Below are 57671 nucleotides of genomic sequence, written 5' to 3'. Positions count from 1 at the left end.
TCGGCAAGGCCGCCGGTCTTGATCAGCGGGAAGATCTCGGGCGTGACCGACAGAACCTGCATGGGCCTCACATTCCGATCTTTAAGTGACAGGTCAAAGTGACAACTTATTGATCGACCTACGGGGGTCGACAACTTATTGATCGGCCCTACGGGGTCGACAACTTATTGATCATGTCCTGGGTGATCAGGCAGATGCCCTTTTCCGACACCCGAAAACGCTTGGCGTCCAGCACCGGGTCCTCGCCCACCACCAACCCTTCCGGAATCTGCACGCCATGGTCGATGACGACGCGCTTGAGGCGCGCGTTGCGGCCGACCTGGACGTCGGGCAGCATCACCACTTCCTCGAGCTTGGAATAGGAATTGATACGGGCGCCGGTGAAGATCAGGCTGCGGCGCAGCGAGGCTCCGGAGACGATGCAGTCGCCCGACACGAGCGAGGAGATCGCCTCGCCGCGGCGGCCGTCCTCGTCATGCACGAACTTTGCCGGCGGCTTCAATTCGGCATAGGTCCAGATCGGCCAGTCGCGGTCGTAGAGGTCGAGCTCGGGCGTGACGTCGGTGAGGTCGATATTGGCTTCCCAATAGGCGTCCACCGTTCCGACGTCGCGCCAATAGGGCTCGGACTCATGCGAGGAGCGCACGCAGGATTTGGCGAAGCGGTGGGCGATCGCCTTACCGTGCTGGACGATATAGGGGATGATGTCCTTGCCGAAGTCGCGGCTGGAGCCGGGCTCGGCGGCGTCGCGGCGCAGCTGTTCCATCAGGAACTTGGTCCTGAAGACATAGATGCCCATCGAGGCCAGGGCGAATTCCGGTTTGTCCGGAATGCCCGGTGGATCGGCCGGCTTTTCGACGAAGGCGATGATGTTGTCCTTCTTGTCGACATGCATGACGCCGAAGCCGGTCGCCTCCATGCGCGGCACTTCCAGGCAACCGACGGTGACATCGGCGCCGGCGTCGACGTGCTGGCGCAGCATCAGCTCGTAATCCATCTTGTAGATGTGGTCGCCGGCGAGGATGACCATGTATTCGGGCCCGTAGGCCTCGATGATGTCGATGTTCTGGTAGACGGCGTCGGCCGTACCTTCATACCACTGCGTTTCCGAGACGCGCTGCGAGGCAGGCAGGATGTCGAAGCTTTCGTTTCGCTCCGGCCGCAGGAAGTTCCAGCCGCGCTGCAGGTGGCGGATCAGCGAATGCGCCTTGTACTGGGTGGCGACGCCGAGGCGGCGAATGCCGGAGTTGAGCGCATTGGAGAGGGCGAAATCGATGATGCGCGTCTTGCCGCCGAAATAGACGGCCGGCTTGGCGCGCCGGTCGGTCAGTTCCCTGAGACGGCTGCCGCGGCCGCCGGCCAGCACATAGGCCATGGCATCGCGTGCCAGCGGCTGGGTTCTTTTGATCTCTGCCATTTTGTTACCCTCCCAAACAAGCTGCCCGGACTGTTGCAAGAGCAGGATGAGACATCATCTGCTTCAATCCGTGACGAATTCCAGCATGATCGTCGACAGCGGCGGCAGAAGCATCGTCGCCGAGACGCCGCCCCCTTCGCCGCCCGCCTCGACCATGCTGCCATTGCCCATGCCGGAGCCGCCATAGTCGGTGGCATCCGTATTGATGATTTCGCGCCACTTTCCTGCCTTCGGCAGCGGCACGCGATAGTTCTCGCGCGGCACCGGCGTGAAATTGGAGACGACGGCGATCGGGTTGCCGTCCGGCGCGCTGCGCAGCCAGGCGAAGACCGAATTGTCGCGGTCGTCTACGGTCAGCCAGGAGAAGCCCTCCGGCTCGCAGTCGCGCGCATGCAGCGCCGGGCGCGAGCGGTAGAGATAGTTCAGGTCGCGCACCGTCTGCCAGACGCCGCGATGCGGCGCGAATTCGAGCAGGTTCCAGTCGAGCGCGCGCTCTTCGCTCCACTCGCGGCGCTGGGCGAATTCCTGGCCCATGAACAGCAGCTTCTTGCCGGGATAGCCCCACATGAAGGCGTAGTAGGCGCGCAGCGTGGCGAACTTCTGCCAGTCGTCGCCCGCCATCTTGTTGAGCAGCGTGCCTTTGCCGTGCACGACCTCGTCATGCGAGAGCGGCAGCACGAAATTTTCCGAGAAGGCGTAGGTCAGGCCGAAGGTGATGTCGTTGTGGTGGTGCTTGCGGAAGATCGGCTCCTTGGAGAGGTACTCCAGCGTGTCATGCATGAAGCCCATGTTCCACTTGAAGCCGAAGCCGAGCCCGCCTTCGTGCACGGGACGCGACACTTTCGGCCATGAGGTCGATTCCTCGGCGATCGTCACGACGCCGGGGTGGTGGCCGTAGAGCTCCTTGTTCATCTTCTGCAGGAAGCTGACGGCCTGCAGGTTCTCGCGCCCGCCCTTCTCGTTCGGAATCCACTCGCCCGCCTTGCGCGAATAATCGAGGTAGAGCATCGAGGCGACCGCGTCGACGCGCAGGCCGTCGACATGGTACTTTTCCGCCCAGAACAGCGCGTTGTTGACGAGGAACGACACCACCTCGCGGCGGCCGAAATTGTAGATGGCGGTGTTCCAGTCGGGATGGAAACCCTGGCGCGGATCGGCATGCTCGTAGAGCGCGGTGCCATCGAATTTCACCAGTCCGTGCTCGTCGACCGGAAAATGCGCCGGCACCCAGTCGAGGATGACGCCGACGCCGGCGCGATGCGCGCCGTCGACGAAGCGGGCGAAGCCGTCGCGATCGCCGAAGCGGGCCGTCGGCGCATAAAGGCCGGTGGTCTGGTAGCCCCAGGATGGGTCGTAGGGGTGCTCCGAGATCGGCAGGAACTCGATATGGGTGAAACCGGTGTCCACCACGTAGGGGATCAACCGCGCGGCGAGCTCGTCCCAGGAGAGGAACGTGCCGTCGTCGCGGCGCTGCCAGGAACCGGCATGGACCTCGTAAATCGAGATCGCCTCGCGCCTGGGGTCGGCTTTCTGCCAATAATTGCGATGCGACTCGTCGCCCCATTGATGCGCCATGGGCGGCGCCGTCACCGAGGCGGTCGCCGGGCGCAGTTCCGACTCGAATGCGAACGGATCGGCCTTGAGCGGCAGGCGCACCCCGTCGGGCGCGATGATCTCGAACTTGTAGGGCTGGCCCGCGCCGAGATCGGGAATGAACAATTCCCAGATGCCGGTGTCCCTGCGGTCGCGCATGGTGTGGCGGCGGCCGTCCCAGTCGTTGAAGGCGCCGACCACGGAGACGCGCCTGGCATTGGGCGCCCAGACGGCGAAATGCACGCCGGTGGCGCCTTCATGTTCGATGATGTGGGCTCCGAGCTTGTCGAAGAGCCTCAAGTGCGAACCCTCGGCCATATAGTAATCGTCCATCGGGCCGAGCACCGGACCGAAGGAATAAGGATCGGTCAGCCACCAGTCGCCGCCGGCGTTCCTGGCGTGATAGCGCAGCGGCTGGCGCTTGCGGATCGAGACCTTGCCCTCGAAGAAGCCGGCATCGTCGCGGCGGGAGAGCTCGCCGACGTCCTTGCCGGTCAGCGTATAGGCGGAGACGAATTCAGCGTTGGGCACGAAGCAGCGCGCGACGAAACCCTTGCCGGCTTCCTGCACGCCCAGGACCGCGAAAGGATTGCCATGCGTTCCGGCGACAATCGCCGCGACATCACCGGCTGGCGCCAGTCCGTCCGGCCCGCTTGTCGCAGCGGTCGCGCGCGGCTTCCTCATCAAGCGGTCGCCCTCCCCGGGCACCTTTGTTTTGGGTGCACCCGCCCAGCACAGTTGGACAGAATACACCTGGGCCACATTGTTTGTAGCCTCATGCAATCATATCAGACGGGTACGTTCCAGATTTCTTTCGCATATTGGCGGATCGTGCGATCGGACGAGAACCAGCCCATGCGGGCAACGTTGTGGATGGCGCGCGCGTTCCAGTCGGGGCTGTCGCGCCAGACGCGGTCCACCTCGCGCTGGCAGGCGGCGTAGGAATCGAAGTCGGCCGCCACCATGAACCAGTCGCTGCTGTAGAGCCCGTTCATGAGGTCGCGGTAGCGATTGGGGTCATCGGGCGAGAAGACGCCGGACGAGATCGCCGCGACAGCCTGCGACAATTCAGAGGACGCCTCAATGATGCCGCGCGGGTTGTAGCCATTGTTGCGCCGGTCGGCGACCTCGGCGGTGGTGAGGCCGAAAATGAAGATGTTGTCGGCGCCGACATGTTCCTTCATCTCGACATTGGCGCCGTCGAGCGTGCCGATGGTGAGCGCGCCGTTCATGCCGAACTTCATGTTGCCGGTGCCGGATGCTTCCATGCCGGCGGTCGAGATCTGCTCGGAAAGATCGGCGGCGGGCATCAGCACTTCGGCCAGGCTGACATTGTAGTTCGGCACGAACACCACTTTCAGCAGGCCGCGCACCGACGGATCGCCGTTGATGACTTTCGCGACGTCGTTGGCCAGTTTGATGATCAGCTTGGCGTTGTGGTAGCTGGGTGCTGCCTTGCCGCCGAATATCTTGACCCGCGGCATCCAGTCCCGCTCGGGATGCGAGCGGATCTGGTCGTAGAGCGCGATCGCCTCGAGGATGTTGAGCAGCTGGCGCTTGTATTCGTGGATGCGCTTGACCTGGATATCGAACAGCGCCGACGGGTCGAGCCGAATGCCGAGCCGGTCGGCGATCAGGTTGGCGAGCCTCACCTTGTTCTGCCGCTTCACCGCCGCGAATTTTTCGCGGAAAGCCGCGTCGCCGGCGAGCGGATCGAGGTCCTTGATCGCCTCGATGTCGTCCATGAAGCGGTCGCCGATCGCCTCGCGGGCAAGCGAGGTCAGACCCGGATTGCACTGGATCAGCCAGCGCCTGGGCGTGATGCCGTTGGTCTTGTTGTTGATGCGGTCGGGATAGAGCTTGTGGAGATCGGCGAACACCGTCTCCTTCATCAGCTCGGTGTGCAGCGCCGAGACGCCGTTGATCGAATGCGAGCCGACGAAGGCCAAATTGCCCATGCGCACGCGGCGGTCGCCATTTTCCTGGATCAGCGAGATCCGGGCGATCTGATCGCCGGAGAACTGGTTGGTGGCGCGGGCCTCGAGCAGCACCTGCGCGTTGATGGCGTAGACGATCTGCATGTGGCGCGGCAGCAGACGCTCGAAGAGCGGCACCGGCCAGCTTTCCAGCGCCTCTGGCAGAAGCGTGTGGTTGGTGTAGCCGAAAGTGCGCTTGGTGATGTCCCAGGCCTGGTCGAAGTCCATGCCGTGGACGTCCATCAGCAGCCGCATCAGCTCCGGCACGGCGACCGCGGGATGGGTGTCGTTCAAGTGGATCGCCGCCTTGTCAGGCAGCGATTTCAGGTCGCCATATTGGCTGAGATGACGCTGGACGATGTCCTGCAGCGAGGCGGTGGAGAAGAAATACTCCTGCCGCAGCCTCAACTCCTGCCCGGCCATGTGGGAATCGGCCGGATAGAGCACGCGCGACAGCGCGTCGGCCTTGTTGCTTTCGGCCAGCGCGCCGATGTGGTCGCCGGCGTTGAACTTGTCGAGCAGGATCGGGTCGATCGGCATGCCGGACCAGAGCCGCAGCGTGTTGACGCGTCTGGCATGCCAGCCGGCGACGGGCGTGTCGTAGGCGACGGCGAGGACATGCTCGGTCGGCTTCCAGACGTGGCGTTCGAGCCGGCCGTCCTTGGAGGTGATCGATTCCACCGAGCCGCCGAAGCCGACTTCGAAGGAGCGCTCGCGCCGCTCGAACTCCCAGGGGTTGCCGTGGTCGAGCCAGGTCTCCGGCAGCTCGACCTGCCAGCCGCCCTGGATTTCCTGGCGGAACATGCCGTTGGCATAGCGGATGCCGTAGCCATGGGCGGGGATGTCGACGGTCGCCATGCTTTCCATGAAGCAGGCGGCGAGACGGCCGAGGCCGCCATTGCCGAGCGCCGCGTCCGGTTCGAGGCCGGCGATCAGGTCGAGGTCGACGCCGAGCGAGGACAGCGCCTCGCGCATGTTCTCCATCAGGCCGAGATTGGAGAAGGCGTCGCGCATCAGGCGCCCGATCAGGAATTCCAGCGAAAGGTAGTAGACGCGCTTTTCCTGCTGGTCGTAGGCTTCCTTGGTCGCCTGGATCCAGTGGTCGACGATGCGGTCGCGCACCACCTTGATCGAGGCCGTCAGCCAGTCATAGGGCGTGGCGACGGTGGTATCCTTGCCGACCCGGTATTTGAGCGACAGCAAGACCTCTTCGGCGAGCGTCTTGGGGTCGGGATTGTCGAGGACGGGGACTTCGATCGTCATGGCGGATGTCATTTCGCCTCTCGTTCAACTGGCCTGATCATAGCGGCTTTCACCGTTCCTCCCAGCCTATCTTAGTGCGTTGCAGCATAGGTTCAATCGATTTAAGCAGGCCGCGCTCACCATTCCCACGACAATGCGGCGGGGATCAGGCCGCCAACACCTCTGGCGGAGCCTTGGCTCCGGTCATGAAGGCGACGGCGTCGGACATTGTATATTGTTTCGGATCGATGACGGCGAGGCGACGGCCCAGGCGATGGATGTGGATGCGATCGGCCACCTCGAAGACATGCGGCATGTTGTGCGAGATGAGCACGATCGGCAGGCCGCGCTTCTTGACGTCGAGCATCAGCTCCAGCACGCGGCGGCTTTCCTTGACGCCGAGCGCCGCCGTCGGCTCGTCCATGATGACGACGCGGCTGCCGAAGGCCGCCGCGCGAGCCACAGCGACACCCTGGCGCTGGCCGCCCGAGAGCGTTTCGACCGACTGGTTGATGTTCTGGATGGTCATCAGCCCGAGCTCGGACAATTTCTCGCGGGCGATACGCGCCATGGCGGAGCGGTCGAGCCGGCGCAGCCACTGTCCGGCAAAGCCTGGCTTGCGCAGCTCGCGGCCGAGGAACATGTTGTCGGCGATCGACAGCGCCGGCGACAGCGCCAGGTTCTGGTAGACGGTCTCGATGCCGGCCATGCGCGCCTCGATCGGCGAGCGGAAATGCACCGGCTGGCCGTTGAGCTCGATCGTGCCGGAGTCCGGAATGACCGCGCCGCACAGCGCCTTGACCAGCGTCGACTTGCCGGCGCCGTTGTCGCCGATGACGGCAAGGATCTCGCCCGGCATCAGGTCGAAATCGGCATTGTCGAGCGCAACAACCCGGCCGTAGCGCTTGTTGAGGCCTTTTCCTTGAAGAATGGGCTGCGTGCTCATGCCGAAATCTTCCTGATCCACTGATCGATGGTGACGGCGAGGATGATGAGGATACCGACGGTGAACTCCTGCCAGAGCGAATCGACGCCGGCGAGCGCCAGACCATTGCGGAAGACGCCGACGATCAACGCCCCGAACAGCGTGCCGACGATCGAGCCGCGGCCGCCGAACAGCGAGGTGCCGCCGATCACCACGGCGGTGATGGCATCGAGATTGGCGGTCTGGTTGCCGAGCGGGCTCGCCGCGCCGATACGGCCGATCAGCGCCCAGGCGGCAACGGCGCAGATGAAGCCGGCCAGCGTGTAGACGGCGATGAACACACCGCGCGTGTTGATACCGGCAAGGCGCGCAGCCTCGTCGTCATCGCCGGTAGCGTAGACGTGGCGGCCGAACGCGGTGCGGTTCAGCACGTACCAGATGATGATTGCCGTCAGGATCATGGCGATCGCGCCGTAAGTCAGCACGGCACCGCCACCCAATCTGATCGTATGTCCCAGCCACTGCAGCAGCGGTCCGGCCGCCTCGATATCCTGGGCGCGCACGGTCTCGGAATGGGAGACGTAGATGACCATCGCGCCGTAGACGCTCCAGGTGCCGAGCGTGACGATGAAGGGGGGCAGCTTGATCACCGCCACCAGAACACCGTTGATCAGGCCGCAGACAAGGCCGGTCAGCAGGCCCAGCACGAAGCTCAATTCGACGGGCACGCCGTAGGTGACGGTCAGCCTGCCCATGACGATAGACGACAGCACCATCATCGCGCCGACCGAAAGATCGATGCCGGCGGTCAGGATGACCAGCGTCTGGGCGATGCCCAGAAAGGCGATGATGGTGACCTGCTGCAGCACCAGCGAAAGATTGAATGGCGCAAAGAAGCGACCGCCGGCGGCGACGGAAAAAATCAAAACGCCGATGACCAGGACAATGAACGGGACGGCCGTAGGATATTCATGCAGGAAGCGCTGGACGCTCTTCAGGGCCGAGCCCCGGTCTTCGTCGAAGCTGGCCACGGACTGGTCATGGCCCTTAAGGCCGCGCTCGGCCGAGACCGAGCCGGTTGCGTCGTCGCTCATCTTTATCCCCTCCCAGGATCCCGTGTTTCGGGAAAGGGCGGCCGGAGCCGCCCTTTCAGTGAGTTTAATCCGTATTTGCGGGTAAATCAGTACGACATTCGGTCGAATGCCATCCTGATCCAACTCTTTGTTGGAGCATGATCTTTCCCGAAAACCGGTTCCCGCTTTTCGGGATCATGCTCCAGGAAGGCATCAGCCCCAGCAAAGTTCCGCGCCCTTCTTGCTGTCGATCGACTCGACGCCGTTGACGGGCTTGTCGGTGATCAGCGTGGCGCCGGTGTCGAAGAACTCCTTGCCGGGGGTCGGCTTCGGCTTCTCGCCGGTCTTGGCGAACTTCTCGATCGCTTCCATGGCCATGGCGGCCATCTTCAGCGGATATTGCTGCGAGGTCGCGCCGATGACGCCGGCCGCGACGTTCTTGACGCCCGGGCAACCGCCGTCGATCGAAACCACCAGCACCGAGCCGTCATCCTTGCCGGCCGCCTTGAGCGCCTGGTAGCCGCCGGCCGCCGCCGGTTCGTTGATCGTGTACATCACGTTCACGTCCGGGCATTTCTGCAGCAGCGTCTCCATGGCGGTGCGGCCGCCATCCTCGGCGCCGCCGGTCATCTCATGGCCACAGATGCGCGCATCGTCCTCGTCGCCGTATTTCTTCGGATCCTTGATGTCGATGCCGAAGCCCTTCATGAAGCCCTGGTCGCGCAGATAGTCGACGGTCGGCTGGTTGGTGGCGAGATCGAGGAAGGCGATCTTGGCGGCCGAGGCCTTGTCGCCCAGCGTGCCCTTGGCCCACTCGCCGATCAGCTCGCCGGCCTTGAAATTGTCGGTGGCGAAAGTCGCGTCGGCGGCATCGATCGGATCGAGCGGCGTGTCGAGCACGATGACCAGAAGGCCGGCGTCGCGCGCCTTCTTGATGGTCGGCACGATGGCGCTCGAATCGCTCGGCACAATGGCGAAGCCCTTGGCGCCGGCCGAGATCAGGTTCTCGATGGCCGCGACCTGGCTGTCATTGTCGCCGTCGAACTTGCCGGCGAAAGTCTGCAGCGTCAGGCCGAGCTCCTTGGCCTTGGCCTGCGCGCCTTCACGCATCTTGACGAAGAACGGATTGCCCTCGGTCTTGGTGATCAGGCCGACGATGTCGGCGGCATACGAGGCCGTGGCCATCGCGCCATAAAAGGCGAGGCCGGCAACGGCCGCCTTCAGGATAGTCCATTTACGCATGATTTCCTCCCAGTGAACCACTCCGGCGCCGGCCAACCGGCGCCTGCGGAGCGCCCACCGAAGTTCTCCCAGCGTGGGCGCGATGTCAAAAAGACACCAGTCCGCAACCGCTGTCAATAATTAAATCACTCTTATTTATTATTGACACTCTTGCGCTGTTCACTCATTCTGAACGAAAAGCATCGAGGGGAAACAGACGGGAGGAACAGGGTGGAGACCGGCATTGCGAGGCACGGTTCGCCCGAGGCTTTGGAAAGCCGGCTGCATCGCGGCACCAACCAGAGCGGCATGCGCGACCACAATGAGCGGCTCGTGCTGTCCCTGGTGCGCCAGCATGGCAGCCTGGCTAAATCCGACATCGCGCGCATGACGGGCCTGTCGGCCCAAACGGTGTCGGTCATCATGCGCGAGCTCGAGGAAGACAAGCTGCTCGTGCGCCAGGCGCCGCTGCGCGGCAAGATCGGCCAACCTTCGATCCCGATGGCGCTCAACCCGGAAGGCGCCTTCTTCATCGGGCTCAAGATCGGCCGCCGCAGCGCCGAGCTCGTTCTGATCGACTTCCTCGGCAATGTGCGCGCCATGCTGCAGCATTCCTACCGCTATCCCGCACCGCGCGAGACCGTCGAGTTCGTCACCGCCGGCATCAAGACGATGCGTGGCGCGCTTACGCCGGCTCAGGACAAGCGCATCGCCGGGCTCGGCATCGCCATGCCGTTCGAGCTATGGAACTGGGTCGACACCGCCGGCGCGCCGCGCGAGATCATGGACGAATGGCGCCATCGCGACATCCGCGCCGACATCCAGGGTCAGTGCGAGTTTCCTGTCTACCTGCAGAACGACGCGACGTCGGCCTGTGGCGCGGAGCTGGTCTTCGGGCGGGCGGGCGGAGCGCGCGATTTCGTCTATTTCTACATCGGCGCCTTCGCCGGCGGCGGCATCGTGCTCAACGGCCGCCTCTACAGCGGGCCGAAAGGCAACGCCGGCGCGCTGGGCTCGATGCCGGTGCCGGGGCCGGACGGCAAGCCGACGCAGCTCATCGACGTCGCCTCGATCGCGATGCTGGAAAGGGCGCTCTCGGCCAAGGGCATCGACGGCTCCTATCTTTGGACCTCGCCGCAGGAATGGGGCGAGATCGGCGCCGATCTTGACGAATGGATCGCCAGCGCCTCGCGGGCGCTTGCCTATGCCATCGTCGCGGCCTCGTCGGTCATCGATTTCGAAGCGGCGGTCATCGATGGCTGGATGCCGCTCGACGTGCGGCGCCGGCTGGTCGATGCCGTGACGGAAGCGATTGCCCGCATCGATGCCGAAGGACTGAAGCTGCCCATCGTGCGCGAGGGAACGGTCGGCATCCACGCTCGCGCCATGGGCGGCGCCAGCCTGCCGCTCTCCGAGCGCTTCCTGATCGGACCGAACACGTCCGGGGGCGCCTGACATGCTGATCGGCATCCCGTCGCTGCTCGGGCCACAGTTCCTGGCGACGCTCAGGGCAATGGGCCATGGCGACGAGATCGCCATCGTCGACGGCAATTATCCGGCCGAGGAACAGGCGCGGCGGCTGATCCGCGCGGACGGCCACCAGGTCATTGCCGTCCTCGACGCCGTGCTCAGCGTGCTGCCGGTGGATGAAGCGGTGCCGGAGGCGCTGTTCCGGGCCTCGGTGCAGGGCGACCCGGCGCTCGCCGACCCGGTGCACCGCGAGATGGAAGCGGTCTGCGCCAGGCGCGCGCCGGGCCACAAGGTGGTTGCGCTGGCCGGGCCCGACTTTTATGCACGCGTCAAGGCCGCGCACGCGATCGTGGCGACCAGCGAACCCAGGCTCTTTGCCAACATCATCATCCGCAAGGGCGTGATCCATCCGCCGGAGACCAAGACGACATGATCCTTTGCTGTGGCGAAGCCCTGATCGACATGCTGCCGCGCACCACCACGGAAGGCGAAGCGGCCTTCGCGCCCTATGTCGGCGGCGCGGTGTTCAACTCGGCGATCGCGCTCGGCCGGCTCGGCGCGCCGGCAGGCTTCTTTTCCGGCCTCTCCTCCGACCTGTTCGGCGGCCAGTTCCGCGACGCACTGGGGGCAAGCAAGGTGAGTTCCACCTATGCGCACACGTCCCCTCGCCCGACGACGCTCGCTTTCGTTCGGCTCACCAACGGCCAGGCGACCTACACCTTCTATGACGAGAACACCGCCGGGCGCATGCTGACCATCGAGGACCTGCCGAAGCTCGGGACCGAGATCGAGGCGATGCTGTTCGGCGCCATCAGCCTGATCTCCGAACCTGCCGGATCGGCCTATGAGGAGTTCATGCGGCGCGAGCACGGGAGCCGGGTGATGATGCTCGACCCCAACATCCGGCCGAACTTCATCCCGGACAAGGCCAAGCATCTGCGGCGCATCCGCGAGATGATGGCGATGGCCGACATCGTGAAACTCTCGGACGAGGACCTCAAATGGTTCGACGAGGCCGGCTCGCACGAGGACGTGGTGCGCAACTGGCTGGATCGCGGGCCAAAGCTGATCGTCGTCACGCATGGCAGCGAAGGCGCCGTCGGCTACAGCAAGGCGCACAAGGTCACGGTCATGCCGCGGAAGGTGAAGGTCATCGACACGGTCGGCGCCGGCGACACCTTCAATGCCGGCATTCTGGCCTCGCTGCATGAGCAGGGCCTGCTCACCAAGGCGGCGATCGGCGACCTGCCGCAAGACGCGATCCGCAAGGCGCTGGAGCTCGGCGCCAAGGCGGCGGCGGTGACGGTTTCGCGGGCCGGCGCCAATCCGCCCTGGCGGCACGAGATCGCCTGATCCGGCGGCGGGATGGGCGTGAAACCGCCCTCCCCGGCCGATCACTTTATGTTTCCCGACGACGGAACGGCGCGATAAGAGAGGCCGGAAAACGCTTCTCAAAGCTCGGATTTCCGGCTTTTTCAGGCATTGCGCCGGCAAAATCGGTAAAAGGCTGAGACACATCGGCAATTCGTGCCCGCCGCCACCGGCTTTCTCAGCCGGTTCAAGTCTGTTACCAGCGGGCCGGTTTTACAAGCAGTTTCGAGGCCGACATGCAGTTCATCGATCTTGGCGCGCAGCGCGAACGTATCCGCGACCGGCTGAAGGTCGCCATCGACAAGGTTGTCGAGGAAGGCCGCTATATCCTGGGACCCCAGGTCACAGAATTCGAGAACAAGCTGGCCGCCTATATCGGCGTCAAGCATGTGGTGGCCTGCGCCAACGGCACCGACGCGCTGCTGCTGCCGCTGTTTGCCGCCGGCATCGGCCCGGGCGACGCGGTGTTCGTGCCGAGCTTCACCTTTGCCGCGACGGCCGAAGTGGTGGCGCTGGCCAAGGCCGAGCCGGTCTTCGTCGACGTCGACCGCGACACCTACAACATCGACATCGCCAGCCTCGAGGCGGCGATCGAGATGATCAAGAAGGAAGGAAGGCTGAAGCCGAAGGCGATCATCCCCGTCGACCTGTTCGGGCTCTCCGCCGACTACGACGCGATCATGACGATCGCCAATCGCGAGAACCTCCTGGTGATCGAGGACGCCGCCCAGTCGATGGGCGGTTCCGCCGACGCCAAGATGTGCGGCGCCTTCGGCCATGTCGGCTCGACCAGTTTTTACCCGGCCAAGCCGCTTGGCTGCTACGGCGACGGCGGCGCGATGTTCACCAATGACGGCGCTCTGGCCGACAAGCTCCGTTCCTTCGCCTTCCACGGCAAGGGCGAGACGCAATACGACAATGTCCGCGTCGGCATCAATTCGCGCCTCGACACGCTGCAGGCGGCGATCCTGATCGAAAAGCTCGCGATCCTCGAGGACGAGATGGTGGCGCGGCAAGTCGTGGCCGACCGTTACGCCAAGGGCCTCGGCGACATCGTCAAGGCGTCGCGCAATCTTGGCCATGGCCGCTCGGCCTGGGCGCAGTACGCCATCGAGACGCCGAAGCGCGATGGGCTCAAGGCGCATCTCGGCGAAAAGGGCATCCCATCGGTGATCTACTACGTGAAGCCGCTGCACGAGCAGGTGGCCTACAAGGACTACCCGCGCACGCCGACCGGCCTCGCCGTCTCGGAAGCGCTGCCGAAGCAGATTCTTTGCCTGCCGATGCACGCGTATTTGAGCGAGGCCGACCAGGACCGCATCATCGAGACGATCAGAAATTACATCGGCTCGAACTCAGCGCATGTGGCGGCGGCCTGAAAGGTCGGCGCGAAGCCCCCCTCTCTGCCCTGCCGGGCATCTCTCCCTCAAGGGGGGGGAGATCAGATGTCACGCAGGCTTTCGCCAACTTTCAACGTTGAAAGAGTGAGCGACGCGCTGAAACTACCAATCTCCCCCCTTGAGGGAGAGATGTCCGGCAGGACAGAGAGGGGGGCTTCGCGCCAAGATCTACAGATTGGCGACGTGCGACTACGCGCCCTTCCCCGTCGCAATAAAATGCGGGTTGGCGAAATCGCTGTCGCTCGCCTGGTTGCGCTTGCCGTAGACCAGCGGCGCGCCGTCCAGGGTGCGCGTCATGCCGCCGGCGGCGCGCAGCACCGCGTCACCCGCCGCCGTGTCCCATTCCATCGTGCGGCCGAAGCGCGGATAGATGTCGGCTTCCGCCGCAGCGAGCAGGCAGAATTTCAGCGACGAGCCGATCGAGACGATCTGGGCGGCGCCGAGGTCGCGAATGAAGGCGTCGGTTTCAGGCGTGTTGTGCGAGCGGCTGGCGACGACGGCGAGCGGCGTGCCCCCCGCCCGCACCGTGATCGGCCGGCGGCCCACAACCCGATAGTCGGCGTCGACCTCCAGCGCTTCGGCCTTGCCGGGCCGGCCGGAGAAAAAGCGTCCCGTGCACGGCGCGAAAACGACGCCGACTTCCGGCACGCCGCGGCGGACCAGCGCGATGTTGACGGTGAAATCGGTGCGGCGGTTGACGAATTCCTTAGTGCCGTCGAGCGGATCGATCAGGAAGAAGGCGCCGTCGAGATCGGGCGTCGCGATGCCCGCCGCCACCTCTTCCTCGGCCACGCAGGGAATGTCCGGATAGGCGGCGCGCAGGCCGGCCAGGATGATCTTCTCGCTTTCGCGGTCGGCTTCGGTCACCGGCGAGGAGTCGGCCTTGCTGTCGACGGCGCAGCCCTCATGGAAGACGCGCATCACCTCGCGCCCGGCCTCGAGCGCCAGGCGCTCGAACACGCCCAGCATCGCCTCGTCGTCAGATACCGCCGCCATTGTCGTACTGCTCCTCGGCAATGTCGCGCTCGGTCAGCCAGTGTTCCAGCGCTTCCGCCATTTCCTGCGGGCTCCTGCCGAGGGTCTTCAGATGAATTTCCGGATTCTGCGGCGCCTCATAAGGAGAATCCACGCCGGTGAAATTCTTGATCTCGCCGCTCAGAGCCCGCGCGTAGAGGCCCTTCGGGTCGCGGCGCGCGCATTCCTCGAACGGCGTGTCGACGAAGACCTCGACGAACTCGCCCTCGGCCATCAGCTCGCGCGCCATGCGCCGTTCGGCACTGAAGGGCGAGATGAAGGAGACGATGACGATCAGGCCGGCATCGGCCATCAGCTTCGCCACCTCGGCGACGCGGCGGATGTTCTCCACGCGGTCGGCGTCGGTGAAGCCAAGGTCGCGGTTCAAGCCATGGCGAACATTGTCGCCGTCTAGAATATAGGTGTGGCGGCCGGACGCGAACAGCTTCTTCTCGAAGAGGTTGGCGATGGTCGACTTGCCGGAGCCGGACAGGCCGGTGAACCAGAACACGGCCGGACGCTGGTTCTTCAGGTCGGAGCGGCCGCGCTTGCCGACATCGAGCGACTGCCAGTGGATGTTTTCGGCGCGGCGAAGCGAATGCAGGATCATGCCGGCGCCGACCGTGGCGTTGGTGATGCGGTCGATCAGGATGAAGGCGCCGGTGGTGCGGTTCTCGGCGAACGGATCGAAAGCGATCGGCGCGCGGGTCGAGAGGTTGCAGACGCCGACCTCGTTGATGTCGAGCGACTTCGCCGCCTCATGCGCGAAGTCGTTGACGTTGACCCGGTATTTCAGCTCGGTGACGGTGGCGCTGACTTGGTCGGTCTCGGTGCGCAATACGTAGGAGCGGCCCGGTAGCAGCGCCTGCTCGTCGAACCAGACGATGTTGGCGGCGAACTGATCGGCGACCTGCGGGCGCGCGGCCGGCGACACCAGCAGGTTGCCGCGCGACACCTCGACCTCGTCCTCGAGGACGAGCGTGATCGCCTGGCCAGCGACCGCATGCTCGAGATCGCCGCCCTGGGCGACGATGCGCTTGACCCGGGACGCCTTGCCCGACTTGGCGACGACGACCTCGTCTCCTTCCGAGACAGTGCCCGAGGCGATGGTGCCGGCGAAACCGCGGAAATCGAGGTTCGGGCGGTTCACATACTGGACGGGGAAGCGGAACGGCAGCTCGACGGCGGCTTCGTCGACCGACACGGTTTCGAGATGCTCGATCAGCGATGGCCCGGAATACCAGGGCGTGCGCTCGGAGCGGCTGGTGACGTTGTCGCCGAAGCGCGCCGACATCGGGATCGGCACGACGCTAACGAAGCCGAGGTCTTTCGCGAACTCGCCATAGTCGGCGACGATCTGGTCGAACGCGATCTCGTCGAAGCCGACGAGGTCGATCTTGTTAACCGCAAGCACGATGTGACGGATGCCGAGCAGCGAGGCGATGATCGAATGACGCCTGGTCTGGCGCAGCACGCCCTGGCGCGCATCGATCAACACAATGGCGAGATCGGCGGTCGAGGCGCCCGTCGCCATATTGCGCGTGTACTGCTCATGGCCGGGCGTGTCGGCGACGATGAACTTGCGCTTCGGTGTGGCGAAGAAGCGATAGGCGACGTCGATGGTGATGCCCTGCTCGCGCTCCGCCTCCAGCCCGTCGACCAGCAGCGCGAAGTCGATGTCGTCGCCGGTGGTGCCGTGCTTGCGCGAATCCTTCTCGAGCGCGGCAAGCTGGTCCTCGAAAATCTGCTTGGTGTCGGAGAGCAGACGGCCGATCAGCGTCGACTTGCCATCGTCAACGGAGCCGCAGGTGAGGAAGCGCAGCAGCGACTTCTTCTCCTGCGCGGCCATGTAGTCGCGGATGCCGTCGGTCGGGGCGAGGCTCTTTGCCATGATGTGGCGCATTATCAGAAATAACCCTCGCGCTTCTTCTTTTCCATCGAGCCTGCCTCGTCGCGGTCGATGAGGCGGCCCTGGCGCTCGGAGGTGCGGGCGGTCAGCATCTCGCCGACGATGGCCTCCAGCGTGTCGGCTTCCGATTCGATCGCGCCGGTCAGCGGGTAGCAGCCCAGCGTGCGGAAGCGCACCAGGCGGTTCTCGATCGTCTCGCCCGGACGCAATTGCATGCGATCGTCATCCTTCATGATCAGCATGCCGTCGCGCTCGACCACGGGCCGCTCCTTGGCGAAATAGAGCGGCACGATCGGGATGTTTTCCTGCAGGATGTACTGCCAGATGTCGAGCTCGGTCCAGTTCGACAGCGGGAAGACGCGGATCGACTCGCCCGGCGCGATGCGGGTGTTGAAGATCTTCCACATTTCCGGACGCTGGTTCTTCGGGTCCCAGGAATGCTGGGCGTTGCGGAAAGAGAAGATGCGCTCCTTGGCGCGCGACTTCTCCTCGTCGCGGCGGGCGCCGCCGAATGCGGCGTCGAAGCCGTATTTGTCGAGCGCCTGGCGCAGCCCCACCGTCTTCATCACATGGGTGTGGGTGTTGGAGCCATGATCGAAGGGGTTGATGCCCTCGCGCACGCCATCCTCGTTGACATGGACCAAAAGGTCGAAGCCGAGCTTCTGCGCCATCTGATCGCGAAAGGCGATCATCTCGCGGAACTTCCAGGTGGTGTCGACATGCAGGAACGGGAAAGGCGGCTTGGCCGGGTAGAAGGCCTTCATCGCCAGATGCATCAGCACGGAAGAATCCTTGCCGACCGAATAGAGCATCACCGGCTTGGAGAAAGAGGCCGCGACCTCGCGGAAGATGTGGATGGATTCGGCCTCGAGCCGCTGCAGATGCGTGAGCGCGATATTCATGGACTGTCGAGCGTTCTCTCGTGCCGTCGAGCGGAAATCTTGCATTGGAGGCGCAATTCCATGCCGCCCCGGCGCAAATTTCACTTCGGACAAACTGTTTCGTGCGGGCGTTCTACCAGATCGGCGCCGCCGATAACAATGCAAGACCGGCGCGGCGCGAGGTCATTGGAGAACGAATTTTCCAAGCATGGGCGGCAAAGCGGAAAATCCTGCCAGAGCCATTGAAAAGCCGGAAGCGGGGAAAGGCGGCGGCGTCTGGGAGCATTCCAGGGTCTCCCGATCCTCGCCGGATAGGGGGATTTCTGCCGCAACATCGTCGACCGCACTATCGCAGGGCGGCGCCAGCCACTATACGGGCTCGGGGAACGGGCAAGGTGCGGCAAACGGAGATCGGCGAGGCGGCCTTCAGCTGGCTCCAAGGATCCGGGCGCAAGCTGGAAATTGCGAAGCAAGCATTTGAACCCGTTCACAACGCTCCGGCGCCACCTCACCCCCGCACAGATCAACATCTATTTCTCGATCATCTGCTTTTTTTCGCCACCGGTGCTTGGATCGCTGGTCAGCATCGCTTTTAATGCCGGTGGTGTGTGGTCCGCGATGCTGCTGGCCGCGAAACGGCGACGCTTCAACATCGACCGGCCGATGCTCGCCTTGACGGTGGCGATCTATGCCTATTGCGCGGCGATGGTCCTGGCTTCGATCGTCAACGGCACGCTGGCCGCCGATCTGCGGTTTTTCCTGCCGCTGATCACCTTCCTGCTGTTCCCCATATCCTATTCGACCTGGAGCATCACCGAGAAGGGCGCGCTGGCACGCATCGCCATTCTGGCCAGCACCGCGGCCTGCTTCGGCGCGCTGGCGATGGCCGTGTTTCAGTACTATCGGCTCGGTGTCAGGGCGGAGGGCGGCGCCGGCAATCCGATCGTCTTCGCGACCGTTACCTGCCTTGCCGTCATGACATGCCTTGCCGGCGTGCTGTCGGGTATCGAGAAGCGCTGGAAGCTGCTGGTCCTGCCGGCGATGGCCGGAGCCATTGCGATTGTCTATTCGGGGTCGCGCATGATCTGGGTGGCCGTGCCGATTGCCAGCATCGTCGTGCTTCTCATCAACCGCCGCCGGTTCACCGGCGCCAGCCTGGCGCGCTTCGTGGCGATCGGCATCGTGGTCGCCCTGGTGATCGCCGCCATCGGCTCCCGCGCCGTGATGGATAGAACCGACTTCCTGGTCAGCGACTGGGATGCGCTGAACGCCAATGGCGACCATTCGACGGCGCTCGGCCTGCGCGTGGCGATGTGGGAAATCGGCTTTGCCGCGTTTCGCGAGATGCCGATTTTCGGCCATGGCATCACGGCCAGCCGTGCGCTGATGAAGCAGGGTTTTCACGACCAGTTCGGCCTAAGCGCGGGCTTCAGCCATTTTCATAACGGCTTCCTGACGGCGATGGTCGAGGCCGGCCTGGTGGGGGCGCTGGCCCTGGCGGCGATCTTCATCGTTGCCGCCTGGAACGCGGCACGGACGCTGCGCCTCAGCGCCGATCCGGTGGAGCGATTCGGCGCGACGATGGTGCTTGTCGCGGTCATCACCTTTCTCACCGGCGGAATGGCCGGCATCCTCGTCGGCCACGACATCCTCGACGCGACGCTGATGGTGTTTCTGATTGTGGGGACATACATTGCGTCCGGGCGCACGATTGCCCCGACCGGGAAAAGCGCGCCTGCGATGGCGCCGGGCGCCAGCCCGCAACCATGAAGGTTCTGGTTACCGGCGCGACAGGCTTCATTGGACGCCGGGTCGTCAGCCGGTTGCGCGAGGCCGGATTCGACATACGGATCGCCTCCCGCCTGCCGCAACGGCTGGCAGGCGCGGACGACGCCGTCGCGCTGCCCACCGCCGATGCGCCGCGGGAAGCCTTTCTGGCGCTGATGCGCGACGTGACGCATGTCGTCCACTGCGCGGCGCTCAACAATGACCGCAGCGCCGGCGCGGCCGACTTCCAAACCGTCAACGCAACCTTGACCGGGCGGCTCGCCAAGGCGGCGGCCACGCGCATCGACGGGCGCTTCATCTATCTCTCCTCGATCCGCGCCGTGGCGGGCGCCGGTTTCAGCGGCACCATCGACGAGGCCACGCCCCCTGCCCCGCAATGCGCCTACGGGCGCTCCAAGCGCGAAGGCGAGATCAAAATGCTGGAGGCTTTTGCAAAGGCCGGACATGACGGCGCGACGGCGCTTCGGCTGCCGCCGGTCTATGGCGAAGGCATGAAGGGAAACCTGCGCGGGCTGATGCGGCTCGCGGACACCGGCCTGCCGCTGCCGAAAGCCGCCCTGACGGCGGTTCGCTCGCTCGTCTCGCATGACGCCGTGGCCGGCGCCGTGACGCATCTCTTGACCCGTCGCCTGCCGCCGCGCCCGACCTATGTGCTCAGCGACGCTTCGCCGGTTGCGATGTCCGAAATCATCAGAGCGTTCCGGCTCGGATACAGCCGGCCCATCCGGCTTCTCCCCATGCCGGCCTGGCCGTTGCGACTGGCGGCCACGCTGGTTGGCAGACAGGCATCATGGCAAGCCTTTTTGGCGACGCAGATCTGTGACCCATCGCTGCTGATCTCGGAAGGCTGGGTGCCGGAAACCGATACGCTCGGCCGACTCGAGGAGCTGGCGCGGCAGAGGAGCGATTCGCCGTATCCGTAAACGGTCAAATGCTCCGTGCGCGAAAGAACGTGCCCAGCAATATCTTGAAGTCGAGGCCTGCCGAGGCGACCTTGATGTAGGCCGCATCGGTTTCCGCGCAAAGTCTTGGATCGGACATGTCGATGCCCCTGATCTGCGCGAGCCCTGTGATGCCTGGAAGTGTGGCGAGCACGCCCAGTTCCTTTCGGCGTTCGATCAGTTCCGCCTGGGTCGGCAGGCATGGGCGCGGCCCGACAAGGCTCATCTCGCCCCTGAGCACGTTCCAGAGCTGCGGCAATTCGTCGATCTTGGTTGCCCGCAGCACCTTGCCGACCGCGGTGACCGAACCGGCCGGCGCCTCGTGCGTGGGCAAGGAAGGCGTTGCGCGATACATGGTGCGCAATTTGCGGCAGGCAAAGAGGGCGCCTCCCTGACCGACGCGGACCTGCGAGAAGATGGCGGGGCCGGCCGACGTTGCCCGGATTGCCAGCATCGCGACAAGCAGGACGGGAGCTGCCACCACCAGCATCGGAACGGCGACCGCTAGGTCGAGCGCGCGCTTCGCGGTCATGGCTCAGATCCGGCGCCAAAGGAAAGCGACATAGAGCCCGAGCGTCCCCATGAATGTCTGCCGGTAGACGCCGCTTTTGCCGAGCAGGCTGAAGCGCTTGAAGATGTTGCCCTTGCGCGCCCTGATGAACAGGCGAAGGCAAAGTGCTGCATCGCGCGCGACGAGGTCGCGGTTGACGGCGAGGCCGCGCAGGTTGGTGTCCGTCCAGGTGGCGAACTGGCCCTGGGCCAGGCGTCCCAACCTTGAAAACCTCGCTCTCCACGAGACATTGGCGCCGACGAGATTTGCATCGTGCTGGCGGTATCTGACAAGCGGCCGCGGCTCGTAGCGGACCTTGCCGCCGGCGGCGGTGACGATGAGATAGGCCCACCAGTCATGGCTGACGAACTCGGTTCTGGCCGATGCTCTCGCCAGAAGGTCGCGCGCCTTGCGGTTGAAGAGCATGGTGTTGCCGCCGGCGATGCTTTGCACCAGCGCATTGCGGAAGGACGGGGGGCGACGAAAGAGCGGCGAGTAGCCGGCCGGAACGCCGGTCTGCGAAACGGTCGCCGTGCGCGAGCAGAACAGGAGCGGCGTTTCCATATCCTCTCCCTCCATCCAGCGGATGGCGCTCTCCAGCCGATCCGGCTCCCAGACATCGTCCTGGTCGCAAAAGGCATAGTAGTCGGCATCGATGCGCGGATCGATGATCATCGAGCGGAAATTGGCGGCGAAACCCTTTCGCGGGCCTTCCACCAGCGTAAGGGAACCCTTGTCCCAGCGGGATCGCCACGCCTCGACGGTTGCGGTCGTGGCGTCCGACGAGCCGTCGTCGGAGACCCAGAGATCGACGAGCGGCCAGGACTGCGCAAGCAGGGATTCCAATTGTTCGCCGATATAGGCCGCGCCGTCCTTCGTGCCCATGAGAACGGCCACGCGCTGATCTTTTCTGGTCACGGCTCTGGAATCACTCGCCCGCGGGGTGTTTGAACAGGTTTCGATAGCCAATTGCGGGCGCGCGGCACAGGTTTAAAGCGCATAGTGCGCTTTGCATGTCTTTATCCCGAAACCGGTTTCCACTTTCGGGAGACATGCCTAGCCGACCTGTCCGGCTGTTTTCGGCGCCGCCTCTTCGCGCGCGCCGCCAATGTCTTCTTCCGCCCCGTAGAGCCCGCCCAGGATGGCAAGCGCCGCCGCCTTGTCGCGATCGTGCATGGCGGCCACCAGCGCCGGCAGGGCCGCCTCGATCCTCGGCCATTCGATGACGCCGGTCCTGAGGCCGAAGATCTTGGCGATGTCGAGCTTGACCACGTCCTCGTTCTCGGCGTGCAGCGTCTCGTGCAGCTTCTCGCCAGGCCTGATGCCGGTGAAGCGGATCGGGATGTCGGTGTAAGGGCTTTTGCCAGCCATGCGGATCATGGTTTCGGCGACTTCGAGGATCGGCACGGGCTTGCCCATGTCGAGCATGTAGATGGCGTAGTCGTCCGCGCCCTGGCGCTGCTCGGCGTCGGCTGCCGACATGATGACGAGATCGACGGCCTCGGCCACGGTCATGAAATAGCGGGTCATGCGCCGGTCGGTGATGGTGACCGGGCCGCCGGCCTCGATCTGCGCCTGGAAGATGGTCGCCACCGAGCCGTTGGAGCCGAAGACGTTGCCGAAGCGCACGGCGATGAATTTCGTGCCTGAATGACGTAGACCGGGAGCGCCGGCATGGCCGTTCGCCGCGCCGGCACGCGGCGGCGACGCCGCTGCCTGGGCTTCATGCAGCGAGGAGACGACCTGCTCGGCCGCCCGCTTGGTGACGCCCAGCACCGAAGTCGGGTCGACGGCCTTGTCGCTGGAAATCAGCAGGAACTGCGGCACCCCGCATTCGGCGGCGATCTCGGCGCAGGCGAGCGTGCCGAAGACATTCGTCTCGATTGCCGCTTCCCAGTTCTCCTCGAGCAGCGGCACATGCTTCAGCGCCGCGGCGTGAAAGATGATGGCGGGTTTGAACTCGTTGACGAGGCGCGTCATGTGGGGCCGGTCGGTGACGTCGACGATGCGGCTGGTCAGCCGGTCGCGGTCGCCGTCGTCGATCAGCTGATCGAGCTGGAAAATGCCGAACTCGGAATTGTCGGCCACCAGCACCGCCTCGGCGCCCAGCTCCAGCGCGCGCTTGACGAGCACACGGCCGATCGAGCCGGCGCCGCCAGTGACCATCACACGCTTGCCGCCCACGAAAGCGCCGATGCGCGTGGTATCGGTGGCAACCGCCGAACGGCGCATGATGGTTTCCATCTCGACGGCATCGAGAACCAGCTTGCCGCCCTGCCCCAGTTCCGACAGGCCGGAAAACTGGACAACGCCGATGCCGCTATGGCGGGCGACGCGCACAAGCTCGGCATAGTCCTCGATCTCGCGCTCGACCCCCTGGCCGAAGATCAGGAGGTCGAGGCTTTCCGTGCCCTTGACATAGTCTTCCAGCACTTCGACCAGCCGCGGCCGCAGCGCAACGACCGGGACGCCCTGGATCTGCGTGCCGAGCGGCGCATCGCTCTCGGTGGCCATGATGCCAGAGATGGCATATTCGGACGGCTGGGCCGTGCGGATGAAGCGGACGATCACGTCGGCCTCGCTCAGCCGGCCAATGAACAGCGCCTGCTTGGTCGAGGCATCGCCGGCAGCACGGCGCAGGATGCGCCAGCTCGCGCCATCACGCAGGAAGCGATAATAGAGCCTGGGCGCCGAGATGATGGTGAAGGAGACCAGGAAGAAGACGATGAACTGGCGCTCGTTGAGGCCGGCGACCGGCTGGAAAAAGAAGCGGAAGGCAAGCGAGGCCAGATAGAGCACCACCGTCAGGCTGCCGCAGCCCTTGAGGATGTTGAAGAAATCGGGCGTGGAGGCAAAGCGCCAGACGGTGTTGTAGAGACCGCAAGTGCGGAACAACAGATGGGCGACGAGCACGATGAGCACCCAGCAGGCCAGCCCACTGGCGGAGAACGCGTCGAAGGACAGCCGCGACTGCGACAGGATGAGGCTAAGAGCGACCGCGACCAGAACCATGACGAGGTCCTGGGCCATGATGATGGCGCGCCGCATCCTCGGTCGAAGTTCCGATACGGCTTCTACATAGGCGGTCATTGGGTAGTACTGGACTCCAGGCGTGGAGAGATTGGCACCAGAACGTCACCGGACCAGCCACCGGCACCACCCTGGATTGCAAATCCCCTACCCCCGTTACCCGGTTATGGCCTTAGCGCGGAGCGGGCGGGAGAGCCAGAGTTTTTTTGGATGTGCGTGATCGTACCAACGATTTGTCTCGAAACGGCAACAACTCAGGCCGTTGGTCACATCGAAAAACCGTCGGACCTCCAATAGACTCTGCTAATAAATGTCAATGGATGACGATCCGGCTTCACTAAGCCGCACCGCGTTGCCATAAGCTTGTCGCAATGACTATGAAAGAGGAGCTTGGCGGTCGTGTGGGCAACAAACGAGGCACCAGAACAATAACTGCGGCACGACAGCGATGATTTCGACACTGAACGGCGCTCTCGACGATATCTTCGGGGCGATGAAGCTGCGAAGGGTATGGATTGCCCTCGCTCACGAAGATATCGGTGACCAGCACCGGCGAACCACGCTCGGACCGCTCTGGCTGCTGGTGAACTACCTTGCCTTCGTCGGCACTTTCGTCTTCGTGTTCCAGCCCGCAGGCAAGGATGCGGCCGGGTATTCCGCCTATGTCGCAATTGGTCTCATGGTGTGGTTCTACCTCATGGAGGTCATAACCGTGAGCGTGTCGCTGTTCAAACGTGAGCAGAGCTTCATCGAAGGCACGACGCTGCCCTTGTTCGTCTATGTGATGCGTTTGACGGTGCAGTCGGCGATTCGCGCGGGCTATGCCATTGCCGGATGCATAGTCATTCTGCTGATCAGCGGACCGGCGCTGACGACGGCATGGCTCTGGTCGCTCGCGGGACTGCTTCTGATCCTGCTGGCCACCCCAGCCATCATTGCAATTTTCGCATTCACCGGCGCATTTTTCCCTGACAGCGAATTCATCGTCGGCAACCTGATGAGGGTCGGGATGTTCTTTACGCCCGTCTTCTGGGTAAACAACGGGCAAGACCCCATACAAACATACGCATACAACTGGAATCCGTTTACGAGCTTCCTGGAGGTTGTACGCCATCCCATCCTTAGCGACGAGTTTCCGGGACATGATTTTGCTTTAACCGGCGCCTTTACGGTGGCCGCATGGGTTATTGCATTGATGCTGCTTGGCAGATATCGCCGGCAGGTCGTCTTCATGATCTGAGTGTTCAATGGTTTCCGTCAAGCTGGATAACGTCAGCCTGGTTTATAAGCTGCACGAAAAGCTAACCCTTTCCGCGCCAGACCGGCGCATGAACGATACGGGCGGCAGAATTGCCAGTTCGGGAAGGAAGCAGTTCGTCCAAGCTCTGGACGGTGTCAGTTTCGAGTTGAAGGCAGGCGATCGGTTGGGCCTTGTCGGTCCGAATGGAGCCGGCAAGACAACCCTGCTGAAAGTGCTCTACGGGATCTATGAACCTTCTGAGGGAAACATCACTATAGATGGCAAGGTCGATGCCCTCTTCAACATCAACATAGGATTTCGTCCTGAAGCCACAGGCCGGCGGAACATCGTATTGAGAGGATTGATCAGCGGTTGGACGGAAGCCGAAATCGAAGAGAAGATGGAAGAGATCATCGCGTTCAGCGAACTCGGCGATTTCATCGACCTGCCCTTCAAAGCATACAGCCAGGGTATGGCTGCAAGACTGGCTTTCGCTGCGTCAACCGCACTTGAGCCAGAAATCCTTCTGATGGACGAGTGGATCAGCGCCGGCGACGCTTCCTTCCAGGAAAAGGCCAAACGGCGCATGGACGAACTGGCGGAGAAGGCCGGCATTATCGTGCTGGCAAGCCACGACCAGAGCCTGATCGAACGCGTCTGCACGAAGACGTTGACGCTTCGCCATGGCCGGGTGGAGTCGATAGCCATGACGCCAATGGAAGCCGCCTGACAGCCCCACCCAAATCCGTTGGGAGGCAAAGAGATATCCTGCCGGATGGCTTGCCAGCAGACACTTTTCTGTTGAGGTCCCTCTCACCCGGGGCAATGCTGCCGGCTACTCTTCAACCAGTAGAGTAGTCTTCTCGGAGCATAGATCCTGCTCGCCCGTTGACTGTCTCAAAGTGCGTTATTTTGGCAAAGCGGGTAGCGCAGGGGCTCAAAGTTCTTTAGGTCGGTGCCGGAAAGCGGTGGGCGACGATCTTGAGAGAGAGGGCGGATTGTCAAAGCTTATTATTCAGATCCCATGCTTGAATGAGGAGAGTACGCTTGCGGTCGCGCTTGCCGATCTCCCACGTCAAGTCGAGGGATTCGATACGGTAGAGTGGCTCGTGATCGACGATCGCTCCACGGACCGGACCGGCGAGGTTGCTTCGCAAAACGGTGTGGATCACGTGGTCTCGCTGCCCCACAATGAGGGGCTTGCCAAGGCGTTCATGACAGGCATTCAAACCGCGTTGAAACTCGGCGCCGATGTTATCGTAAACACCGACGCGGACAACCAGTACGACGCCTCCTGCATTCCTGACCTCGTGCGTCCGATCTTGGAGAAAAAGGCTCAAATCGTCGTCGGCGCAAGGCCGATCAGCGAGATAGAGCATTTTTCACCCACCAAGAAATTCCTGCAGAAGCTTGGCAGTCTGGTCGTCAAACTTGCCAGCGGCACGACGGTTCCCGACGCGCCGAGCGGTTTCCGTGCCATTCACCGCGACGCGGCGATACAGCTAAACGTCTTCAACCGCTACACCTACACGCTCGAAACGATCATCCAGGCGGGACGTAGGGATATTCCGATCACCTCCGTGCCCATTCGTGTAAACAGCGATCTTCGACCCTCGCGGCTGGTCAAGAGCATACCGAGCTATGTGCGGCGCTCCCTGATAACGGTCGTGAGGATTTTTGTCGTCTACAGCCCGTTGCGCTTCTTCTCGGTATGCGCGGCTATTGTCGCGACACCGGGGCTGATCATGATCATCCGGTTCCTTTTCCGGTACCTGGAAGGCGAAGGCAATGGCAATATCCAGTCGCTTGTTCTTTCCAGCGCCTTGCTTGCGCTTGCCGGCATCCTGGCCATGGGCGGCATCCTATCCGAACTGATCGCGGTCAATCGCCAACTTCTCGAGGAAATCAGGATCAGGCAATTACAACAGGAGCATGGCGGAGGCGCATTGCTCCGCTCGTTCACGGTCGACCGCGAAGCATCTGAAATCAAGACGGGCAAGATAAGCGGAACCGCATAAATGACCGAAGCACCTGCAGCCTATGACAACGTTCCAGGCAATTACTACGACAAGTACAATACCCGGAACCCGATCGCACGCTACCTCATGGATGGCTTTCTGAGCAGCTTCGATATGCTGACGTCAGAAACAGGCGTTCGCAACGCCTACGAGGTCGGCTGCGGCGAAGGAAATCTCTCCATGCGCCTTCATGATCGAGGGTGGAACGTCCGCGGCAGCGACCTAGAATCCGTCAGCGTCTCGGAGGCTAACGAGCAATGCGCCAAGCGTGGCCTGGAACCGATGTTCGAGACACGCTCGCTTTTCGACCTGACCGCGGAAGCGGCTTCCGCCGAATTGGTGATATGCTGCGAAGTTCTCGAGCATGTTCCCGATACGGAACGAGCGCTAGCGGTGCTGAAATCGCTCGCCAAACCCTACCTTCTTGTCAGCGTGCCACGAGAGCCGGTCTGGCGCGCACTTAACGTTGCAAGAGGCAAATACATTTCAGACTTCGGAAACACGCCTGGCCACATTCAGCATTGGTCGTCCACATCCTTCATTGATTTGCTGTCCAAGTCGCTGAAGATCGTGACAGTCCGTAAACCACTTCCCTGGACCATGGTCCTCTGCCGCAGTGACTGAGACAATGCTAACGGCACAGCCAGCCAAAGGCAGCAAGCTTAAGTCCATCGTTCGCCTCGGGGGCCTGGCCATCAGTCTCGCAGCGCTTGTCTTCGTGGGGATGGCGATCCATCGCTCGTTCGGCGATCTGCAACGACAGCTCATCTCCTCGCTTTTTTTGATCGTCGTATTGGGATGCGCTGGCGCTTATGCCGTCATCCTGCAGTTGGTCGGCATCGCCTGGTACCGGTTCCTGGTTGCCATCGACGGACCATCGCTTGGATTGAGTCCTGCGCTTGCCATTTTCGGAAGGACGCAAATCTACAAATACCTGCCGAGCAACGTGCTCCATATGGTTGGTCGCTTCGCCCTCGCCCGTAATCTCGGGACATCGAACAAGGCACTTACCTTTGCGCAGATAGGGGAATTGTCCGTCATTGTTCTTACCGCTGGGGTTTTGGGAGCCTCGCTGGCGTGGCCGGTTTTCCGGGATGCGTATGCGCAGTATGCCCCCGGCAGCCCCGTATTGCCCGATAATCCAGTATTGATTGAGGGATTTATCGCCGCCGGCCTTTTGGTGCTTGCGATCGGGACGATGCTTTTGTTCCGGTTGAGAACCGCCGGCATCGGCGGCGGAGCACTTATCGTCTCGGTCGAAGCTTTTCTTCTCTATGCACTGTTTTTCATCGGCAACGGGTTGCTGATCGTTGCGCTTTTGAGAACTTTGAGCGATGCGGGCCACGTTCCGGAGTTGATCGGCATAGGTGCAGCCGCCTGGCTCATTGGCTTCGTAGTTCCGGGAGCACCAGGGGGACTTGGTGTGCGCGAGGCCGTCTTGATCATGGGCCTCACCGCCGCGGGCCTGCCGGCTCCAGCGGCGACCACGGTGGCTCTCGGTAATCGGCTAGTCACCGTTCTTGGTGACTGCCTGGTCGCATTGGCGGAGTTGATATTGCGAAGGGGGAAGAGTGCATGAACACGCAGATCGGCAAAGCACTCGCGCAAGGTGACAACCAGCCGGAACAGACTCCGTTTTTGCGGCACCTTACTTCTACAATGCTTCTTCTCGTGCTTGTCTTGGGCATCGTGGGCGTGAACCCTTTTCGGCAAACGCTGGCGCCTATGGATCTCTTGCTGGCCTATCCAGGGTGGGACAATGCCGGCGTTGACACTCCGCTGATCAATGCAGAGCGTTCTGACGCATTGGATCACCGCCTACCAAACTGGCGAGAGTTTAGGCGAGAGCTGTGGGAAGGACATATCCCACTGTGGAACCCGGTTCATCAATTGGGCGCAGCAGGTATTCAGTCTCCGATCTACGAAGGCCTTTCCATACCCTTTCTAATTTACGCCCTCACGCCGAACGAGGCTATGGGTTACACATTTTCAATTCTGGCTAACTATTTGCTCGCTGCCTTCGGCACCTATTTTCTGCTGTTCTTCATGTTCAGCAATCGTTGGGCGGCAGTTTTTGGCGCTATGGTGTTCGCCTTTTGCGGTTTTAACATCGCTTGGGCCCATTGGCCGCACCTGACAGCAAGCGCCCTTATTCCATGGGTTCTCGCTAGTCAGCTTCGGTATTGGCAAACAGGCCACTTAGGATGGGCGTTCGGATTTATTTTCAGTGTGGCCTTGATAGGTCTAGGCGGCTTTCCATTTGTAGCCGTCCTCGGAGTTATCTCATCCCTGATGCTTGGAACCATAGTCCTTATTGCCGAATTTCGGGACATCGGCGTCAGTCGACCAGCCATGAGACGAGTTCTTGCACTAGGGTGCGCAGGTGTTGCAGGCACACTCCTCACTCTTCCCGGCCTTCTACAAATTAGAGACATTCTCAATTCAACAGATTTATCGATCCGATCCGGCGGAACGATATTCACTCCGTATGACATCGTTAACGTTTTTGGGTTTGATTTTGTTAACAATTTGGGTGTTGAGCGTACCTTTTCGGCTGGCATTCCTGCCGCTATTCTGACGATCATTGCGTTATTTCTACTGATTAGGTTACCAAATCGGTTTTCTATTTTTGGCTTAATTTTGGCAGTATTCACGTTCGCGACCGCATTCGGCGCGGCACCAGCCGAGATCATAAAATTAATTCCGGGATTTGGCATCAATCCGTGGAGCAGGGCCTCGGTATTGGTTGGCCTATCCATGGCTATATTGTCAGCTTATTCCATAACTTTCTTGTCACGGTTAAATCTTAAATACAACTATAAGTTATTTTTTCTTTTACTTATGTTCACATTCCAAGCAACCAATCTTGGGTATTGGTTCAGGGAATTTAATGCGCGCCCCGATATTGAAACCTTTTTTCCAGAAACGCCATCACTGTCCTATGTTTTATCTAAGATTCTTCCGGGCCAAAGCGTCATTGCTGACGATAGCTTCGTCACGTCTGGAGTTTTGTCAAATTATCGATTGCCAGAGCTATTTGCTCATGGTTTCCGTACCGATGCGCAAAACAAGATAGCTACGGACATAGCACCTTCGTATCAGACAACGTATACGGCCTCCATCATTCAATGCTCCGACATCAATTTTTCCAGCTTGGGTATTATCTATACTGCTGTCCGCTTCTTACTTGTGAGAGACAGCTGCACTGAAATAGCCTATGAAAGTTCCGGAGCAGGTCATAGACCTACTGCCCTCCTAAATTCGGGCGCGCTCAAAGGTAACTTGACAATCAATAAACCGATCATTGCCACTAAGTTTCAGGTACTATTTGCAACATACGATCAGGACTACGCACCGTCGGCGTCCATATTGGAACTGTACCAAAATGGCCAACTCGTAGCCCGTGCTGAATTGCCACCGGAAGCAATACGCAACAACCGGTTCGCCACATTCGATTTCAATCGAGACGTACCTCTTTCGCCTGGAACTTACCAGTACGTTATTTCAATGACCAAACCCGGCAGCCAGAAGATGCTCAGCGCCTGGGCTTTCGAAACCGCTGGAGGAGCAACGTATCAAATCGGGTCGAATACATTCCCGGGCGCCCCCAAAATCAAGATTGTCGGAAAAAATCGTCTCCCCCCGAATTTCTCGATCACATCGATAGAGCCGGGCATTGATGTCATCGAAAATCGCACAATCTCAGGTTCCGGCTATTATGTGAATGGACTAAGCGGACAACCGGAGGCAGATTTTAGCGCAGTGCGCCTTGCGGCGTATCGACCGGATGACCTAACGGTGGAATATCTGGGCGCAGCGCGCGGATGGGTCGTTTTCCCCATTCGGACCAATCGGCATTGGCGAGCGATGCTGGATGAAAAACCTGTAGAGCTCAAAAAGTTCCTGGATTTTTTTCCCGCGGTGGAGGTGAACGGGCCAGGCAGAATTCGCTTCTACTATGACAGTAGTCAATTATTGAGAACGCTGGAACTCTGCATCGCTGGCTTTGTAGCTGCGGTTGTGCTTCTAGTCATTTTGAATGGCGGAATGTCCACGCCTCGAACCAGCAATAGAGCCGCAGCTGCTTAAAGACACCATCTAGTCGCTCGCGCCCATGGAACTCGTTAGCCGGGACCACGCTTTGTTGAATTGGACATACAATAAAGTGCTGAGACAGAGGCGATCGAATGTGCTTCAAAGCCGTCGACGAATTGGCAGCAGTATGGCCTTAGATATCTAAAGAGTACGCCGAACGCTGCCTGGGCGATAAGCCGCACGACAGAGGCCTCGCGCGCTGCTAAAGACCATTCAGCATTGATTTTGGAGGAACGATGGACATTCTAGACGCGTATGTCGCGACTGCACCAAGCGCCCAGAATGTGGTTGATATCTTCAAAGACGAATGGTCGTCCAAATTTCCGGCAACGGGCGGAGCGACGACGACTCCCGGCAGCGCCGCCCTGTTTGAAGACGCCCGCATCGACTGGCTTTCAAAAACCACCGGCGGATTCGCCGGCAAGCGTATTCTGGAGCTCGGACCGCTGGAGGCAGGACACACTTACATGATGCATGAAGCGGGCGCGGAATCGATACTCGCTGTCGAGGCCAATTCGCGATCCTACCTGAAATGCCTCTGCGTCAAGGAGATCTTCGATCTCAGCCGTGCTCGATTTCTCTACGGCGACGCGATGAAGTATCTGTCGGAAAACAGCGAACGCTTCGATATATGCCTAGCGTCAGGCATACTCTACCATATGACCCACCCTATTGAATTTCTTGGCAACATTGCGCGCGTGTCCGATAAATTTTTCCTTTGGACGCACTACTACGATGAGTCGCTGCGCACCCGGGGAAATCTCGCTAAGCAGTTCGAGAAGCCGTACAAGATCGAGGTCGACGGTAAGCCATATACGGTATGCAAGCGCAATTATCAGGAAGCACTCAAATGGGCTGGCTTTTGCGGCGGCGCTAAGCCATGGGCGTTTTGGCTTACCCGTGACTCCCTGATGCGGGCGATCGCCGATTTCGGCTTCACCGTGGAGGCGATCGAATTTGACCATCCTGGACATCCGAACGGGCCTGCATTGGCTCTTGTAGCGGGCAAGGTATTATGAGATAGCCAAATCAAGACTAAGGTTCAAACCAAGCCTTTCGCAAAACCATCGCTTTTCGCCCCTCGATTTATCTATATTCTTTTGAGAGTCGTATAGAATTCTAGCGTGTTTGGCTGCGTTGGATAGAATGATGCGACTTCAAAATCATATCTTTTTATTATACTTCTTATTGAATTTATACATTCTATAAACTCAAAGTCTGCAAAAACCCAACAATGAGAGTCGACATACCCACCTTTACTTTTCAAATCTATAAGGGCATCTAAAATATTTTCTCTATCTATTACGTATTCAGCATTTTCGGCTGTAATAGTACTGTTCCAACAATCCACGGCATTAGCGTTACTGACATTCCAGAAATGGTCGCAAATCTGCTGAAAGCTTGGCATCGTCCGCTTCTCGATGTAGGCCGCCACGAGATCTGAAACCATGCTGCTTTTTCGTTTCAAGTCGAAGCAGTAGCGTTTGTCAGGAAATGCAACGGCAATCCCGCCGCCGGGCTTGAGCACATACAGATTCGCCTCGAGCCAGCCCAGCAGGTCAGGCACATGCTCCATAACGTGCGAAGCCACGATGTAGTCCACGGACTCCTTCGGAAGAAATTCAGAAATAAGCTTGCCACCGGTCACGATGTCAATTTCCGGGATCAGGCTGACATCGACGTTAGGATCATTGGCATAATGTTCGGCTAACGAGATCCGATCAGCATAGTCCACATAGGAAACGTCGTAATGCGGCTTCCGCAAAAGTGCAGCATGCAACGGGCCATATTCGATGCCCTTTCCGGCAAGGTTCAACGCCGAGGTTATCATCTTCGTACGCGGCTCTAACGCTGGGGGAGACTTCCGGAAGAATCGCATCCGATTTACTTCACCATCACGCATATTGATTGACCGAGCGCATGTTCATCGAGAACCGGAGCGTCGGCGTCGATGAATTTCTCCACCCTGAAGCCGATCCTAGCCGAAAAGACTTCAATAGCCCCGCGCTCAAGGAACATGTTGAGGTGCGGCCGTGTACTGGCCTCGTATTGTTTCACGGTCGCTTCAAAAACATTCCAGAGTGAGGGCATTCGAAACTCCAGAAACGAGAAGAGCAGTTTGCCCCCCGTCTTCAGCACACGATGACAATCGCGCATGTAGATGAACGTCTCTTCGTGCAGCAGGTGGGTAAAAAGGCTGAAGGCACATATGTAGTCGAACGCTGCATTCGGCGCTGGGAGTTTCACCGCTCGATTCATGTGAAATTTGTAGCTGTGAGGGGTCTTGCTCTCGGCATAATCGAGCAAAGCCTGAATAATGTCGTATCCGTCATAGTCGATGCGTAGTCGTCTAGCGAGCGCCACCGCTGTGCGCCCAGACCCGCAACCGATGTCGGCAAGACGCATCCCGTCGCTCAAACCGTTTTTTATAAGGACTTCGGCTTCGATGCGCCCGATAATGTCATAGGCGCCGCCCACCGCGAGCGACATTGCCTCATCAATCGGATGATCGCGCATGAGCTGCGCGACATGTTTCTCATAGTCTTCGATGAAATGGAATTCGGCCATTGCTATATTTCCGATGTCAACCGAGCGAGAAGTCTTCGCGCCCCTTAGTCAAGTTCGGCGAATAGAAGGGATCTCGTTCAATGACCTTCTTCCATCTTTTTTGCATATACGCGATTTCACTGTTGAACCGTGCGATTTTTTCTGGAGCATCCTCAACGCCGCGAGAAACGCTTTCGAGATGGTAAAGCTCGGCATAGGGCGTCCAGACGTTTGAGTAACCCGCCTCTCGGACTTTCAGGCAGAGATCCACATCGTTGAAGGCGACGGTCAGGTCGATCTCATTGAGACCATCGACTTCCTCAAACACACTTTTGCGGATCAGGAGACAGGCTGCCGTGACAGCCGACAGATTTTGCAGGACCTTCAGCCTGAAAAAATACCCTGGATGGTCGCGCGGAAAATCCTTATGCGAATGACATGCTACCCCGCCCAGTCCAACAATCACGCCGCCATGCTGGATCGTATCATTGGCATAATAGAGCTTCGCGCCGACGCAGCCCACATCCGGCTGGATGGCCCAGGAAACCATTTCCGTCAGCCAGTCGGGCGAGATCACCTCGATGTCGTTGTTGACGAGACCGATGATTGATCCCTTCGCTTCTCCGACAGCAAAATTGTTGATCGCCGAATAATTGAACGGCTTGTCGTAGCGGAGCACGCGGACATTCTTCGCTTTTTCCAACTCGCTGAAATAAGCGAGCGTTTCCTCTTCAACCGAACCGTTGTCGACGATGAGAATTTCATAATTTCCATAACTGGTCTTTTCGAGGATGGACCCCACGCAGCCGCGCAAGAGTTCAACCTTATCGCGCGTTGGAATGATAAGGCTCACAAGCGGCTGCGGCTCGGGTACGAAGAAGCGAAGGCGGTAACAGGGCGCGCCGGGGGCTTCCTCAGCTGCTGCCGGAACGTTCATGCGCTCGACATGCTCTTCCAGCGCACGCAGTCCAGCCGTGTAGGCGTAGTTCTTTTGCGAACCATCAAGCGCTGTCGAGCCTTCCACCGCCCGCCAATGATAGAGCACTTTCGGAATGTGCCGGATTTTCTCCGAGCCGATACGTTCGAAGATGCGGAGATTGAGGTCGTAGTCCTGGCTGCCCTCGAACCCGGGGCGCCAGCCGCCAACGGCGCGGATATTTTCCGCCCGATGTATAGTTAGATGGTTCAGATAATTCTGCGACCGGAAGAGCTCGCGCGAGAAATCCGGCTTGAAACAGGGATCGTAGCGCCGGCCCTCGGAATCGATCTTGTCTTCATCGCTGTAGATCAGTCCGGCGTCAGGATGGCGATCGATTTCCAGCGCGACTTCGGCCAGCGCATGTGGGCGGAGAACATCGTCGTGGTCGAGCAAGGCGACCCATTCACCGGTGACGAGTTCCAGAGCGGAATTGGATGCCCGAGAGATATGACCGTTCTCGTCTCGCATGACGATCTTGATACGAGGATCGCGTTTTGCATATTCGTTCAAGACGCGCCGCACATGCGGCTTTGTCGAGCAGTCGTCGGCGATACACAGTTCCCAGTTCTCGTAGATCTGAGCAACGACGCTCTCGATCGCTTCCCGCAGAAGTTTCTCGGGCGTATTGTAGACTGGCATGAGCACCGAAATGAGCGGCTTGTTCTCCGACTGAGTCAGTTGCCGGCGCAAGTCCGCAATGTCGTGTTCGGTCTGGGTGTCGTGGAGCGCAATCCACCCGTCGTAGGTAATGCTGCCCAGAGCACCTCGCGCCTCGGCAGACCGCAGCGTGGCTGCCAGTCCAAGCAAGCCACGTTCCTTCAAGATTTTTACGGCACGCCCGGCTGACTGTCGCAGGGATCTCGGATTTTTTATGTGACGGGCGATAATTCTGCTAATGAGCCGAGCATAAAATTCAATTCGGGCGATCCTGCGCAGCCGCACATGGCGGATCGTGATCTTGCCGGGACTGCTGGTCGGATCGAAACGCAGTTTTGCGGCGCCCGTATATAACGGGAAAATCGCCGCGACCCGTCCTTTGCCGTGCGAACGAAAATGCAGATCGATCCGTTCAACTTCGTTGTATCCTCTGCCGCTGTCGACATAGAGACGGGCGTCGGCAAATGTTCCTGTATCAGCCAGCGCACGCACGCTGAGCCGGTAGTGCCCGGGAGATAGCGGCAGAGAAGCCGGCCACAACAGCTCGAATTGCGGATCGTTGCCGGTTGCTGTCCACTCTATTGCCCGCTTCCCTTGGGCCACGCCTTCCAAATGATGCATTGCGCGTAGCGTAACAGTCTGTCCAGCATAGAACATTGCAGTGCCCGGAACTGACGCAAGTCTTTGCAGAAACGATCCATAGCGCCAGGTCCGGCTACCGCGGATCAATTCGATTTCGTGCTTCAACGAGGCGATACTTTCAGAGCCTGCCACGAGCTCCGCATTTGCTTTTTCCAGTTCCCTGCCTGTCGCCAGAAGGTCCGCGTTGGCCATTTGCAACGCATGCGCGCCGGCCTGAATTTGCTCGTGCGATCCCGCAAGATCGCGGGTGAGGGTCTCGATGGTCTCAGCTTGCCGTTCGACCAATTCTCGATTGCCTACAATCTCCTCCTCCACTGTCATCGACCGTAGCGACCAAGGGTTTTCAGCCTGATCGGGAGCATCCATATCCGTGCCATCAAGATGAATCATGCTTTGCTCAACGGCGGCGACCCGGCCGGCTATATGGCGATGGCCGAGGACATTCTCCCGGGAAGGGCGTTTGGTCACGACGCAAAGGGAGTTCAGGAACTCGATGGAGTGAATCGACGCCAGCGAAGGTTCATCGAACGCGATTCCATACCGATCAGCGAATGCTGCCAGCGCATCCGTTCGGCTACGGTCCAGGCCCCAATGCTCGTGATTGACCAGATCAAGCAATCTCTTGAAGAACGACATCGAAGACAACGGATCATAGAGGCCACCTTCGAAGTTCTGCCGGTAGCTTGTATGCAGGTCTTCCACGACGAAAATCCCGCCATCCGACAGGTGAGGAAAATAGCGTGCGAAGGTCCGTACAACATCGGACGACCTGTGCGAACCGTCGTCTATGATGATGTCGAACCGATCGGATCTCTCGAGAATTTTCCTTTCGACCTCCTCGGTGCTAGCGTCACCAACGACAACGCTGATCTTACTGCTCTCAAAAGTCAGGAGACCGCAATTCCGATCAATATCGCAACCGATAATAACCTTCGCCCGCGGGAAATATTTCGCCCAAATCTCAAGCGACCCGCCGTTCTGGATACCAATCTCGAATATCCGAACCGGCCTGTTTCGATGTTTCGAAAAAATCCGCCCGTATTCGTTCAGGTAGATCGACCATTTGTCCGAAACTTTACCCTCGTGCATGTCGTAGAGCCGGCGAAGCGATCGCCTATCGGCATTCGTCGATTTCGCGTCCGCCTCGGACACATGACTCTTCGGCAAGCTGGCCGGCTTATTCATCGCTAGATGTTGTCCTTGAGCGGCATCAAACCGCTTGGCGTCGGGCTCAGCAACGGATTCGAGCTACCGTCTCCCAAGCGAGGATAGAAATTCCGCCCATTCTCCATGAGGCGAGCAACCACGCTTTCCGCCGCTACCCGCCACTGCGCCGCCTGCCATCCGAATACGTCCGCGAACTTCGCGCTCGACAGCCGCGAATTGGCCGGGCGCCTGGCCTTGGTCGGATAGTCCGCCGTCGCGATATCGCGCACGGTCGCATGCGGGCCACCAAACGCCCGGCTTGTGTCGAGGATGTGACGGGCAAAGCCGCTCCAGTTGGTCTCGCCGCCACCCGCTAGGTGATAGACGCCGAAGGCGGCGAAACTCCTGTCGTTGCGCAGCCTCGCCGCCGCATTCAGGATCGCAGCGGCGATGTCGAGCGCGGATGTCGGATTTCCCCATTGATCGGCTACAACCGAAATCTCGTCGCGGTCGGCGGCGAGCCTCAGAATCGTCTTGACGAAGTTTTTGCCGAAGGGGCTGTAGACCCAGGCGGTGCGCAGGATGAGATGGCGCGGGTTGGCGGCCGCCACCGCTTCCTCGCCGGCGAGCTTGGAGGCGCCGTAGACGCCGAGCGGCGCGGTCGGGTCGGTCTCGACATAGGCGCCGTCCTTGGTGCCGTCGAAGACATAGTCGGTCGACAAATGGATGACGGGAACGCCGAGCCTTGCCGCCGCTTCGGCCACCTTGCCGGCGCCGGTTGCGTTCACGGCGAAGGCCACGTCCTTCTCGTCCTCGGCCTGGTCGACGGCGGTGTAGGCGGCGGCGGAAACGACGATGTCGGGCCTTGCAGCTTCCAGCGCCGCGACCACCGTGTCGGGCCGCGCCAGGTCGAGCGCCGGCCGGCCGACGGCGACGACCTCGACGTCGTCGCGGCCCCGCGCCGCCTCGACCAGGCTTGCGGCAACCTGGCCCTCGCGTCCGGTGACGGCAAGCCTCACGTGGCTACCTTCCTGCTCTCGGCCGCGCTCCCGGCGGGGCTGATTTCGACCTTTGCGTTTTCGATCTTTGCGTTTTCGACGGGGGCGTTTTCGATCGGGCGCTTCTCCGCCACGGTCCGGCCCAGCCGCTCGCCATCGTAGCACTGCTCGCGGATCGGCCCCCACCACCATTTGTTGTCGAGATACCAGTCGACGGTCCTGGCCAGGCCGCTGTCGAAATTCTCCCGCGGCGCCCAGCCCAGGTCGCGCGCGATCTTGGCGGCATCGATCGCATAGCGCCGGTCATGGCCGGGGCGGTCGGTGACGAAGGTGATGAGATCGCGGTGGCGCTTGCCGCCGGCGCGCGGCCGCCTCAGGTCGAGAAGATCGCAGATCGTCTCGACGACGCCGAGATTGGTGCGCTCGGAATTGCCGCCGACATTGTAGCTCTCGCCCGGCTGCCCCTTGGTGGCCACCAGCTCGAGGGCCCGCGCGTGATCCTCGACGAACAGCCAGTCGCGCACATTGGCGCCGGCGCCGTAGACGGGCAGCGGCTTCTCGTCGAGCGCGTTGAGGATGACCAGCGGGATCAGCTTTTCCGGGAAATGGTAGGGACCGTAATTGTTCGAGCAGTTGGACAGCACCACCGGCAGGCCATAGGTCTCGTGCCAGGCCCGCACCAGATGGTCGGACGCCGCCTTCGAGGCCGAATAGGGCGAGGACGGCGCGTAAGGCGTTTCCTCCACGAACATGCCGCCGTCGAAAGGCAGGTCGCCGAACACCTCGTCGGTCGAGACATGATGGAAGCGGAAGCCGGACTTGCGCTCCTCCGACAGTCCCCGCCAGTATTCCAGCGCGGCATTCAGGATGCGGTAGGTGCCGACGATGTTGGTCTCGATGAAGGCGCCCGGCCCGTCGATCGAGCGGTCGACATGGCTCTCGGCGGCGAGGTTCATGACGATGTCGATGTTGTCGCGGCGCAATATCTCCAGCACCGCGCGCTCGTCGCAGATGTCGGCCTGCTCGAAACGATAATTATGCGCGTTCTCGATCGGTCTCAGCGATGCGAGGTTGCCGGCATAGGTGAGCTTGTCGAGATTGGTGACGCGGTAGGCCGGGTTGGCGCACAGATGCCGGCACACAGCCGAGCCGATGAAGCCGGCGCCACCGGTGACCAGAAAATTCATGCCGCCGTCCCCCCTCACGTGAAGACCTCCGCCAGGCCGAGCAAGGGCGCGTTGCGATCCTTGTCCGAAAGCTGGAAGCCGCCGGCAATTGCCGGCCAGTCGATGCCGATCGCGGGGTCGTCGAAACGGATCGACCGGTCATGCTCGGGCGAGTAGGTGTCGGTCACCTTGTAGAGCACCTCGGTATCCGGCACGAGCGTGACGAAACCATGCGCGAAGCCTTTGGGCACCAGGACCTGGTTGCCCTTTTCCGCGGAAATTTCCAGCGCCACCCATTTGCCGAAAGTCGGCGAGGCGCGGCGGATGTCGACCGCGACATCGAGCACGCTGCCCCTGATGACGCGCAGCAGCTTGTCCTGGGCGCGCGGCGGCAACTGGTAATGCAGGCCGCGCAGCACGCCGGCGGCGGCGGAGTAGGAATGGTTGTCCTGAACGAAGACGAGATCGATGCCGGCTTCGGCGAAGCGTCCGGCATTCCAGGTCTCGCTGAAAAAGCCGCGTGCATCGCCATGGCGCTTCGGCACGATCTCCAGCAGGCCGTCGAGGCCGAGCGGCCTGACCTCAAGCACCCTGATCCTCCATCAGATCGGCCACCCGCCGGCGCAGATAGGCGGCATATTCATTCTTGCCGAGATGCGCGGCGCGCTCCAGAACCTTGTCGGCGCCGAGCCAACCCTGCTCCAGCGCAATCTCCTCGGGGCACGCTATCTTGATGCCTTGGCGATGCTCGATCGTGCGCACGAAGGACGACGCCTCGAGCAGGCTGTCATGCGTGCCGGTATCCAGCCAGGCATAGCCGCGGCCGAGGCGGTGGACATGCAATTCGCCACGCTCGAGATAGACATTGTTGACCGCGGTGATCTCGAGCTCGCCGCGCGCCGAAGGGCGGATCGTCGAGGCAATGTCGACCACGTTGTTGTCGTAGAAATAAAGACCGGTCACGGCCCAGTTCGACTTCGGCTTTTGCGGCTTCTCCTCGATCGTCAGAGCCTTGCCGGTGGCCTTGTCGAAGGAAACCACGCCGTAACGCTCCGGATCGTCGACATAGTAGGCAAAGACCGAGGCGCCGCTTTCGCGGCCGGCCGCGCTGCGGCACAGATGCGACAGGCCATCGCCGAAATAGATGTTGTCGCCGAGAATCATCGACACGTTGTCCTTGCCGATGAAGTCGCGGCCGATGATGAAGGCTTCCGCGAGGCCGTTGGGCTGCGGCTGCTCGGCGTAGGAAAGCTCAACGCCAAATTCGGAACCGTCGCCTAGCAAAGCCTGAAAGACCGGCAAGTCGCGCGGAGTTGAAATGACCAGAATCTGGCGAATTCCCGCGAGCATCAGCACGCTCAGCGGATAATAGATCATCGGCTTGTCGTAGATCGGCAGTATTTGCTTAGAAACTGCTAACGTAAGCGGATAAAGGCGTGTCCCGCTACCACCCGCAAGGATAATTCCTTTCAACAAGCTCTCCTTGAACTACCGCGGCCCCCGCCTCGACGCCAAGTTGCCCGTGCTTAGGTTTCAGGCGCAGGCTTGTCAATGTTGGCTTTGACTGCTTCCCGACGCTACTTCAGCCCTTTCTACCATCCGGCATGCAATGGTTTCGAGCGAAATCCGACTGGGCCACGAAAAAGGGCCGGCGGGCGCTTGTCGCCCGCCGGCCCTTTTTCGTTTCGGTCGCGATCAGCCGCGCTTGAGCAATGCCCACACGGCCGGCACGAGGCTGGCGGCCAGAGCCACCTTGATCAGATCGCCGACGATGAAGGGCAGGACGCCGAACTGCCAGGACTTCTCCGGTCCGATGAGCATCGCCAGCCAGGCAAAGCCCATGGCCATCATGACGACCTCGGCGGTCAGCATGGCGCCGAACAGCTTGAACGGATTGCGGTCCCAGCCGCGATCGGCGGCCCAGCCGGCGATCGCCGCCATGACCACGAAGCCGGCAAGATAGCCGCCCGTCGAGCCCAGCATATAGGCGATGCCGATGCCCTTTTCCGGCGTGCCCTGGAAGACCGGCCAACCAAAAGCGCCCTCGGCGAGGTAGAGAAGGAGCGTCGCGACGGCCAGCCGCAGGCCGAACGCCGAGGCGATCAACAGCACGGCAAGCGTCTGCAGCGAAATGTCGACCGGGCCGAGCACCACCTTGGTCTTGGCCGAAAGCGTGAGCAGCAGCGTCCCGGCAAGCGCCAGGAAGAGCTGGGTCGCAAGCCGGGCGGCGCCTCGATCCGGCAGGGTGAGAGAAACAAGCGGGCGCATCGTGGTTGCAATTGCCATGGTCTTCCCCATTCTGGCTGATTTGCTGGCTTTGATTTTCCTATATTGGCTTCCGTATCGGGCGGCAATCACTTTGCCGCATTGCAACGGAGCCCGCCGGCATGGCCCTTGAATTCGAAACCAGTTTCGATCCCGCCTATGGCCGGGCGGTTGCGGTTGCGTCGGATGTGCTGCGCATCACCGCCAGAAACCCGAGCCCGTTCACCTTCCACGGCACCAACAGCTATCTCGTCGGCCGCGACACGCTGGCGGTGATCGATCCGGGGCCGGAAGACGACGCCCATCTCGAAACGCTGCTTGCGGCGATCGCCGGCCGGCCGGTCAGCCACATCTTCGTCAGCCACACCCATCGCGACCATTCGCCGCTCGCGGCGCGGTTGAAGGAACTGACCGGCGCGCCGACGCTTGCCGAAGGCCCGCACCGGCCGGCGCGGCCTTTGCGTATCGGCGAGGTCAACCCGCTCGACGCCAGCGCCGACCTTGGCTTCGTTCCCGATGTCGCGCTGGTCGACGATGCGCTGACCCAGGGCGACGGCTGGGCAATCCGCGCCGTGCTGACGCCCGGCCACACCGCCAACCACGCCGTGTTTGCCCTCGAGGGCACCGGAACCCTGTTTTCGGCCGACCATGTCATGGCGTGGTCGACCTCGATCGTCGCGCCGCCGGACGGCGCCATGGCGGACTATATGAGCTCCCTCGACAGGCTGCTTGCGCGCGACGATCGCCTGCTGCTGCCGGGCCATGGCGGAACTGTGATCGCGCCGCAAAGGTTCATGCGCGGCCTGAAGACGCATCGCAAGATGCGCGAAAGGGCGATCCTGGAGCGGATCCGCTCCGGAGACCGGACAATCAAGGAGATGGTCGCGGCGATCTATCGCGACACCGACCCGCGATTGCACGGCGCCGCCGGGCTTTCGGTACTTGCCCATCTCGAGGATCTGGTCGCCCGCCGCCTGGTGGCCACCGACGGCGAGCCTGCCATCGACGGCATTTTCAGTCCCGCCGGCTGATCACTCGGCCGGCGCCGCGCCGACCTGCCCGGCGACTTCCTGGTCGAGCTCGCCAAGGAAATTCGTGATGCGGGCGGCATTGTCGCCGAGGTCGTAGCGGCCATAGCGCGAGGCCGAGCGCATATCGACGATGACCTGCTCGCCATCGTCGGTGACGCGGATGGCGACGTCGGCCGGCAGCCCGAGCACGAAGCCCTTGGCCAGCGCGTTGATCGTTGCCTCGCTCTGGCCGTTGATGTCGGGATAGGGCGCCGTCAACTGCCAGTCGCGGCGGTCGAGCACGGTCTCGACAGCGTCGACGACGGTTTCGAAGGGCAGATTGTAGCTGCGCCCGCTGACCAGCGGATAGGCGTCCGCCTGCAGGCTCTGTTCACCAGGCGTCGGCGGCGACAGCTCGTTCATGTCACCGGTACGATCGCTGGTGTCCAGCGCCGGCGGATCGTCGAGATCGGTCGAGATATCACGCAGCGGCGGATAGATCGTCGCCCAATAGGCGGCGACGCCGTAGGGCGCCAGCACCAGAAGCGCCAGCAACGCGCCGACGCTGAGATCGCGGCCGCCGCGATCGCCAAAACTCCAGACCCGCGACAGGCCGAGGCCTGCCAGCAACAAGGCGAGCGCCGCCAGCAGCGCCACGACCGCCAGCACCCACAGGAAAGGCGGCGTCTCGACGAGATCGAGCCGATAGCTGGCAACGACGGTGAGCAAAAGGACAAGAGAAAATGCCCCGATCCGCCGCGACCAGCCGGCCGCCCTAGACGTCTGCCGTTCAGGAATAGATGCCATTCTTTGCCGTGTCGTCCCAACCCGGGCCGAGAGTTAGCGGTTTTTGGCGCGGGCTTGAAGCCGAAAGATCGAAGATTTTTCGTCAATCCGTCGGCAGGCGGTAATCCTTGAACTGGTGGCGCAAACTGGTCTTCTGGATCTTGCCGGTGGCGGTGTGCGGAATTTCGCCGACGAAGGCGACGTCGTCGGGCATCCACCACTTCGCCACCTTGCCGCTCATGAAGGTGAGAATGTCGCCCTTGCTCGGCTCCCTGCCGGGCTTGCTCACGATGACGAGCAAAGGCCGCTCGCCCCATTTGGAATGCGGGATGCCGATGGCCGCCGCCTCCGCCACGTCCGGATGGCCGACGGCGAGGTTCTCGATATCGATGGTCGATATCCATTCGCCGCCGGACTTGATGACGTCCTTGGCACGGTCGGTGATCTGCATGTAGCCGTTGGCGTCGATATGGGCGACATCGCCGGTGTCGAACCAGCCATCGGCGTCGAATTGCTCGGCGCCGGCGCCACCGTAATAGGCGCGTGCCACCGCGGGGCCACGCACCTTGAGATGGCCGAAGGTCTTGCCGTCCCAGGGCAGCGCGTTGTCTTCGTCGTCGGTCACTTTCATTTCGACGCCGAAGGGCGAAAAACCCTGTTTGCCCTGGACATCGAGCCGGGCCTCGCCGGTCAGCGCCTCATATTGCGGCTTCAGCGTGCAGAGGGTGCCCAGCGGCGACATCTCGGTCATACCCCAGGCATGCACCACCTGCACATCGTAATTGTCCTGGAACTTGGCGGTGATCGCGCGCGGACAGGACGCCCCGCCGATCACGACCTTCTGCAGATAAGGCAGCGTCTTGCCGGTCTCCTCCAGATATTGCAGCAGCATCATCCAGACGGTGGGCACGGCGGCGCTGAACGTCACCTTTTCGGTGTCGAGCAGTTCATAGATCGAGGCGCCATCCATCCTGCAGCCCGGCATCACCAGCTTGGCGCCGATCATCGGCCCGCTCTGGCCGAGCCCCCAGGCGTTGGCATGAAACATCGGCACGACAGGCAGAATCACATCCCGCGTGGATATGCCCATGGCATCGGGCATGGCCGCCATCATGGCGTGAAGGACATTGGAGCGGTGGCTGTAGAGAACGCCTTTCGGGTCGCCCGTCGTGCCCGAGGTGTAGCACATACCGGCCGCGGTGTTCTCGTCGAAGGTCTTCCAGGCGAAGGCGCCGTCGGCCTCGGCCAGCCATTCCTCATAGGCGACGGCATTCGCCAGCGACGTTTGCGGCATATGCGCCCTGTCGGTCAGCACGATCACCTTTTTCAGCGATCGGACCGCGCCGGCGATCTTTTCCAGGAGCGGCACGAAGGTAAGATCGACGAAGATCGCCTTGTCCTCGGCATTGTTCATGATCCAGGCGATCTGCTCGGGAAAAAGCCTCGGGTTGAGCGTGTGATAGATCCCGCCGATGCCCATGATGCCGTACCAGGCCTCGATATGCCGGGCCGTGTTCCAGGCAAGGGTCGCGATGCGGTCGCCGAGCCAGAAGCCGTCGTGCTCCAGCCGCTGCGCCACCTTGAGTGCCCGGTGATGGATTTCGGCAAAGGTCGTGCGCACGATCGGGCCCTCGATCGAACGCGACACGATCTCCCGGCTGCCGTGCTGTCGTTCGGCATGGTCGAGCAGCTTGTGGCAAAGCAGCGGCCATTCCTGCATCAATCCAAGCATCTATTCCTCCCCTTTGCGCATTCGCGTCGTTTGTTTCACGCATTGTGGAACGAACCGGCGGTTTGTCCAGCCGTCATAAGTCGAAGCCCGTGGATGGATCGAAGAACCTGAAAAAACCGCCATAATCCGGCCATCGTCGCCGTTAAGTTTCATTAACGGGCTGGGTGAGATTGGCGAATGGAGTGGTTCGCATGGACGCGCAGCTCGACGATAAAGCCCTCGAAAGCACGCTTGCCGAAAGTCTGGACGATCTGACGCCGGACACCAAAATCGTTTCCGAAGATGAATTTGCCGAAGTCGTCGGCGGCGCGCTGGAGGCCGTCGGCGGAACGTTGCTGTTCAAGATGCGCGTCGAAAACGGCGCCGAGGGCGAACATGTCGCCGCGGCTTGCATCGGCAACGCCGACAATCGTCAGTTTCTGCTGCTGACGCTGCCGACCAGCGGCGGCGCGCTGAAGGTCGAAACCGCGGCAAGGAGCACCAATCCGGTCGCGGGCATTGCAGCCGCCTATGCCGGCCTCATGGATGCTTTCAAGACGGCCGCCTGACGGCTGGAGCAGTTCCAGGAAAAGCGCGCAGCGGTCGGGCTCGGCGCCTTCGCCGTAGCCCTCCGTCCGGAATTGCCTGGAACAAGAATGGAGCGGGTCGGCGATCCCGTCGAACGCCGAACCGCTCGGGACCCAGACTTCAATGAATGGTGATGACAGCTCGCGCCGCGCGCGCTTGCGCGATGCGCCTGCCCTACACATGTAAGTCTACCCCGAGAGCGTTCACCGTTTCACGGAAACAGCGAAGCGCTTTCTCTTTGTTTTGACGCAATTCCGGACGGAAAACCGCTTCGCACTTTTTGCTGGAATTGCTCCAGGAGACCATTCATGGACAAGTTCGCCAATCCAGCCCCCGGCTTTCAGCGCAATCCCGACAAGGTAATCACCGTCGAACCCTATCGCGGCAGCGTCACCGTGCTCGCGGGCGACACCGTCATCGCCCGGTCGACCCGGGCCAAGATGCTGTCGGAGCCGCCCTACCCGGCGGCCTTCTACATCCCGTTCGACGACATCGATTTCAGCAAGCTCTCCGGCACCGAGCACTCGACGCATTGTCCATACAAGGGCGATGCCAGCTACTGGAGCGTCCAGCCGGCCGGCGAAGCCGGCGAGAATGCAATGTGGGCTTATGAGGCGCCATTCGACGAGATGGCCGAAATCCGCAACCACGGCGCGTTCTACACGAGCAAGGTAACGGTCGAAGCCAAGCCGGACTGAGGCTCAACACAGCCTGGCGGCGCGTGAAATCCGGTCAGTCCGTCGTGCCGTCGTTGCCCTCGGCATCGTCGAGGCGCACGAAGGTCATGCCCTTCTGCTTCAAGGCGAGCAGGCCCTGAACCACGCCCTCGCCGGCCGCGTGGGTCGGCTGGTTGATGTGGGCGATGATGACGTCGCCGTCCTTGGCCGCGCCGATGCGGCGTGCCGTTTCCTTCGCGCCGAGCAGCGAGCCGCCGTCGCCATTGACCGAGAAACCGGCGATCTTGAAGCCCAGCTTGCGGATCATGGCGATCGCCGAGGGGCTGTATTCGGCGGTGGCGCCGCGGAACCATTTTGGCGCCGGCCCGCCCGCCCCGGCCAGGGCTGCGGCGCCGGATTCGACCTCGGCCTGCACAGCGCCCGGGCTGCCGGCGCTGCGGATGCCGTAGATCTTCCGTGGCGTATCGACCGCCGGAATGTGGCGGCCGCCATGGTTTTCCAATTCGAACAGATCAGGGTGTGCCCGCATGATCTCGATGGCTTCGGCATTGCGCTTCAGCCAGATGCCGGTAACGAAGATGGTCGCCGGTATCCTGTTGTCGACAAGCGCCGAAAGTATCCTTGTGTCGGTCTTTCCGCCGCACGCATCGAGCGTCAAGGCGACGCGCCCGCCGCGGCCTTCAAGACCCTGCGGCTTCACATGCAGCGTCGGCTCGAGCAGCGTGGCTGCATTGGCAAGCGACGGCGCGAACAGCGACAACGCCATCGCGCAAAGAGAGTTTCGAAGCAGACCCATCATCCATTCCAAGCCGGCGCGCTCGGTCAGTCGCCGCATCACGCCGAGAAAACTTGCCCCTACTTATCTCAACAGACTGGCATCTAGGCGAAAATGGGGACGTCCAACAGCGCAAAAGGAGCAATCGCGAAAAATTGCTTTCGCCTTACATCTCGGCTTCCAGGGCAGTGTGCGTCCGCGCCAGGAGTTCGAGCACAGCCTCGACGACCGGGGCAACCTCCAGCCGCCAGACGCAGCAGGCCTTGTTGGGATCGGGCCGTTCGCACAGGTCGCCGCCGACGCAGTCGCAAGGCATGGACGGACGCATCGGGATGTTCGGCGCACCGACCGGCCCCCAGCGGACCGGGCTCTGCAGGCCGAACAAGCCGACGACAGGAATACCGGCCGCAGCCGCCATATGCATGGGGCCGCTGTCATTGCCGAGAAACAGCCGCGCCTGCTTGAACAATGCCGGCAAGGTCTCGAGCGGAAGCGCCCCGACCAGGTTGACGATCCGGGTCTTCGCGTTCGCCAGAACCTTTTCGACCACCTCGTTCTCGTCCGGACTGCCGACCAGGGCGACGTCCAGACCGGTTTCGGCCGATATCCGGTCGATTGCGGCAGCAAAGCGCTCGGGCTGCCAGCGGCGCCCGGGGAAGCTTGCCCCGGCATGCACCGCGACGAAGGCGCCCGGCCGAAGGTGGAACTTGTCCAGCAGCGCCAAGGCTTTCGTCGTCTCGATCGGCATCGGCCGGATATCAGGGCTCGGCGCACGCAGCTCTATGCCAAGCGCCTCCAGCGGCGAAAGATAGCGATGGAGAAAGTGCCGTCCGCCATAGCCGAACGGCTTTGCCTTGACATTGGCGGGTTGGCGCTCGAGCCAACGTGGGGCCCTTTCGGACGGGTGATATCCGACGCGAACCCGTGCACCAAGCAGTCCGGAGATGAACCGCGACGTCTTCGTATCGGTGATGTCGACGACCATATCGAAATGGTAGCGGCGCAATTTAAAGAGCGTGAGAACGAGTTCCTGCGTGCGCCGCAGCGGCGTGCCGCGCATATAGGAACGGCGGAATGTCACGACTTCCGAGGCGATGTCGTTGGCCGTGAGGAAGCTGGCGAAGCGGCCGTCGCAGAGGAAGACGATACGGACGCCGGGATATTCGAGCTGCAGATTCCTCGCCAACGCGGAGGAAAGAACGAGATCGCCAATGTGCTTCGTTTGCAGGATCAGGATCGACCTGGGGGGGTCGGAGCGAAGCTGCGATATCCGTGTCCGGGCGCCGGACGGATCGGAGTCCACGAAGCTGGGTTGAGACGTAGACATGTGGATCCGTCATGCGCGTGTTTCACGTGGCTCTCATATACAAGACGGCAGGATTTTGGACCAGAGTGACTCGCGCACCGATTGGGCTTCCCGTTTCACGGAAAAGCAAAGGCGCCGAGCCTGACATTTCAAATCTTTCCCGGAATTGCTCCAAGAGGCGCGACGCGACCGACGGGCGGCTTTTCCGCAGATGTCAGACCGCGGCTTCCAGGACAATCTCGGTGCGCGCCAGGAGTTCCAGCGCGGCCTCGACGACCGGATCGACCTCCAGGCGCCAGACGCAGCATGCCTTGCTCGGATCGGTCCGGCGGCACAGGTCGCCGCCGACGCAATCGCAAGGCATCGATGGCCGCAACGAGATGCTGGGCACGCCGACCGGCGCCCAGCGAACCGGATTGGTCAGGCCGAACAGGCCGACCACCGGCGTGCCGGCCGCGGCCGCCATATGCATGGGTCCGCTTTCGTTGCCGAGGAACAGCCGCGCTTCCTTGAGCAGCGCCAGCAGCGTTTCCAGCCGCAACGTGCCAGCCAGGTTGACAACCGGCGTCTTCGCCGCGGCCATGATCCTGTCGGTTGCCTCGCTCTCGTCCGATCCGCCGACCAGAACCACGCGCAGGCCGGTTTCGCGGACGATCCTGTCGATCGCTTCGGCAAAGCGCTCCGGCTGCCACCGGCGCCCCGCGAAGCTTGCCCCGGCATGGACCGCGACAAAAGCGTTTGGCTGGATGTGGTGCCTGGCGAGCAGCGCCAGGGCGCGCGTCGTCTCAAAGGGCAGCGGTCGAATGGCAGGCACCCTGACGCGCAGGTCGACGCCGAGCGCCTCCAGTGGAGACAAGTAGCGATAGAGGTAGTGCTTTTTGCCAAATCCGAAGGGTTTCATCTTGACATTGGCGGGCTGCCGCTCGTGCCAGCGCAAAGGCCGCTCCGTCGGAAAGTAGCCGACCCTGACCGGGGCATTGACCAGTTCGGAAATGATCCGCGAGGTCTTGGAGTCGGTGATGTCGATGGTCATGTCGAAGCGGTGCTGCCGCAACGCGCGCACCGTGCGGAAGAGCTCGCGTCCGCGTTCGAGCGGCGAGCCCCGCATCTTGGCGCGGCTGAAGGGGACGACCTCGGTGGCAATGCCGTGCGCCGTCAGGAAGCCGGCGAAATGCGTCTCGCAGAGGAACACGATCCTGACACCCGGATATTGAAGCTGCAGGTTCTTCGCCAGCGCCGAGGCAAGCACGATGTCGCCGATGAACTTGGTCTGCAGGATCAGGATCGAGCGGTAAGTGGATGGGGAAATCTGCAACATGGGTTTCCGACACCAATAAATTCGGTGTTGGAAACTCCCTTGAAACGATGTCGAGATTCAGGGTCGTCACACGCACGTTCGCGTGACATTGCATACAAAATCGTAAGGTATCCGAACGTCCCTTAAAGCGCGTCGCGCCGAAACGAATTCAGGCAACGCGCTTTAAGTCTCTGTTTTGGTGTATGTCGTTGTCCCGGAATCGCCGCGCACTTCTGGGCGACACGCGTCAGGCGCGCTTTGCCGCGCTCTTCGCCGCAGCCACCGCAGCCTGCGCGGCCGCAAGCCTGGCGATCGGCACCCGGTAGGGCGAGCACGACACGTAGTCGAGGCCGACCTCCTCGCAGAAGCGAATCGAGGCCGGATCGCCGCCATGCTCGCCGCAGATGCCGAGCTTGATGCCGGGCCGCGTCGCCTTGCCTTTTTCGGCCGCGATCCGCACCAGCTCACCGACGCCGTCGACATCGAGCGACACGAACGGATCCTGCTCGATGATGCCCTTCTGCCGGTATGTTTCGAGGAAGGACGCGGCATCGTCGCGAGAGATACCAAAAGTCGTCTGCGTAAGATCATTGGTGCCGAAGGAGAAGAATTCGGCCGCTTCGGCAATGACATGGGCGCGGATCGCCGCGCGCGGCAACTCGATCATCGTGCCGGTCAGATAATCGATCTTGGTGCCGGTTTCCTGCATGACGCCTTGCGCCACCGCGTCGATGCGCGCCTTGACGTATTCCAGCTCCTTCACCAGGCCGACCAGCGGCACCATGATTTCCGGCACCACAAGCGCGCCGGCCTTGCGGCCGGCCTCGACCGCCGCCTCGAAGATGGCGCGCGCCTGCATCTCGGCGATCTCCGGGTAGGAGACGGCGAGCCGGCAGCCGCGATGGCCGAGCATCGGGTTGAATTCATGCAGCGCCTCGGTGCGCTGGCGAAGCTTGTCGGCCGAGACGTTCATGGCTGTCGCCACCTCGGCAAGCTCGGCCTCGGTCTTGGGCAGGAATTCATGCAGCGGCGGATCGAGCAGGCGGATCGTCACCGGCAGGCCGGCCATGATCTCAAACAATTCGAGGAAATCCGAGCGCTGCATGGGCAGCAGCTTGTCGAGCGCCGCGCGCCTGTCCTTCTCGGTGTCGGCCAGGATCATCTCGCGCATGGCGACGATGCGGTCGCCATCGAAGAACATGTGCTCGGTGCGGCAAAGGCCGATGCCCTCGGCGCCGAAAGAGCGCGCCATGCGCGCGTCGAGCGGCGTTTCGGCGTTGGTGCGCACCTTCATGCGGCGCGCGGCGTCCGCCCATTCCATGATGGCGGCGAAATCGCCCGACAGCTCCGGCTGCAGCATGGCGACCGCCCCCTTGAGCACCTGGCCGTTGCCGCCATCGATGGTGATGATATCGCCCTTGCGGAAGGTCTGGCCCATCGAGAGCAGCGTGCCGGCCTTGTAGTCGACACGCAGCGAGCCTGCGCCGGACACGCAGGGCTTGCCCATGCCGCGCGCCACCACCGCGGCATGGCTGGTCATGCCGCCGCGCGTGGTGAGGATGCCTTCGGAGGCGTGCATGCCGTGGATGTCTTCAGGGCTGGTCTCGATACGCACCAGGATCGCCTTGCGGCCTTGCGCCTTGGCGTCCTCGGCATCGGCGGACGAAAAGACGATCTCGCCGGTGGCGGCGCCCGGCGAGGCAGGCAGGCCCATGCCTATGACGTCGCGCGCGGCCTTCGGGTCGATGGTCGGGTGCAGGAGCTGGTCGAGCGAGGCCGGATCGATGCGGGCGACCGCCTCCTCCTTGGTGATCAGCCCGTCCCTGGCCATCTCGACGGCGATCTTCAGCGCCGCCTTGGCGGTGCGCTTGCCGGAGCGGGTCTGCAGCATCCACAATTTGCCGCGCTCGATGGTGAATTCGAGGTCCTGCATGTCGCGGTAGTGCTTTTCCAGCCGGTCGGAGATGTCGACGAAGGCCTGGAAGGCGTCGGGCATAAGTTTCTGCAGCGACGGCTTGTCGGAGCCGGCGGCGATGCGCGCCGCCTCGGTGATGTTTTGCGGCGTGCGGATGCCGGCCACCACGTCCTCGCCCTGGGCGTTGACCAGGAATTCGCCGTAGAGCTGCCTGTCGCCGGTCGAGGGATTGCGGGTGAAAGCGACGCCGGTGGCGGAGGTATCACCCATATTGCCGAACACCATGGCCTGGACATTGACGGCCGTGCCCCAGCTTTCCGGGATGTCGTGCAGGCGCCGATAGGTGATGGCGCGGTTGTTCATCCAGCTCGAGAACACGGCGCCGATCGCGCCCCAGAGCTGCTCCTGGGGATCCTGCGGGAACGGCTTGCCGAGCTCTTCCTCGACCTTGGCCTTGTAGAGGCCGATCACGCCTTGCCATTCCTGCGCCGTCAGCCCGGTGTCGAGTTCGTGACCGAGGCTTGCCTTCTGGTCCTCGAGGATTTCCTCGAACACTTCGTGGTCGAGGCCCATGACGACGTCGGAATACATCTGGATGAAGCGGCGGTAGCTGTCATAGGCAAAACGCGCATCGCCGGAATCGGCGGCCAAAGCCTCGACCGTCTCGTCGTTGAGACCGAGATTGAGCACCGTGTCCATCATGCCGGGCATCGAGGCGCGGGCGCCGGAGCGCACGGAGACCAGGAGCAGCTTCGACGGATCGCCGAAGCGGCGGCCGGTGATCCGGCCGATATGGTCGAGCGCGGAGACCACATCCGTCTCAAGCGCGCCAGGATAGCTGCGGCCATTTGCGTAGTAGGCGTTGCAGACCTCGGTGGTGATGGTGAAACCGGGTGGCACCGGCAGCCCGAGGCTGCACATCTCGGCCAGATTGGCACCCTTGCCGCCGAGAAGGTTGCGGTCGCCGGCACGGCCTTCGGCGGCACCGTCGCCGAAGGTGTAAACCCACTTGGTCATGCTTGCCCTCCAGTTCGTGGAAGATAGAACATCCGGACGATTGTCCGGTTCCCCGCCTTTTCCGAACCCGAGCGATAGGATGCTGCAGTGCGAAAGGCAAGGCACCGGCAAAGCAGGCACCGCCGCTAAAATCGATTAAGCAAAAGCTGCGTCAAAAAGACTTGCCGACCAGGATGGCGCCATATAGAACATAACAGGAACATAGTGGAGTAGCGTGATGAAACTCAACGGAAAACTCGACTATCTGGAGCTGCCCGCGACGGGCGGCACGCTGGACAGCGTCAAGTCCTTCTACAGCGCCGCCTTTTCATGGTCGTTCACCGACTACGGCCCGACCTACGCCGCCTTTGCCGAAGGCCTCGACGGCGGCTTCCAGGCGGATGCCGGCGAGGCACCGGCCAAGCCGCTTCCGGTCATCTATTCCAAAAATCTCGAGGAAACGCTGGACGCGGTCGAGAATGCCGGCGGCACCATCGTCAAGCCGATCTTTTCCTTCCCCGGCGGCAGGCGGTTTCATTTCACCGATCCGGCCGGCAACGAACTGGCCGTTTGGGGACATTAGGAAAGACGCGGATTTCGAGGCGTTTGCTGTTGACAGCCGAGGGGTTGCCGGGCTCATTCCAATGAGCGGCGGCAATCTTCCAACAGCAAAGCAGACTGATGAAATTCGGCTCAAGCGGCGTTCGGGGTTTGGCTTCCGAATTGGTTGGGAGGCCAAGCGGGCTTTACACTGAGGGTTTCGCCCGGCGCCTGCGGTCGACCGGATTTCAGCAAGGCAAGGTCTTCGTAGGGCGTGACCTGCGCGACAGCAGCCAAACGATTGCCGAAGACTGCATGGCGGCGCTGGCTGCGAGCGGCTTCCAGCCGCTCGATTGCGGCCCCATCCCCACACCCGCGCTTGCCTTCTATGCCCGCCTGCACGGCGCCCCGGCTCTGATGGTGACCGGCTCGCATATTCCCGCCGACCGCAACGGCATCAAGTTCTACGGGCCGAAGGGCGAGATCGACAAGGCGGACGAGGCCGCGATCACCTCTTATGTCACGGAGCTGTCGGATAAATATCCCTGGCCGCCCGCCCATGCGGACCGGCAGGCCGGCCATGAACAGGCGCTCGCGGCCTTTCGGGACCGTGTCGACGGCATCCTGCCCTCGGGCACCCTTTCCGGAATGAAGCTCGGCGTCTACCAGCACAGCACCGTCGCGGGCGAATTGCTGGTCGAGGTCCTGCGATCCTTTGGCGCGGATGTGGTCCCCGTCGGCAAAACGGAGATTTTCGTGCCCCTCGACACGGAGGCCGTCGGCAGGGAAACGATGGCGAAGGTGGAGGACTGGGTGCGCGAATTCAAATTCGACGCCATGCTCTCCGCCGACGCCGATGCCGATCGTCCTCTCGTGGTCGACGGCAAGGGCGAATTGTTTCGCGGCGACCTGATTGGACTAGCCACCGCGCTTTTCCTCAAGGCCGACACCGTGGTGACGCCCGTAACGTCCAATTCGGGCATTTCAGACGCTTTCGGCTTCAAGGTGGTGAGAACGAAGGTGGGATCCCCCTTCGTCATAGAGGGAATGGACGCCGCGCGGCAGGCAGGCGGCATCGTCGTCGGGTTCGAGGCCAATGGCGGGGTTCTTCTGGGCTCGGACTGCCTGGTGAACGGCAAGGTTTTGTCCGCGCTGCCGACGCGGGATTCATTTTTGCCTATCCTGGCCGTGCTGGGCACGGCGGCATCGACGGGCAAATCGCTGTCGGGCCTGCGCGAAAGCTGGAACCTTCCGGTCTGCGCCAGCGAGCGGCTCGAGAATTTCCCCGTAGAGGCATCGCGCGGCTTGATGCGCAGGCTCGCCGACCGCGATGCGTTGCGGCAATTCCTCGCCCCCTTCGGCGCCGTCGCTGATGTCGACGAGACCGACGGCCTGAGAGCACGGATGACCAGCGGCGAGATCATCCATCTGCGGCCTTCCGGCAACGCTCCCGAATTTCGTTGCTATGCCGAGGCCGCCAGTCACGACAGGGCGAGCGAAATTGTCGCAATGGCGCTGGAACGGGCGCGGGACACCACACTGGCAGATGAGTGAGAGGCCGTGTAACGAAAGTGGCGCAGGCGGGCGCCGCAGGCCTGGAGCGCGGCCGGTTCGACAGCAACGGGGGCGCACGCCCCGCATCTCGCTCTATTCCAGAAAGCACCGATGACAAGGACAGCATTGATAACCGGCATTACGGGGCAGGATGGCGCCTATCTGGCGCAGTTCCTGCTTTCCAAGGGTTATAGCGTGCACGGACTGGCGCGACGGTCGAGCACAGCCGAGGTCAACACCACGCGCCTGAAATGGCTTGGGATCGAGAGCGACGTGCGGATCGTGGATGGCGACCTGACGGACCTGTCGGGCCTGGCCCGAACCATGCGCGACGTAAGGCCGGACGAGGTCTACAACCTTGCCGCACAGTCTTTCGTCAGATCCTCGTGGCAGCAGCCGATCCTGACCGGCAACGTCACCGGTATCGGCGTCACGAATGTGCTTGAGGCGCTGCGTCTCGAAATCCCCGCAGCGCGTTTCTACCAGGCTTCGTCGTCGGAGATGTACGGCCTTATCCAGGAGCCGGTGCAGTCGGAGACCACGCCTTTCCATCCCCGCTCTCCCTATGCGGTGGCGAAGGTCTACGGTCACTGGATCACCGTCAACTACCGCGAGAGCTTCGGCCTGCACGCTTCGAGCGGCATCCTGTTCAATCACGAATCGCCGCTTCGCGGCATCGAATTCGTGACACGCAAGGTCGCGGACACCGTCGCGCGCATCAAGAACGGCCTGGCAAGGGAGTTGCGGCTGGGCAATATCGACGCCAAGCGCGACTGGGGCCACTCCAGGGACTATGTGCGCGCGATGTGGCTGATGCTGCAGCAGGATCAGCCCGACGACTATGTGGTCGCCACCGGCAGGACGACGACGGTGCGCGACATGTGCAGGATCGCCTTCGAGCATGTCGGGCTGAAGATGGACGACCATCTCGTGATCGATCCTGACCTGTTCAGGCCGGCGGAAGTCGAAGTCCTGCGCGGCAATCCGGCCAAGGCAAAGGCGAAGCTCGGATGGGAAGCGACGATTTCGCTGGAAGAGATGATCCGCGAAATGGTGGACGCCGATCTGGCGCGCCACTCGGCCGCCAGGCGTTGAAAGGAAACCCTTGGTTCTACAAGCCAATGACTTGACGCAACGTGATCCGCCGCGCTTACGCGTGTGGACGGCGCGTCATGGTTCGTGAGGCCGGCATGCGGATTTTGCTAACCGGCGCCAACGGTTTCGTCGGCCCCTATGTGCGCGACGCGCTGCGCGGGATTTGCGGCGATGACGTTACCATTGTCGCAACCTCCAAGGATGGCGGTCCGCATGCCGCTTTCGGCCAGGTCGAAGAGCTGGATGTGACAGACGCGGCCGCCGTCCATGCCGCCGTTGCCCGCCACCGGCCCAGCCATGTCATTCACCTGGCGGCGGTCGCGGCCCTGGGCGCCGCCCAGGCCGATCCCCGGAACACGTGGCGCATTCACGTGGGCGGTGCACTCAACGTTGCCAATGCCATCCTCGACAAGGCTCCGGACTGCTGGCTGATTCATGTCGGGTCGGGCCTGGTCTATGGCGAAAGCGCGAAAACCGGACGGCCGCTCGACGAAGGCACGCTGCTTGCTCCGATCGACGACTACGCCGTGACCAAGGCCGCGGCCGACCTCGCGCTCGGCGCGCTTTCTCGCCAGGGGTTGAAGTGCATCCGGATGCGTCCCTTCAACCATACGGGCCCGGGCCAGACAGAGGCATTTGCCGTGCCGGCCTTCGCCATGCAGATTGCGCGGATCGAAGCAGGCCTGGCTCCGCCGGTGATCCGCGTCGGCAATCTCGATGCGAGACGCGATTTCCTGGATGCCCGCGACATCGCCAACGCTTATGCCCGCGCGGTTCTGAGGAGCCGCGATCTTGCGCCAAACACCATTTTCAACGTTGCATCCGGCGTGTCCTGGCGGATGGGAGACATTCTCGATCTGCTGCTGGCGCAAAGCAGCGCTAGGATCGTTACGGAGCAGGATCCCCTGCGGCTGCGACCGAGCGATCTGCCACGCATCGTCGGCGATGCGACTCGCGCCCGGACCCTGCTTGGCTGGGCGCCCGAGCACCCCTTCGAAGATACGCTCGCCGCGGTCCTGGAGGATTGCCGCGCGCGCGTGGCCCAGGCGTAGGCAAGGATGCATCGCCTGATTCCCGAAAGCCTGGGCTAAACCGCAGAAGCGCGAAGCTGACGCGCGGGGTGCGGTGCTTGCGCTCCACCGCCGGCGATCGCGAAACGAAACGGCCAGGAATGGCGGCCCGCGTCGCTGTCGCTTTTAGTTGATCTCCCGGCATTGAGCTTTGCCCCGCCACGTCCTATAAGGCCGCGCGCAGCGGGCATGGCCCGCTTGCTGGGGCGTCGCCAAGTGGTAAGGCATCGGTTTTTGGTACCGACATTCCCAGGTTCGAATCCTGGCGCCCCAGCCACACCATCGCAGGTCGTCCCGGAGGCACGGGTTACCCATCTCTTGGCAAGGGCAAGCGAGCGATCGTGGCGAGGCTCTGTCAGCCGACAGAGGCCGGTTTTGGAAGCCATCGCTTTTCGACGAGGCAGACCATCGTGTAGGCAGGGTCAAAAACGTTTCCGACGTGATACCGGACGACCTGTCCCAACAGATGCGACGCAGCAGTGGCGGACAATCCATAGTCGCTGGTCAGCCAGTTGAGCATATCCGTGGTCGCGTGCTGCAGGGCCTGATCAAGCGGGCGTGCGTTGCCGACAGAGAAAATGTGGGTGTCGTTCTCACCGCGAGGCCATACCAGCTGCCTGTTCTTCTCCACCGTCAAGCGAAGCTCAACCTCAAAGCAGGTTTCGATACCGGTCCCGACAATCTCCCCATCGCCCTGCGCCGCATGACAATCGCCTGCGAAGAAGAGCGCACCTTCCACAGCAACGGGAAACCAAACGGTCGCACCGGGCCGAAACCCTGTCGCTTATACACAGATG

At 61.9% G+C, this 57671-nt stretch carries 47 protein-coding genes, 1 tRNA gene and 1 pseudogene (1 of these 49 running past the window's edge); 21 read left to right on the top strand and 28 right to left on the bottom strand.

What is annotated here, in order from left to right; genetic code table 11:
* From glgA to FJ471_RS12245, 7 genes are all read right to left on the bottom strand, one after another.
* A protein-coding gene (gene glgA, locus FJ471_RS12275) for a glycogen synthase GlgA (RefSeq protein ID WP_140803416.1) crosses the window boundary here: on the bottom strand, window positions 1-62 show its 5' portion. It extends 1384 nt beyond the left edge of the window; the window shows 62 of its 1446 coding nt (coding positions 1-62); its start codon is at window positions 60-62; its stop codon lies off the left edge, out of view.
* An 86-nt stretch (window positions 63-148) separates the two neighbouring features.
* Entirely contained in the window at window positions 149-1417 is a 1269-nt protein-coding gene (gene glgC / locus FJ471_RS12270; protein ID WP_140803415.1) for a glucose-1-phosphate adenylyltransferase, read from the bottom strand.
* A gap of 63 nt (window positions 1418-1480) precedes the next feature.
* Window positions 1481-3694 carry a 1,4-alpha-glucan branching protein GlgB gene (gene glgB, locus FJ471_RS12265; RefSeq protein WP_140803414.1) on the bottom strand — a complete coding sequence of 738 codons (2214 nt, stop codon included), beginning with the start codon at window positions 3692-3694 and terminating at the stop codon, window positions 1481-1483.
* Window positions 3695-3798: 104 nt separating this feature from the next.
* Window positions 3799-6261, bottom strand: coding sequence for a glycogen/starch/alpha-glucan phosphorylase (locus tag FJ471_RS12260; RefSeq protein WP_140803413.1), 2463 nt, complete (start codon window positions 6259-6261; stop codon window positions 3799-3801).
* A gap of 133 nt (window positions 6262-6394) precedes the next feature.
* On the bottom strand, window positions 6395-7174 hold the full coding sequence (locus tag FJ471_RS12255; protein ID WP_140803412.1) for an ATP-binding cassette domain-containing protein: 780 nt from the start codon (window positions 7172-7174) through the stop codon (window positions 6395-6397).
* Entirely contained in the window at window positions 7171-8247 is a 1077-nt protein-coding gene (locus FJ471_RS12250) for an ABC transporter permease (protein ID WP_140803411.1), read from the bottom strand. The genes FJ471_RS12255 and FJ471_RS12250 overlap by 4 nt, the downstream gene beginning before the upstream one ends.
* Window positions 8248-8439: 192 nt before the next feature.
* Window positions 8440-9468, bottom strand: a complete 1029-nt coding sequence (locus FJ471_RS12245; RefSeq protein WP_140803410.1) for a sugar ABC transporter substrate-binding protein — start codon at window positions 9466-9468, stop codon at window positions 8440-8442.
* A gap of 210 nt (window positions 9469-9678) precedes the next feature.
* On the opposite strand from FJ471_RS12245, the gene FJ471_RS12240 reads away from it, so the two are divergent.
* From FJ471_RS12240 to FJ471_RS12225, 4 genes are all read left to right on the top strand, one after another.
* Complete coding sequence (locus tag FJ471_RS12240; protein ID WP_140803409.1) at window positions 9679-10902, top strand: ROK family transcriptional regulator; 1224 nt, start codon at window positions 9679-9681, stop codon at window positions 10900-10902.
* Window position 10903: 1 nt separating this feature from the next.
* A complete protein-coding gene (locus FJ471_RS12235) occupies window positions 10904-11350 on the top strand; it encodes an RbsD/FucU domain-containing protein (protein WP_140803408.1) in 447 nt (148 codons plus the stop codon).
* On the top strand, window positions 11347-12270 hold the full coding sequence (locus tag FJ471_RS12230; protein ID WP_140803407.1) for a carbohydrate kinase: 924 nt from the start codon (window positions 11347-11349) through the stop codon (window positions 12268-12270). Before FJ471_RS12235 ends, FJ471_RS12230 begins: the two co-directional genes overlap by 4 nt.
* A gap of 254 nt (window positions 12271-12524) precedes the next feature.
* Window positions 12525-13667 carry a DegT/DnrJ/EryC1/StrS aminotransferase family protein gene (locus FJ471_RS12225; RefSeq protein ID WP_140803406.1) on the top strand — a complete coding sequence of 381 codons (1143 nt, stop codon included), beginning with the start codon at window positions 12525-12527 and terminating at the stop codon, window positions 13665-13667.
* Between the two features lie 210 nt (window positions 13668-13877).
* Here FJ471_RS12225 and cysQ read toward each other — a convergent pair whose 3' ends face one another.
* Genes cysQ through cysD form a run of 3 tightly spaced genes read right to left on the bottom strand, consistent with a single transcriptional unit; the run spans window position 13878 to window position 17513 of the window.
* A complete protein-coding gene (gene cysQ / locus FJ471_RS12220) occupies window positions 13878-14657 on the bottom strand; it encodes a 3'(2'),5'-bisphosphate nucleotidase CysQ (protein WP_181179346.1) in 780 nt (259 codons plus the stop codon).
* Window positions 14658-14667: 10 nt separating this feature from the next.
* Window positions 14668-16605, bottom strand: a complete 1938-nt coding sequence (cysN, locus tag FJ471_RS12215; protein WP_181179344.1) for a sulfate adenylyltransferase subunit CysN — start codon at window positions 16603-16605, stop codon at window positions 14668-14670.
* 2 nt (window positions 16606-16607) lie between these two features.
* Window positions 16608-17513, bottom strand: coding sequence for a sulfate adenylyltransferase subunit CysD (gene cysD / locus FJ471_RS12210; RefSeq protein ID WP_246684699.1), 906 nt, complete (start codon window positions 17511-17513; stop codon window positions 16608-16610).
* A gap of 456 nt (window positions 17514-17969) precedes the next feature.
* Here cysD and FJ471_RS12205 point away from each other — a divergent pair, with 456 nt between their 5' ends.
* Complete coding sequence (locus FJ471_RS12205) at window positions 17970-19262, top strand: O-antigen ligase (protein ID WP_140803402.1); 1293 nt, start codon at window positions 17970-17972, stop codon at window positions 19260-19262.
* A complete protein-coding gene (locus FJ471_RS12200) occupies window positions 19259-20203 on the top strand; it encodes an NAD-dependent epimerase/dehydratase family protein (protein WP_140803401.1) in 945 nt (314 codons plus the stop codon). Before FJ471_RS12205 ends, FJ471_RS12200 begins: the two co-directional genes overlap by 4 nt.
* 4 nt (window positions 20204-20207) lie before the next feature.
* On the opposite strand, the gene FJ471_RS12195 is transcribed toward FJ471_RS12200, so the two are convergent.
* From FJ471_RS12195 to FJ471_RS12185, 3 genes are all read right to left on the bottom strand, one after another.
* Entirely contained in the window at window positions 20208-20753 is a 546-nt protein-coding gene (locus tag FJ471_RS12195; RefSeq protein WP_140803400.1) for a sugar transferase, read from the bottom strand.
* A gap of 3 nt (window positions 20754-20756) precedes the next feature.
* Entirely contained in the window at window positions 20757-21668 is a 912-nt protein-coding gene (locus FJ471_RS12190) for a glycosyltransferase family 2 protein (protein ID WP_246684698.1), read from the bottom strand.
* A gap of 159 nt (window positions 21669-21827) precedes the next feature.
* The gene (locus FJ471_RS12185) at window positions 21828-23861 is read right to left on the bottom strand and encodes a nucleoside-diphosphate sugar epimerase/dehydratase (RefSeq protein WP_140803398.1); all 2034 of its coding nucleotides are present in this window, start codon (window positions 23859-23861) and stop codon (window positions 21828-21830) included.
* A 388-nt stretch (window positions 23862-24249) separates the two neighbouring features.
* Here FJ471_RS12185 and FJ471_RS12180 point away from each other — a divergent pair, with 388 nt between their 5' ends.
* From FJ471_RS12180 to FJ471_RS12150, 7 genes are all read left to right on the top strand, one after another.
* Window positions 24250-25041, top strand: a complete 792-nt coding sequence (locus FJ471_RS12180; protein WP_140803397.1) for an ABC transporter permease — start codon at window positions 24250-24252, stop codon at window positions 25039-25041.
* Between the two features lie 7 nt (window positions 25042-25048).
* On the top strand, window positions 25049-25771 hold the full coding sequence (locus FJ471_RS12175; RefSeq protein ID WP_140803396.1) for an ABC transporter ATP-binding protein: 723 nt from the start codon (window positions 25049-25051) through the stop codon (window positions 25769-25771).
* 238 nt (window positions 25772-26009) lie between these two features.
* Complete coding sequence (locus FJ471_RS12170) at window positions 26010-27059, top strand: glycosyltransferase family 2 protein (protein WP_246684697.1); 1050 nt, start codon at window positions 26010-26012, stop codon at window positions 27057-27059.
* Complete coding sequence (locus FJ471_RS12165; protein WP_140803395.1) at window positions 27060-27683, top strand: methyltransferase domain-containing protein; 624 nt, start codon at window positions 27060-27062, stop codon at window positions 27681-27683.
* Between the two features lie 4 nt (window positions 27684-27687).
* A complete protein-coding gene (locus FJ471_RS12160; protein ID WP_140803394.1) occupies window positions 27688-28638 on the top strand; it encodes a hypothetical protein in 951 nt (316 codons plus the stop codon).
* Window positions 28635-31148, top strand: a complete 2514-nt coding sequence (locus FJ471_RS12155) for a hypothetical protein (RefSeq protein WP_140803393.1) — start codon at window positions 28635-28637, stop codon at window positions 31146-31148. Before FJ471_RS12160 ends, FJ471_RS12155 begins: the two co-directional genes overlap by 4 nt.
* 242 nt (window positions 31149-31390) lie before the next feature.
* Entirely contained in the window at window positions 31391-32173 is a 783-nt protein-coding gene (locus FJ471_RS12150) for a class I SAM-dependent methyltransferase (protein ID WP_140803392.1), read from the top strand.
* 71 nt (window positions 32174-32244) lie between these two features.
* Here FJ471_RS12150 and FJ471_RS12145 read toward each other — a convergent pair whose 3' ends face one another.
* The 8 genes from FJ471_RS12145 to FJ471_RS12110 form a co-directional block, all read right to left on the bottom strand.
* Window positions 32245-33057 carry a class I SAM-dependent methyltransferase gene (locus FJ471_RS12145; protein WP_140803391.1) on the bottom strand — a complete coding sequence of 271 codons (813 nt, stop codon included), beginning with the start codon at window positions 33055-33057 and terminating at the stop codon, window positions 32245-32247.
* Window positions 33039-33722: a class I SAM-dependent methyltransferase gene (locus FJ471_RS12140; RefSeq protein WP_140803390.1), complete on the bottom strand. Its 684-nt coding sequence runs from the start codon at window positions 33720-33722 to the stop codon at window positions 33039-33041. Before FJ471_RS12140 ends, FJ471_RS12145 begins: the two co-directional genes overlap by 19 nt.
* 16 nt (window positions 33723-33738) lie before the next feature.
* Complete coding sequence (locus FJ471_RS35060) at window positions 33739-37164, bottom strand: glycosyltransferase (protein WP_210242019.1); 3426 nt, start codon at window positions 37162-37164, stop codon at window positions 33739-33741.
* 2 nt (window positions 37165-37166) lie between these two features.
* Window positions 37167-38144 carry a dTDP-4-dehydrorhamnose reductase gene (rfbD, locus tag FJ471_RS12130; RefSeq protein WP_140803389.1) on the bottom strand — a complete coding sequence of 326 codons (978 nt, stop codon included), beginning with the start codon at window positions 38142-38144 and terminating at the stop codon, window positions 37167-37169.
* Window positions 38141-39310, bottom strand: a complete 1170-nt coding sequence (rfbB, locus tag FJ471_RS12125; protein WP_246684696.1) for a dTDP-glucose 4,6-dehydratase — start codon at window positions 39308-39310, stop codon at window positions 38141-38143. The genes rfbD and rfbB overlap by 4 nt, the downstream gene beginning before the upstream one ends.
* Window positions 39311-39324: 14 nt before the next feature.
* Window positions 39325-39879, bottom strand: coding sequence for a dTDP-4-dehydrorhamnose 3,5-epimerase (rfbC, locus tag FJ471_RS12120; RefSeq protein WP_140803388.1), 555 nt, complete (start codon window positions 39877-39879; stop codon window positions 39325-39327).
* Entirely contained in the window at window positions 39872-40762 is an 891-nt protein-coding gene (rfbA, locus tag FJ471_RS12115; protein WP_140803387.1) for a glucose-1-phosphate thymidylyltransferase RfbA, read from the bottom strand. Before rfbA ends, rfbC begins: the two co-directional genes overlap by 8 nt.
* Before the next feature lie 222 nt (window positions 40763-40984).
* Entirely contained in the window at window positions 40985-41575 is a 591-nt protein-coding gene (locus tag FJ471_RS12110) for a biotin transporter BioY (protein ID WP_140803386.1), read from the bottom strand.
* A 101-nt stretch (window positions 41576-41676) separates the two neighbouring features.
* On the opposite strand from FJ471_RS12110, the gene FJ471_RS12105 reads away from it, so the two are divergent.
* Complete coding sequence (locus tag FJ471_RS12105; RefSeq protein ID WP_140803385.1) at window positions 41677-42585, top strand: MBL fold metallo-hydrolase; 909 nt, start codon at window positions 41677-41679, stop codon at window positions 42583-42585.
* On the opposite strand, the gene FJ471_RS12100 is transcribed toward FJ471_RS12105, so the two are convergent.
* Window positions 42586-43371 (bottom strand): DUF1499 domain-containing protein, encoded by a 786-nt coding sequence (locus tag FJ471_RS12100; protein WP_140803384.1) that lies wholly within the window; start codon window positions 43369-43371, stop codon window positions 42586-42588.
* An 82-nt stretch (window positions 43372-43453) separates the two neighbouring features.
* Window positions 43454-45082: a fatty-acid--CoA ligase gene (locus tag FJ471_RS12095; RefSeq protein ID WP_140803383.1), complete on the bottom strand. Its 1629-nt coding sequence runs from the start codon at window positions 45080-45082 to the stop codon at window positions 43454-43456.
* Window positions 45083-45273: 191 nt separating this feature from the next.
* On the opposite strand from FJ471_RS12095, the gene FJ471_RS12090 reads away from it, so the two are divergent.
* Window positions 45274-45630, top strand: a complete 357-nt coding sequence (locus FJ471_RS12090; protein ID WP_140803382.1) for a hypothetical protein — start codon at window positions 45274-45276, stop codon at window positions 45628-45630.
* Between the two features lie 327 nt (window positions 45631-45957).
* Window positions 45958-46347 (top strand): DUF427 domain-containing protein, encoded by a 390-nt coding sequence (locus FJ471_RS12085; protein WP_140803381.1) that lies wholly within the window; start codon window positions 45958-45960, stop codon window positions 46345-46347.
* Window positions 46348-46381: 34 nt separating this feature from the next.
* On the opposite strand, the gene FJ471_RS12080 is transcribed toward FJ471_RS12085, so the two are convergent.
* The 4 genes from FJ471_RS12080 to ppdK form a co-directional block, all read right to left on the bottom strand.
* Window positions 46382-47122, bottom strand: a complete 741-nt coding sequence (locus FJ471_RS12080) for a polysaccharide deacetylase family protein (protein WP_140803380.1) — start codon at window positions 47120-47122, stop codon at window positions 46382-46384.
* 145 nt (window positions 47123-47267) lie between these two features.
* Complete coding sequence (locus tag FJ471_RS12075) at window positions 47268-48428, bottom strand: glycosyltransferase family 9 protein (RefSeq protein WP_140803379.1); 1161 nt, start codon at window positions 48426-48428, stop codon at window positions 47268-47270.
* A 193-nt stretch (window positions 48429-48621) separates the two neighbouring features.
* A complete protein-coding gene (locus tag FJ471_RS12070) occupies window positions 48622-49725 on the bottom strand; it encodes a glycosyltransferase family 9 protein (protein WP_140803378.1) in 1104 nt (367 codons plus the stop codon).
* Window positions 49726-49951: 226 nt separating this feature from the next.
* Entirely contained in the window at window positions 49952-52636 is a 2685-nt protein-coding gene (gene ppdK / locus FJ471_RS12065; protein WP_140803377.1) for a pyruvate, phosphate dikinase, read from the bottom strand.
* Window positions 52637-52853: 217 nt separating this feature from the next.
* Between ppdK and FJ471_RS12060 the strand changes: the two genes are divergently transcribed.
* The 5 genes from FJ471_RS12060 (at window position 52854) to FJ471_RS12040 (ending at window position 57151) form a co-directional block, all read left to right on the top strand.
* The gene (locus FJ471_RS12060; RefSeq protein WP_140803376.1) at window positions 52854-53198 is read left to right on the top strand and encodes a VOC family protein; all 345 of its coding nucleotides are present in this window, start codon (window positions 52854-52856) and stop codon (window positions 53196-53198) included.
* A 98-nt stretch (window positions 53199-53296) separates the two neighbouring features.
* Window positions 53297-54709, top strand: a complete 1413-nt coding sequence (locus FJ471_RS12055; protein WP_140803375.1) for a phosphomannomutase — start codon at window positions 53297-53299, stop codon at window positions 54707-54709.
* A 111-nt stretch (window positions 54710-54820) separates the two neighbouring features.
* The gene (gmd, locus tag FJ471_RS12050) at window positions 54821-55804 is read left to right on the top strand and encodes a GDP-mannose 4,6-dehydratase (protein ID WP_140803374.1); all 984 of its coding nucleotides are present in this window, start codon (window positions 54821-54823) and stop codon (window positions 55802-55804) included.
* Window positions 55805-55881: 77 nt separating this feature from the next.
* Window positions 55882-56856, top strand: coding sequence for an NAD-dependent epimerase/dehydratase family protein (locus FJ471_RS12045; protein ID WP_210242018.1), 975 nt, complete (start codon window positions 55882-55884; stop codon window positions 56854-56856).
* 220 nt (window positions 56857-57076) lie between these two features.
* Window positions 57077-57151 (top strand) — tRNA-Gln (locus FJ471_RS12040).
* 78 nt (window positions 57152-57229) lie between these two features.
* Here the strand turns inward: FJ471_RS12040 and FJ471_RS12035 are convergent.
* Window positions 57230-57649: pseudogene (locus FJ471_RS12035) on the bottom strand (acetamidase/formamidase family protein); the annotation flags it as partial.
* Between the last annotated feature and the right edge of the window lie 22 nt (window positions 57650-57671).

It is taken from the genome of Mesorhizobium sp. B2-7-1 (genome assembly GCF_006440735.1).
Classification (GTDB): domain Bacteria; phylum Pseudomonadota; class Alphaproteobacteria; order Rhizobiales; family Rhizobiaceae; genus Mesorhizobium.
This window is presented reverse-complemented; position numbering and strand designations above follow the sequence as displayed.

Excerpts from the sequence above, each read along its gene's own strand:
- glgC (WP_140803415.1), bottom strand. The coding sequence starts at position 1,417 with ATGGCAGAGATCAAAAGAACCCAGCCGCTGGCACGCGATGCCATGGCC.
- glgB (WP_140803414.1), bottom strand. The coding sequence starts at position 3,694 with ATGAGGAAGCCGCGCGCGACCGCTGCGACAAGCGGGCCGGACGGACTG.
- FJ471_RS12260 (WP_140803413.1), bottom strand. The coding sequence starts at position 6,261 with ATGACATCCGCCATGACGATCGAAGTCCCCGTCCTCGACAATCCCGAC.
- FJ471_RS12255 (WP_140803412.1), bottom strand. The coding sequence starts at position 7,174 with ATGAGCACGCAGCCCATTCTTCAAGGAAAAGGCCTCAACAAGCGCTAC.
- FJ471_RS12250 (WP_140803411.1), bottom strand. The coding sequence starts at position 8,247 with ATGAGCGACGACGCAACCGGCTCGGTCTCGGCCGAGCGCGGCCTTAAG.
- FJ471_RS12245 (WP_140803410.1), bottom strand. The coding sequence starts at position 9,468 with ATGCGTAAATGGACTATCCTGAAGGCGGCCGTTGCCGGCCTCGCCTTT.
- FJ471_RS12235 (WP_140803408.1), top strand. The coding sequence starts at position 10,904 with ATGCTGATCGGCATCCCGTCGCTGCTCGGGCCACAGTTCCTGGCGACG.
- FJ471_RS12230 (WP_140803407.1), top strand. The coding sequence starts at position 11,347 with ATGATCCTTTGCTGTGGCGAAGCCCTGATCGACATGCTGCCGCGCACC.
- FJ471_RS12225 (WP_140803406.1), top strand. The coding sequence starts at position 12,525 with ATGCAGTTCATCGATCTTGGCGCGCAGCGCGAACGTATCCGCGACCGG.
- cysQ (WP_181179346.1), bottom strand. The coding sequence starts at position 14,657 with ATGCTGGGCGTGTTCGAGCGCCTGGCGCTCGAGGCCGGGCGCGAGGTG.
- cysN (WP_181179344.1), bottom strand. The coding sequence starts at position 16,605 with ATGCGCCACATCATGGCAAAGAGCCTCGCCCCGACCGACGGCATCCGC.
- cysD (WP_246684699.1), bottom strand. The coding sequence starts at position 17,513 with ATGAATATCGCGCTCACGCATCTGCAGCGGCTCGAGGCCGAATCCATC.
- FJ471_RS12200 (WP_140803401.1), top strand. The coding sequence starts at position 19,259 with ATGAAGGTTCTGGTTACCGGCGCGACAGGCTTCATTGGACGCCGGGTC.
- FJ471_RS12195 (WP_140803400.1), bottom strand. The coding sequence starts at position 20,753 with ATGACCGCGAAGCGCGCGCTCGACCTAGCGGTCGCCGTTCCGATGCTG.
- FJ471_RS12185 (WP_140803398.1), bottom strand. The coding sequence starts at position 23,861 with ATGACCGCCTATGTAGAAGCCGTATCGGAACTTCGACCGAGGATGCGG.
- FJ471_RS12180 (WP_140803397.1), top strand. The coding sequence starts at position 24,250 with ATGATTTCGACACTGAACGGCGCTCTCGACGATATCTTCGGGGCGATG.
- FJ471_RS12175 (WP_140803396.1), top strand. The coding sequence starts at position 25,049 with ATGGTTTCCGTCAAGCTGGATAACGTCAGCCTGGTTTATAAGCTGCAC.
- FJ471_RS12165 (WP_140803395.1), top strand. The coding sequence starts at position 27,060 with ATGACCGAAGCACCTGCAGCCTATGACAACGTTCCAGGCAATTACTAC.
- FJ471_RS12160 (WP_140803394.1), top strand. The coding sequence starts at position 27,688 with ATGCTAACGGCACAGCCAGCCAAAGGCAGCAAGCTTAAGTCCATCGTT.
- FJ471_RS12155 (WP_140803393.1), top strand. The coding sequence starts at position 28,635 with ATGAACACGCAGATCGGCAAAGCACTCGCGCAAGGTGACAACCAGCCG.
- FJ471_RS12150 (WP_140803392.1), top strand. The coding sequence starts at position 31,391 with ATGGACATTCTAGACGCGTATGTCGCGACTGCACCAAGCGCCCAGAAT.
- FJ471_RS12145 (WP_140803391.1), bottom strand. The coding sequence starts at position 33,057 with ATGCGTGATGGTGAAGTAAATCGGATGCGATTCTTCCGGAAGTCTCCC.
- FJ471_RS12140 (WP_140803390.1), bottom strand. The coding sequence starts at position 33,722 with ATGGCCGAATTCCATTTCATCGAAGACTATGAGAAACATGTCGCGCAG.
- FJ471_RS35060 (WP_210242019.1), bottom strand. The coding sequence starts at position 37,164 with ATGAATAAGCCGGCCAGCTTGCCGAAGAGTCATGTGTCCGAGGCGGAC.
- rfbB (WP_246684696.1), bottom strand. The coding sequence starts at position 39,310 with ATGAATTTTCTGGTCACCGGTGGCGCCGGCTTCATCGGCTCGGCTGTG.
- FJ471_RS12110 (WP_140803386.1), bottom strand. The coding sequence starts at position 41,575 with ATGGCAATTGCAACCACGATGCGCCCGCTTGTTTCTCTCACCCTGCCG.
- FJ471_RS12105 (WP_140803385.1), top strand. The coding sequence starts at position 41,677 with ATGGCCCTTGAATTCGAAACCAGTTTCGATCCCGCCTATGGCCGGGCG.
- FJ471_RS12100 (WP_140803384.1), bottom strand. The coding sequence starts at position 43,371 with ATGGCATCTATTCCTGAACGGCAGACGTCTAGGGCGGCCGGCTGGTCG.
- FJ471_RS12095 (WP_140803383.1), bottom strand. The coding sequence starts at position 45,082 with ATGCTTGGATTGATGCAGGAATGGCCGCTGCTTTGCCACAAGCTGCTC.
- FJ471_RS12090 (WP_140803382.1), top strand. The coding sequence starts at position 45,274 with ATGGACGCGCAGCTCGACGATAAAGCCCTCGAAAGCACGCTTGCCGAA.
- FJ471_RS12085 (WP_140803381.1), top strand. The coding sequence starts at position 45,958 with ATGGACAAGTTCGCCAATCCAGCCCCCGGCTTTCAGCGCAATCCCGAC.
- FJ471_RS12080 (WP_140803380.1), bottom strand. The coding sequence starts at position 47,122 with ATGGGTCTGCTTCGAAACTCTCTTTGCGCGATGGCGTTGTCGCTGTTC.
- FJ471_RS12075 (WP_140803379.1), bottom strand. The coding sequence starts at position 48,428 with ATGTCTACGTCTCAACCCAGCTTCGTGGACTCCGATCCGTCCGGCGCC.
- FJ471_RS12070 (WP_140803378.1), bottom strand. The coding sequence starts at position 49,725 with ATGTTGCAGATTTCCCCATCCACTTACCGCTCGATCCTGATCCTGCAG.
- ppdK (WP_140803377.1), bottom strand. The coding sequence starts at position 52,636 with ATGACCAAGTGGGTTTACACCTTCGGCGACGGTGCCGCCGAAGGCCGT.
- FJ471_RS12060 (WP_140803376.1), top strand. The coding sequence starts at position 52,854 with ATGAAACTCAACGGAAAACTCGACTATCTGGAGCTGCCCGCGACGGGC.
- FJ471_RS12055 (WP_140803375.1), top strand. The coding sequence starts at position 53,297 with ATGAAATTCGGCTCAAGCGGCGTTCGGGGTTTGGCTTCCGAATTGGTT.
- gmd (WP_140803374.1), top strand. The coding sequence starts at position 54,821 with ATGACAAGGACAGCATTGATAACCGGCATTACGGGGCAGGATGGCGCC.
- FJ471_RS12045 (WP_210242018.1), top strand. The coding sequence starts at position 55,882 with ATGGTTCGTGAGGCCGGCATGCGGATTTTGCTAACCGGCGCCAACGGT.